Consider the following 57671-nt stretch of genomic DNA (forward strand, 5'->3'; position numbering starts at 1 on the left):
CTCCGATTCTTCGGAGAACACCCGCCGTTTCGTTGTCAGACCTCAGCGGCACGTCGGGTTCGGGTGCGGCTCCGTGGACGCCCACGGCCCGCAGAGAATGAGCTTGAGGAAGCCGAGTGGAATGTCGATCGCGGCGGAACCGGTTCCGGCGGACCCCGATTCGGCTACCACAGTCGGTTGCGCGGGGGCGGCGAGCGCTGTTGGCGCGCCCGCGGCGATACCGGCGACAGCCGCGGTGGCAACAAGGACTCGGATCATTCGACGGTGCATAACAAGCCTTTCAATGGAAAACTGAGCGAAGCTGATAACCACATCGGGTGCCTCGATACGAGCGTTATCTATAGCTTCCATGGGCTTGACACCTCGAATTATTCAGTGCTACAAGACATTCGAGTTGCACACCGCACTGTCAGTTCGCTTCGATAGCGGCGGCGAGAAGTGGCCAGGAGTTGTGCAGATCTTGTTCCCAATACCGCCAGGTATGGGTGCCGGCGGGGCGGAATTCGGTGTGGGCGGGGATGTTCAGCTCCGCCAGGCGCGCAGCCAGGCGCTGGGTGCACTGGTTGGCAGCGGCTTCGATGGCGCCGCCGAGCAGGATCTGGTCGGTCATGCCGATGATCTTTCCTGGCGTCGCTCCGGGCGGGAGAGTTTCGGCGGCGCCGGGGAGCCCGTTGGCGCTGGACAGGTAGATCGCCTTGCCGCGCAGGCGTTCCGCGTTGAGGTAGGCGTCGTTCGCACGCCAGGCGGGGTCGCCGGGCGGGCCCCACATGTTGGCGGGGTCGGCACCACCGCGGGCGAGGACGAAATCGATATAGGCGCGGCTGACCGGATCGTCGACCGAGGCGCAGCCGCTGTAGGAGCCGACGGCGCGGTAACGATCAGGGGCGGCGATGGCCAGGTTGAGCACCGCCGTGGCCGACATCGACAGGCCCGCGATGGCATTCACGCCGGTGGTGCCCAGGGTGGCGTCGATGATCGGCGGGAGTTCCTCGGTGAGGAAGGTCTGCCATTTGTTGCGGCCGAGCTTCGGATCGTCGCGCAGCCAATCGGTGTAGTACGAGAACGCGCCCGCCGCCGGCGTGACGACGTTGACGTTCTTGTCGGCGAAGAACTGCACGATGTCGGTCTGGTTGTACCAGTTCGCGATATCCTCACCGCCGCCCGCGCCGTTGAGCAGATACAGCGTCGGACGTGGCGCGCTGGTGTCGTGCGGCGTGATGACCTGCAGCGGGATCACCCGGTCCATGGACGCGGAGTACACGTGCAGCGTCTGCTGCCGCTGGCCGGGCCGCTCGATCCGATCCAGCCGCGATCCGTCCGCACCGGCGGTTCCGATGGCGACGACCGACAGCGCGACAACGGCGAGCGCGGTCAGCACCGTCCGCTTACAGGGGAACACGAGTCCTCACAGAGTTCGAAAAGAGTGCGCCACACAGAGAATGGTTCGCCGGGACGGCAGCGCGAGACCGTCCCGGCGACCAGGTGCCAGACGATCAGCTACCGATCAGATCGCCCAGCACGTCGGAGATGATGTCGCTCAGCGAGCCGGTGGAGCTCAGCTGGCCATCATCGGAACCCAGCCCGTTGTCACCGAGGCTGCCGATCACCGTCTCGCCGGCGTTGGCGCCGCGCGCGGTGAAACAGGCAGTGAGGCCGGGCATCTCATTGCCGACGCCCACGGTGCCCGCGACCCCGACGCCACCACTGGTGACCATCTGACCCGTCTTGACGCTGCTCGGCACCGGGTAGGTGATGGTCAGAGTGACCGGGTTGCCCGAGTTGACGAACCAGCCGGTGCTCGTGACCTTCCAGCCGCCCGCGTTGGGCTCGGCGGTGACGTCCTCGGTGACCTGGCCGCCGATCGCGTGATAGGCGGTGATGGTGGCCTTGGTCGGCGCGCCGAAGCCGACCGGCGGGAAGTCGGTGATGGTGTTGACGTACGGGTTACCGATCCCGGTGGTTCCCACGATCACCTTGTAGGTGACCGAGGTGCCGACGCCGATCTGCTCGGCGCTCGCGATCTTGTCGTAGACGTGGGTGACGCCGACGGTGCTCGCGTCTTTCTTCTGCGCGTGACTGCTCACCGCGCAGCTGGCGTCGGCGGCGGCGACGCCGGATCCAAGGCCGACACCGACACCGGCGACGACCAGGGCGGTGGTGGCGACGCCCGCGGCGATACGCGAAGTCCGGAACATGCTTTTCCTCCAAAGCCCCGGGCGAGACGACCGGGGCGAATTCCTCATCAGGTGGGCTTTCCCCCCTCTGACCACAAGGTATAGGTCCGACTGGACGCTTGTCCTGGAAAAGAAGAACGTGTTCTTATTTTGTGGAACATCATTGTTTTACTCTCCGGCACGGGTAGCATCCGAGGATTTTCGATCCACTCGATTCGACCCGGAAACGCGACAACCGGCCTCCGTCTGGCGACGAAAGGCCGGTTACGGGCGTCTAGGGGGCTACTTCTGCGGCAGCTCGTTGTGGCCGCCGAACGCCTTTCGCATGGCCGAGAGCATCTTGTCGGCGTAGAGGGCCTGGCCGCGGGAGGAGAAGCGCTGGTAGAGGGCGGCGGAGAGGACCGGGACGGGGACCGCGGTGTCGATGGCGGCGTCGATGGTCCAGCGACCTTCGCCGGAGTCGGACACGCGGCCGCTGTAGGAGTCCAGGTCGGGGTCGCTGACCAGGGCCGACGCGGTGAGATCGAGGAGCCAGGAGGCCACCACCGAGCCGCGACGCCACACCTCGGTGATAGCCGGGATGTCCAGGTCGTACATGTAGTACTCGGGGTGTTCCATCGGCGTCTCCTCCGCGGAGTGCTCACCGTGCAGGTACTCCGAGCCCGCGTTGGCGTGCTTCAGGATGTTGAGACCCTCGGCGTAGGCGCCCATCGCGCCGTATTCGATGCCGTTGTGCACCATCTTCACGAAGTGACCCGCGCCGTGCGGACCGCACAGTAGATAGCCCTTCTCGGCCTGCGACGGCTCACCGGTGCGACCAGGGGTGCGCGGGGCCGACTCGTAGCCGGGGGCGATGGTCGCCAGCAGCGGCTCCAGGTAGTCGACCTGGGCCGCGTTTCCGCCGATCATCAGGCAATAGCCGCGCTGTAGGCCGAACACGCCGCCCGAGGTGCCGATGTCCAGGTAGTGAATACCCTTGGGCTCCAATGCCTTCGCGCGCTTGATGTCCTCGTGGTAGCGGCTGTTGCCGCCGTCGATGATGATGTCGCCCGGCTCGAGCAGCTCGGCGACGTCCTCGATCACCTTGCCGGTGGCACCGGCGGGAATCATCACCCACACCACGCGGGGCACCTCGAGCATGCCGATGAACTCGGCCAGGTCGGTCGTGCCGCGGAACTTGCCGCCGAGCTCGGACTCCATCTCGGCGATCGGCCCTGGGTGACGCTCGTAGCCGACGGCGGTATGCCCGTCGCGCACGATCCGGCGCACGATGTTGGCACCCATCCGGCCGAGGCCGATCATTCCCAGCTGCATCAGTTCTCCTCGTTCGTCCGGTCCGTGGTGTCGAGTCTCACCCCGATTGTCTCGCGCCGCCGGGTCGTCGGTCCTGGCGGCGTCGGCCCGCGCGCCGAAATTCTTCCGAATGGGCTGTAACGCCCCGCTCCGCGCCCCGATAAACAGATCGGCTCCGTGTAGTTGCCAGACCCCCGACCCGGCAACTACGCGGAGCCTTTCTGCTGCCCCCACCCGGTTACCGAGCTGCCGAGCGCGCCGAAGCGCGTTACCCTCGGGCCGGACCCCGCAAACATTCGGGGCCAACCTAACGGAAGGACCTCCGTGCCCAGCGAGTCGACCGCCGGACAACCGGCCGACCGAAGGGGCGAGGTCGGATTACGCAAGCTGCTCGAATCAAATCGCACTTTCGATCCGGACACCACCGCCCTTACGCAGCCCTTGAACACCGTGACCCGCGATCGCTGGTCACCCACCCCCGGCCCGGCGGGCCCACCCCCGCCTGCCCCGCCGGGCAACCAGCAGCTGGTCAAGCGGATCGGGATCGCGGTCGGCGCCGTGCTGGCCGTCGGGACCGCCGCCTACCTGGCCGACCTCGCGTTGAGCACGGGTGAGGTGGCGCGCGGCGTCGTCGTCGCCGGTATCGACATCGGCGGGATGGACCAGGCCGAAGCCGACGCGCTGCTGCACACCGAACTCGGGCCCAAGGCCGAGCGACCCCTTCCCGTGCGGATCGGCGATGTGCAGGCCAGCATGGTGCCCGCCACAGCCGGTCTGTCGGTGGACTACGACCGCACCTGGGACGCCGTCGGCAGCCAGCCGCTGAACCCGGTGAGCCGACTGATCTCACTCTTCGGCACCCGCGAGGTTCCGGTGTCGAGCACCGTCGACACCGCGGCCCTCGACGCACAGCTCGAGAGCTTCCGCGTCCACGACAATCCGACTGTCGAAGGTACGGTGCGGTTCGAGAACGGCAGGCCGGTCGCGGTCGCGCCGGTGCCGGGCCGGGTGCTCGACACCGAGGCCGCGCGCACCACGATCACCGACCGCTGGGCGGCGACCAGCCAACTGGATCTGCCCGTGGTGGCCGCGCCGGTCGCCGTGCGCGCCGACGCCGTGCAGGCGGCGGTGCGCGACATCGCCACACCGGCCGTCGCGTCACCGATCACTGTGTCCGGCAAGGATGTTCAGGCCACGCTGACCGGCGGCCAGATCGCCGACGTGCTCGGTTTCGTGCCGGACGGCAACGGCGGACTGGCACCCCAGTTCAACAACGACGCCGTCATCGCCTTGCTCGCACCACAATTGGCGAAGTCCGAGGTGGAACCCAAGGACGCCACCTTCACCGTCGGCGCGGGCAAACCGACCGTGGTGCCCGCCGTGGTCGGCGAGAAGGTGGACTGGCCCAAGACGCTGGAGAAGCTGCCCGCCCTGCTCACACAGCCGGGCCCGCGCACCAGCCCGGTGGTGTATCAGCGCATCGAGCCCAAGCTCACCACCGAGGCGGCGAACGCGCTCGGGGTCAACGAGACGATCGGCCAGTTCACCACCGGCGGCTTCAGCGGCCCCTCCGGGGTGAATATCCGCACGGTCGCCGCCAAGGTCGACGGTGCGGTGGTCAAGCCGGGAGATACGTTCTCGCTCAACGAGTTCACCGGCCCGCGCACCGCGGCGGAGGGCTATGTGGAGTCCGGCATCATCGACAAGGGCAGGCCGAGCACCGCAGTCGGCGGCGGCATCAGCCAGTTCGCCACCACGCTCTACAACGCGGCCTACTTCGCCGGGATGGAAGACGGCGGACACACCGAGCACAGCTACTACATCTCGCGCTACCCGGCCGCGCGCGAGGCGACGGTGTTCGACGGCGCGATCGACCTGGCGTTCCGCAATACCGGCACGACCGGTGTCTACATCCAGGCGGTCGCCACCGGCTCCGAGATCACCGTGCGGCTGTGGGGCACCAAAACCGTGAACGTGGAATCGATTACGGGTGAGAAGTCGAAGCCGACCGAACCCAACGAGGTCGTGCTGCCCAAGGGCAAGGACTGCATCGCCTCCGAGGGCGCGCCCGGCTTCACCATCTCCGACACCAGGGTGATCACCGACGCCAAGTCCGGCGCGCAGGTGTCGCGGCACACGCGGACCGTGAAGTACGACCCCATCCCGATCGTCAAGTGCGAGTAGGGGTTCGATAGCAGAAGGCTCGCGCGGTAGGCGGATTCGCCACCGCGCGAGCCTTTTTCGTCAGCAGCCGCAATCGCAGCTGCAGTCACCGCAGCAGCAGTCCTCGCCGCAGCAGTTGCCGCAGCACTCACCGCAGTCGCAGCAACTGCCGCAGTCGCATTTCTTCGCCCAGGCGTCCTTCTGTTCGCCGGTGCACGGGCTGGTGTGGTCGACGCAGCAGGCCATGCCGGTGCAGTAGACGCCGAGCACGAGTCCACTCGCCTTGAACGGCCCCGGTCTGCCCGGGCGCCGTCCGGGCGGGGACGGGAACTCGTACGGCGAATGCTGTTGCGCCGTAACTGAAGTACGGCAGGCATGGCCGACCGCGATGCCGAGACCTCGGCCGAGGCTGCGCAACAGGCTCGCCAGCGGATCGAGCAGCGCCCAGCGCACCGTCGGCAGCTGGTCGAGTTCGGCCTCGGACGCGGCCTGCCGGATGCGGGATTCACTCTCGCGCAACAGATCGTAGGCGCGGGGCATATCCGTGCCGGTGGCCTCCAGCGGATTGAAACGGCCACGGGCGCGGTCGCGCTCGCGGTCTTCGATGGCGTCGGCCAGATGCGCGATGCGGCCGACGTGCCGACCGATCTCCTGAAGGGCCGCAACGTTTTCCGGACGCCCGGCCAGGGTGGCGGTGTGCCCGAAAAGGGTCGCGGCACAGAGTTGAGTCGGCCCGGTGAGTTCCTCGAGCGTGATCACCTCGACCGCCGCGCGGGACTCCATCGAGGACTGGGTGGCGATCGCGGTCAGCATGGGCCCCACATCGAGCCCGATCAGATCAGCCTGCTGCTGAGCTCGCGCGGCCCAGGCGTTCGACACCCGCCGCATCGGTCGGCGGGTGAGGACGGAGGTGTCCCCGTCCTCGACGTGATCGCCGATCTTGGCCGCGCCCAGCAGCAGTGACGCCGTGGCGGCCAACCGCACACCCGGCGCGTTCGCGGCGACCACCGACGCGCGCTTCATCCCGCGCAGCGGACACGGACCGGCGCTCGTGCGCGCACTCGCGCCCGACTGCGCCTCGGTGAGCACACTGAGCACGATCGCGTCGGTGTTGGTCGCGGCGCGGGCCAACTGACCGTGCCCGTCTCGCAGACCCAGACACAGCCCGCACATGTGTGCCTGCCACTGCCCCGGATCGATGCCATATTTCGCCGCGCCGTGCGCACACGGCTTCAACACACCGAACACTGCCACCCCGTCTGTCGTGAAACGTCAACCGTGCACGATCGCAGCCGACGGGGCCGGGCGCAACCGCTAGTCGATCTTCTTCCGGCCGGCCAGACCGCGCCAGGCCAGATCGTCGAGCAGGTCGACCGCCTCGGCCACTTCGATCCGCCCGCTCGCGACCCGGTCGGCGATGGCCTCACCCGCACCGATCACCGCCGCCGCGACGACCTCGAAATTGGTGCCGGGGTCGGCGTTCTTGGCGCTGGATTCCAGCAGTTTCGCGGTGAGCTCGATGACGCGCTCACGGGCATTGTCGATTTCGGCGGCAAAAGTTTGCTGACCGATAGCCTGACGGTAGAGAACCTGCCAGGACTGCCGATTGCGGTCGACGAAATCGAGGAAACCCTCCAGCGCGGTGCGGACCTGTTCGTGCGGGGTCAACTGCGGGTTACCCGCGGGCGCGACAGCCTCGATGAAACGCAGACCCTCGCGCTGGATGCAGGCGCGGAACAGCTCGTCCTTGGAGCCGTAGTACAGGTAGAGCATGGGTTTGGAGATCTTCGCCTCGGCGGCGATCGCATCCATCGACGTGTCGTGGAAGCCCTTGCGTGCGAATACCTCGACGGCGGCATCGAGCATCTGTTGCTCGCGAACTGCCCGGGGAAGTCGCTTGGTCCCGCCTGCCATCCACTCTCCTACCGCAGGGTGAACCACCTATCTTACTCCAAGGTAAGTTCACCCGCGCTCATTTGCCGCACAGTCGCCGGGTGCGATCAGCAGCCCAGCGCTACGCCCTTGTAGCGCGCCATCCGCAGTACGGAAGTGTCGACCCGGTCGGCGGGCAGTTTGCCACTCGCGACCGACTGTTCCAAACGGTCGAGTACCTGCGGCACCGCATCGCTACTGATCCACAGCGCATTGTCGGCGCCCGCGACGAGCGTGGCCTCGACCGCGTCGGCGATGGACATCCGGGCGGTGATGGCGGCCATGCCGCTGAGATCGTCGGTGAAGATCGGGCCGTCGTAGGGGGCGGCGCCGTAGCCCTTGCCCTCGCGCAGCAGCGTCATCGCGGCCGGGCTGATGCTGGCGGGCACGTCGGGCTCGGTCAGGCCGGGCACGTCGAGGTGGCCGACCATCACCGCCGCGCCGGAGTTCACCAGCTCACGGAACGGCACCAGGTCGGTGTTCTGCATCTGGTCCAGCGGCGGGGTGGTGACGGCGCCGGTGTGCGAGTCACCGGAACCGGAGCCGTGGCCGGGGAAGTGCTTGATCACCGAACCGAGGCCCACCTCGTTGGCCGCGCGGATGTAGGCGCCCGCGAATTCGGTGACGACCTTCGGGTCGTCGCTGTAGGAGCGGTCGCCGATCACACTGTCGTCGGGCTGGCTGCTCACATCGACATCGGGAGCGAAATCGACGGTGATGCCCAGATCCTTCAGCGCCTTCGACCTGGTCAGCGTGAACTGGTAGTACTGCTCAGGGGTCTGGGTCTGCGCGATCTCACGGGCCGACGGCGCGGCGCCGATCACGTTCTTCGCGCGCGAGACCCGCCCGCCCTCTTCGTCGATGGTCACCATCAACGGGACCTTGGCCTGCGCTTTCACCGCGTCGAGCGCCGACTTGTCCAGCAGGCTCGGATCGGTCCAGCTGCCGACGAAGATGCCGCCCACCTGCTCCGAACTCACCACGTTCGACGCGTCCGCCGAACCGGTGATGCCGACGGTCAGCAGCTGGGCCAGCTTCTCCCGCTGGGAGAGCTTGGCGAGATAGTCTGCGCCGCAATTGCTTTGGGTCGGAGTCGCCGACCCTGGCGAACTCGGCTCTCCGGCGGCAGAGGGGGCGGCCACTCCGCTGCTACCCGCCGCGGGCGTCGTCTCGTTCGACGAACCTCCCGAACAGGCGGTGGCAACGGCGGCGAGGACTGCGAACACGACCACAGGCGATTTCCGCATGCGCTCCACGGTAGCCCGCTCCCGGCGCGAACCCCACCACGGTGGTTCGGATTGATACACACATCCGCGGGTAACCTGAGGGAAAAGCTGCTCCGACCAGCGCAGGAGGTCGTCATGGCATGCGATCGGATGCTCATCGCCTACGACGGTTCCGAACACGCCAAACGAGCCATCGAGTACGCGGGACGATTCCTGACCGCCGAACGCGCGATTCTGCTCACCGCATGGGAACCGATGGTGCGCCAGGCCGCGCGCATCTCCGGGCTCGCCGGGGTGATGCAGCCGGACTGGGTGCCCGACGAGGAGGTGGAGGACATCGCCTACTCCGACGCCCGCAAGATCAACGCCGAGGGCGTGCACCTGGCCGAACTGGCCGGAATCGACGCCGAACCGCGCACCGCCGAGTGCACCACCACGATCTGGAACACCATTGTGGACTGCGCCGATGAGCTCGACGTCGACATCATCGTGGCCGGTACGCGCGGTGCCACGGGGTTGCGCGCGCTGTTGCACAGCAGCGTCGCCGAGGCCGTTCTCAAGCACGGGCACCGGCCGGTCTTCCTGGTGCCACCGGAGCAGTAGCGGTTCGCCACCCCGGAACTTCGTGGCGCCGTCGCGCGGTGAGAGTTCCGTCGCTCTCCCGGATCGGCGCCACATCGGCGGCGTTATGGTCGAAGCACCATGAACGAATTCCTGCTCGCTCGACCCGACGCGGTGTTGCGGACGTCAGGGGTGCGCCAGGCGTACTCCGACCCTCGGCAGGCAGTGGCGGCGCTGCGTGCGTGGCAGAAACGGCCCGACCACGTCACCGATTCGGCCGAGAAACAGCACGACTCGTCCGGCGCGGCACCGACATTGATCGTCGGAGCGCTCCCCTTCGATCCGCGCGAACCCGCGGCGCTCTGGCAACCGGAGACGGTGCTACACACGGCGGGACCGTGGCGACCCGCGGCGCTCCCGGAATTGCCCGGTGTCCGCGTGGTGGCCGAAATACCCAGTGCGGCAGAACATGTCGCGCGTGTGACGAAGCTGGTCGAGCAACTGGGTGACCCGGCGAACGAGCTGCGCAAGGTAGTGGCCGCACGGTCGATCGTGCTGGAGGCCGACGCGCCGCTGGATCCCGAGGTACTGGCGGCACATCTGCTCACCAGGCATCCGAATGCCGCGGTGTACGCGGTCGACCTGTCCGCGGCGGGACGATCCGGCGAGACGCTGATCGGGGCGACACCCGAGGTGCTGGTCGCGCGGCACGGCGACCGCGTCAGCCTGAATCCGCTGGCGGGAACCCTGCCTCGCCGCACCGATCCGGCCGATGACGCGGCCCAGGCGCGCGAACTGCTGTCCAGCACGAAGAATCACGACGAGCACGCCTTCGTGATCGACTGGATCCGGCAGCAACTGACCCCCGTCTGCACGGAACTGCGCATCCCCGACGCGCCCGAGCTCCTGAGCACCGAACAGGTCTGGCACCTGGCCACTCCCATTCACGGCGTGCTGCGTGACCCGTCTACCACCGCCCTCGACCTGGCCCTGCTGCTGCACCCGACCCCCGCCGTCAACGGCACCCCGTTCACCGCGTCCCTGGACGCGATCGCGACCGACGAACCGCGACGCGGCTTCTACGGCGGCGCGGTGGGCTGGTGCGGCGACGACGGCGACGGCGAATGGGTCGTGGCGATTCGCGGCGGCGAGCTCTCCGCCGATCGGCGGACGCTGCGGGCGAGTGCGGGCGGCGGAATCGTCGCGGCGTCGGATCCGCGCGCCGAGCTGGCCGAGACGACCGTCAAACTTCGCACCCTGCTGAGCGCCCTGCGTTGCGAGCTGCCCAACGACTGACCGAGCCCGGTAGACCTGCTAGGTTGGCCGGAGACAGGCCCCGTCGTCGAGCGTATTGGAGTGCGCGATGAAGTTTGCTGTTCCGGCTGTTGCCAGCGCGGTCGGCGGCGCCCTGCTGAGCGCGATCGCCGTCTTCGCCATCACGGCGGCGGTGCAGCAGAACACGGCGCCCTCGATCGACCGCAGCGGTGACAAAGACTCGTCGCTGCTCAACGCCCCTGAATACGGCAGCCGCTGACGCCGACGCCCGCGCGTCGCGCCCCGCATCGGGGCAACCGGACAAGGCGCCACTGGGCTGGCGCTGGCTCGTCGGCTCGGTAGTAGCCGCCTTCGTACTGACCTTCGCGCAGGCGCCCGGCCTCACCGTCGCCGACACCAAATACGACCTCGCGCAGAACCCCCTCGGTTTCCTCGCGCGAGCGTCGCACCTGTGGAGCAGCCAGGCCCCGATGGGCCAGGTCCAGAACCAGGCCTACGGCTACTTCTTCCCGCACGGCGCGTTCTTCTCCGCGGGGCACCTGCTGCACCTGCCCGCGTGGGTCACCCAGCGCGTCTGGTGGGCGCTGCTGCTGCTCGCCGGGTTCTGGGGAATCGTCAAGCTGTGCGAAACGCTCGGCATCGGCTCGCGCGGGTCACGGGTGATCGCGGGCATCGCGTTCGCGTTGTCGCCGCGGGTACTGACCACGCTCGGCTCGATCTCCTCGGAAACCCTGCCGATGATGCTGGCTCCGTGGGTGCTGCTCGCGCCGGCGGCACTGGGCACCGCGATCAAACGGCGGCGCGGCGGTCCGCTCTCACCGGCGGGAAGCGCGCTGGCGCTGGCGCTGATGGGTTCGGTGAACGCTGTCGCGACCGTGGCGGCGTTCCTGCCCGCGGCACTGTGGTGGGCAACCTATCGGCCGAATCGGCAGTGGTGGCGGTTCACCCGAGCGTGGATTCCACTGCTGGTCCTCGCCACGTTCTGGTGGGTCGTACCGCTGCTGCTGCTGGGCAAGGTGAGTCCGCCGTTCCTCGACTTCATCGAGTCGTCCGGGGTGACGACGCAGTGGGCCGCGTTGAGCGAGGTGCTGCGCGGGACCGATAGCTGGACGCCGTTCGTCTCGCCCGAACGAATCGCCGGCGCGGTGCTGGTGACCCAGCCCGCCGCGGTGCTCGCGACCGGCTTGCTCGCCGCGGCGGGGATGGCCGGACTCGCGCGGTCGACGATGCCCTGTCGGGGCAGGTTCGCCTTGATCCTGTGCGTGGGACTCGCGGGGATCTGCGCGGGATATGTCGGCACACTCGGTGGGCCGTTCGCCGAATCGGTGCGGATCTTCCTCGACTCCGGCGGTGCGCCACTGCGGAATGTGCACAAGCTCGAACCGCTGATCCGGCTGCCGCTGGTGGTGGGGCTGGCGCATCTGCTCGGCCGGGTCGCCCTGCCCGCCTCCGTGCCGATGCCGGTGTGGCGCAGCTCTTTCGCCCATCCCGAACGCGACCGGCTCGTCGCGGTCGCCGCGCTGGTCCTGGCCGCGCTCACCCTCGCGACCTCACTGGCGTGGACCGGGCGGCTCGCCCCGCGCGGCGCCTACGACCGGGTGCCCGCCTACTGGACCGACACCGCCGACTGGCTGGCCGACAACGCCGTCGACACCCGCGCACTGGTGGTACCCGGTGCGCCGTTCGGCAGCCAGATCTGGGGACTCACCCGCGACGAGCCGCTGCAAGCCCTGGCCAGTACCCCCTGGGCCGTGCGCGATTCGGTTCCCCTGAACCCGCCGGGCACGATTCGCGCGATGGACTCGGTGCAGCGGCTCATCGCCGACGGCAGGCCGTCGACCGGCCTCGCCGCCACCCTCGCCGACCAGGGCATCGGAATCCTGGTGTTGCGCAACGACCTCGACCCCGAGACCTCGCGTTCGACGCGTCCGATGCTGGCGCACCGCGCGATCGAGGGCTCGCCGGGCCTCACCAGGGTGACCTCGTTCGGCGCGAACATCGGGCCGCGCGCGGCGGATGCGGGACTGGTGGTCGACAACGATCTCCAGCCCGCCTACCCGGCCGTCGAGATCTACCGGGTCGACGTACCGCCGCCCGGCACGCCCGTCGACGTGCGCAGCGGCACCGGCGCGCCGCCAGGGTTCCCCGGCGCGTACACCGTCCCGCTGGAGTCGACCCCTGTTGTCCAGGGTGGCCCCGAAGTGCTGGAGCGGGTGCGCCGCGACGCGGGGAACCCCACGGCGCCGGTGCTTCTCGACGCCGACGCGCGACGCGCCGGGTTACCTCCGCGGCCCGTGCTGCTGACCGACACCCCGATGGATCGCGAGTCCGACTTCGGCCGGGTCGACAACCACAACTCCGCGGTCCGCGCCGCCGACGACGCCCGGCGCACCCACAACCTGGTCCCCGACTACCCGGTCGAAGGCGCCGAACTCGTGCAGGGCGAATGGTCGGGCGCGAAGGTCACCGCGTCCAGCTCCGCCGCCGATGCCACCCAGATCGGCGGAGCGGCGCCCGGCAGCTCCACCGCGGCCGCCGTGGACGGCGATCCGAGCACCGCGTGGATCAGCAACGGCTCCGAATCCGCTCTCGGGCAATGGATTCGACTCGACCTCGACAAGCCGATCGCCAACGGCTCGCTGCGTTTCACCACCACGGCGGCGGCGCTGGGTGATCCGGTGAAGTGGGTCGAGGTCCGCACCTCGCGCGGAACAGTGTCGGCGCGGATCACCGAACCCGGTGAGCCCGTGTCCGTGGCGCTGCCCGCGGGAAAATCCGACTGGGTGATGATCAGCGCCGCTCGCACCGAAACAGGCACTCGTGGCGGGCAATTCGGGATCAGCGAACTCACGCTCGACGACTACTCCAACCGGGAAGCGCCGGAGCGCGTGGATATCCGGCACCGGGTCGTGCTGCCCGAGGTGGCCGCGGGAACCGTCGTCAGCGGGTGGGATCTCGGACAGGAATTCCCCGGCCGCGGTAACTGTTTCGACGGCCCCGACCGCGTGCACTGCAGCAAGGGGCTCGGGTTGCCCGCCGAGGAGCCGGGCGTCTTCGGGCGCACGCTGTCGGTGCCGGAACCACTCACCGTCGGCACCGACCTCACTGTGCGCACCCGGCCGGGGCCCGCGCTGGAGGCGCTGCTCACCGACCCGACCAGGCCGGTGGCACGGGGTCAGGCCGATGTCGCCGACCTGCGCGGCGCCGCCTTCGCCGCTACCGACGGCGATCCGAAGACGACCTGGACCGCACCGGAGTCCACCGTGCGTGAACCGGCGGGCGGCAAACCCACGCTGGTACTGGAACTTCCGGAACCGACACTGGTGACCGGACTCGACATCACCACCGCGCTCGGCGGCTTGCCCGCGACGGCGACCTCCGTCGCGGTGAACCTGGGCAACGGCCCGCAGATCCGCGAACTGCCCGAACGCGACCACGGCGAACCGGCCCGAATCTCGCTGTACCCCACCGAGACCGATCGCATCGAGATCAGCATCCAGAGCTGGAACGAGGTGCTCGACCGCACCGCACTCGGCTTCGTTCTCACCCAGCCCGCGGGCCTGGCCGAGGTCGACGTGCTCGGTCCCGAGTATCCCGCCCACGCTCCCGGCGACCGGCTCATCACCATCGGCTGCGAGGCGGGCCCGGTGATCGCCATCGGCGGACGCGCCGTGCACACCACGATCACCGCCACCGCCGACGAACTCCGTTCGGGTGCACCGGTTTCCGCGCGTGCCTGCCCCGAGGACGCAGCCGACATCGAGTTGCTCCCCGGCCGTCCCGACCTCACCGTGGTCCCCACCGAACTCTTCACCGTCGACCGCCTCCGCCTCCCCCGCACCGACCCTTACCCCGGCGCGTCCAGCGCGCCGACGGACAAGACTTCGGGCAACCCCGGCGAAACCGGCGAACCCTCCAACCCGGGCGAAACCACCTCAGCCGCACCTACTCCCGCCGACCCGACCGAGCAGAAGCCGGGCACTCAACTGCTGGTCCTTCCGCTGAGCACCAACGTCGGCTGGCAGGCGCACACCGCCGACGGACAGGAGCTGTCGCCTGTTGTCGTCGACGGCTGGCAGCAGGCCTGGCTCGTTCCGCCCGGAACGAACGGGGAGATCACCGTCTCGTTCCCGGCGGACCGCTGGTATCGGCTGGCGATCTTCGGCGGGCTGTTGCTGCTGATCCCCCTGGTACTGCTCGCCGTTCCGCGCCGACGTGCCGTGCCCGACGCCGGGCCGGCGCCGAGCACCTGGGGTGTCGGCTGGGTCGCGGCGATCGGGCTGACCGGTGTGATCGCGGTGATCTCCGGGCCGTTCGGTGCGGCGTTCACACTGATCACCTTGGGCTGCAACTATTTCCGGCCCGCGCTGACGGAGCGGACCCTGCCCTGGCTCGCGGGCCTCGGGACGCTGGCCTCGGCCGCGGCACTGTCGACCGGGACCTGGCGCTCCGGCACCGAATACATGGGCGGCTCGCTGCTGGCCCAGGCACCGGCCGTCATCGCCGTCGTCGCCGTCGGGGTGGCGGCGCTCCCCCGCCGTCGCTGAGCGCGACTCAGCGCACCGCCGGACGCCGCGCCGATTCCAGCCGGTGTTCGTCGACTCGCGCGGACCCGGTCCGCCGATCCCACCGGGCCGCCCAGCGGCGGGCCGGTTCCTCGATCAGGGCGAAGCTCGCGGCGGCCAACGGGAGCGTGAGCGCGGTGGTCAGGGTGATCACGTAGAGGAAGTCACCGTTGAAGGGCACGATGCCGAAGACCGGGAAGACCACGGTGAGCACCACCAGGTGCCACAGGAAGATGCCGTAGGACCAGCGGCCGAGCATCGCGGCGGTGCGCGATTCCAGCCAGCGGTGCGGGGCGCCGGACAGCCGCAGCACCAGGGGTGCGAGCAGACAGAACCCGAAGATCATGCCCAGTGCCATCTTCATCGCGTACTGCCACGGTTGCGCGCGTTCCAGGCCGGCCGGGCCGCCGAACTCGGTCGCCGAGAGCAGGAACGCGGCGAGCGCCACCGCCCACATCAGCGGCTGACTCGACAGCACTCGCGCCCACCGGACCTCGGGTCGCACGAGGTGGATCAGTTCCGCCAGGAGCATCCCCGCCGCGAACCACGGCAGGTAGGCGGGCAGCCAGTTGTCGGCGTGGATCGCCTCCGGCGTCGGGATCGGCCACAGATTCCAGGTCAGACTCACCGCGACCAGCCCGCACAGCACCGGCACCCGCCACCGCGCCGCGGAGCCGCGCAGTCGCACGACCAGCCAGGCCAGCACCGGCAGCACCAGGTAGAAAGCCATCTCCACCGACAGGCTCCACATCTGGGTGAGCCCATCGGTCAATGTCAACGGCACGAACACCTGCAGCAGGAACAGATTCGACACCCACACCCGCAGGTTCGCCGAATGCGCCGCGCCGGGCAGCAACAGCAGCACGAACACGACGACGACCCAGTACGCGGGCATCACCCTGGCCACCCGGTGCAACAGGTAGCGCGAGGTCCGCGGTGCGCGGCCGTGCCCGTGCGCGGCCGCCGCGTGCGGGCGCCACAGCAGGAAACCCGACAGCGCGAAGAACACCGCGACCGCCATATCGAAGCGTTCCAGGATCGGGCCGAGGACCGGCACCCCGGTCGTTCCGGTCTGGAACGCGACGTGCGTGACCAGCACACCGAGCGCCGCCATCCCGCGCATCCCTTCGAGGGCGGGAATGAAGGCGCGCGGGCGCGAAACGGGGGCGGTGGCGGTCGTCATCGGGGTCCAGTCTGCCGTGTCGGCGATTTCCACGGCACAGCACCGCACCTTCGCGGCCTGGGCTGTTAGTGTCGGGGCTCACGAGTGCCTGTGGTGCAATACCAGACCACCGGGCCATCCGTGTTCGAACGACGAGGAGAGTTTGCATGGCACTGAGTGCCGGTACCAGAAGAACGGTCGCCTGCGTGCTCGTGGGTCTGGGCGCGGCATTACTCGTCGCCGCGCTGATGATCCCCACCTACACGGTGAGCAAAGTCGCCAAGACTCCACTCGATCTCGAGATCACGACGATCGCGGAGAACCAGAAGGGCGAGGAGAGCCTCGTCCTCGACTCCAAGTCGCTGACCTCCGGTGACGGTGCCGCCGTGGTGAACAAGGATGTGCCGCTGATCTCCCAGCGTTTCGTCACCGTCGAGGAGCCCTCCGACGCCGACGAGATGACGCTGCAGGCAGGCCAGACACTGCGGCGCACCGACGTGCAGGGCGATACCGGCCTGCTCACCGCCGCCATCGACCGCGTCACCATCTCGCGCACCACCGGCATGCCGGTGGACACCGACCCCAACGGGTCGATCGCGGTGACCGTGAACAAGGACGGCAGCGTCATGGAGCCGGTGCAGCACACCGGCATCGGCTACCGCTTCCCGATCGGCACCGAGAAGAAGACCTACCCGTACTTCGACATCAACGTGCGAAAGTCCTTCGACGCGAACTTCATCGAAGAGACCGAGATCAACAACATGAAGGTGTACCGCTTCCAGATGGAGGCGCCGGTCACCAGCACCTGGGACGTCGTGCAGTCGCCGACCAACCGGCTCACCCTGCCCGCCGCCAAGTGGGGCGTGGAGGGTGGCGACACCCCGGTCACCATGACGCGCTACTACACCAACGTGCGTGACCTGTGGGTCGAGCCGCAGACCGGCACCGTGATCAAGGGTGGGGAATCGATCCACCTGTTCTACGCGCGGTCCGGGGACAAGCCCGAGGTCACCGCGCTGAAGTCGCACCTGGTGTTCGACGAGGCGACCGTCGAGTCGCAGATCGCCATCGCCAAGGAGAACACCGACAAGCTCTCGCTGTTCGGGCGCGTGGTGCCGATCGTGTTCGGCGTGCTGGGTGTACTGGCGCTGCTGGCGGGGTTGTTCCTCGGACTGCGCGGCGGCGGCACCGCGGCTCATGCGAGTCCGCGGGGATCGCGTCCGACGCCCGCGCCCACCGCCGCGCCGGATGACACCCCGACTACTCGGTGGGACGGCGACGACGCGCCGACCACGCAGTTCCCCCGTGGGGACTACGACGCGCCTACCGAGCAGATCGACATCGACAAGCGTCCCTAGGCGGACACGCTCTACAACAGCCCCGGTCTTCGGCCGGGGCTGTTGTGTTTTTCCGGGACACCTCCGCCGAACCGGCCGGTTCGGTCAGTGCAGGACCGAGTCGGCCGGAGCGGGGTGGCTGCGGGCCGCGCGAAGAACGACGGCGGCGACGATCGTGGTGGTGACCGCCGCAACGGAGACAGCCGTGCCGATCAGGGATTCGATCGTGCGGGCGAAGGCGAGCATCAGGGTCACCTCGATGGCCAGGCCGATCCAGGTGACGGCCGCCAAGGCGGTGCGTTCGACCGCGATGGCCGAGAGCAGAGCGCCCTGGAGGACCGCCAGGATCGCACCGTGCAGGGCGAACAGCCACAGCATGCCCTGGATGGGGGCATAGTCGGCGCCGGCGAACAGGGGGGCCAAGGGAGCGGCCAGCGCGGCGCCCAGCACCGCGACGACGCCGATCACCGAGAGCACCGAGAGGGCGTCGCGGATCGCACGGGCGGAATGGGTGGGCTGGGCCATCCGGGGATACAGCACGACGCCGACCGCCTGCGGCAGCCAGAACGCGATCTTGGTGGCAATGGTGCCCAGCGAGTAGCGGCTGGCGTCGACCTCGTCGAGGACGATGCGGACCACGATCAGGTCGACCGAGGACAGCGCCATCAGCGCCGCCTGCACCTGCACGGCACGCAACACGGGAAGGACGCCGACGGTCTTCGTCATCGGTTCCCGGCTGTTTCCGGCATCGCCGCTGTCATCGGTCGGCGGATCCGCCGACTCGGTCGTCGAGCGCGCGATGCGACCGGCCACGATCGCCGCGCCGACGATGCCCGCGGCCCCCGCCCACAGGGCACCGGCAGCACCACCGCCCAGCGCGAGTGCGAGCAGCGCGGGCGCCACCCGGGCCGTACCCGCCATCGCGAGCACGGTGGCCAGTGCGCGGAAGTGATTGCCGCCCTGCAGAATTCCCTGCTCACCCGAGAGGATCACCAACGCGGGTGCCGCGCCGAGGGCGGCGGCAGCGGCCCACACGCCCACGTCGAGCACCACGGCCACCACCGGAATCAGCACCACCGCGACCGCGGCGACCAACGCGGCACACCGCCACATCATCGCCCGCACCGCACGTGGCGACGCCCCGCGCACTACCTCTCTCGCCACCACGTTCTGCATGGCAAGGGCCGGGACCGCGCACAGCAACTGCACCGCGAGCAGACTCGCGAACTCGCTGTAGCCCTCGACTCCCAACCAGCTCGCCGCCAGCAATTGCAGCAGGTACCCGGCGACGTTGGCGGTCATGGCGCCAGCCGTCACCCAGGTCAGATCGGCAACGACAGGCGGGCGGCGGACTGAGGACACGCCTCATGGTCGCACTTCACTGTGTTCGCCATCACGCCTACCCCGAAAATGTGAGTCCGAGCGGACTCACCTTCGAGCGATTCGGCCCCGAACAGCGCCTATTCGACCCCGGCCACGGCGCAGCCCGACGGGACGTAAGGTGCGTGGACGTGACGAGTAGCGGGCGAGCAAGGGCCTTGGTGGCCGGATACTGCGCTCTGCTCACGATGATCATCGTCGGACCGCTCGCCGGATCGGGCTACCTGCTGCTGCGCGACGCGGTGAGCACCCCACGTTCCTTCCTCACCGATTCGGCACTCGGCGTGGGCGCGGCCGCACCTCGCGCCGTTCCGCAGGACGCCGTGCTCGCCGTGCTCTCGCCGGTGATCGACGGCGGAATTCTCGTGAAGGCGATTCTGATCGTCGCGCTGTGGTCGGCCGGATACGGCGCCGCGGTACTCGCGCGACGGCTCGTCTCCGCTTCTACCGGAGCACAATTGGTCGCCGCGACCCTCGCGCTGTGGAATCCCTATGTGGCGGAACGACTTCTTCAAGGCCACTGGAGCCTGCTCGCCGGTTACGCCGCCCTCCCGTGGACCGCGCTCGCCGCCGCGCGCATCCGAACAGCCACCAGCAGAACGGAATCCGGCGACGATGCGGGGCCGGGCAGCCGGTTCGGATTCGTCGCGTCGCTCGGTGGATGGGCGGCGCTGACCGCGAGTTTCGCCGCTGCCGGGTTGACGCCGACCGGCTCGTTGCTGGCCGCGGTGATCGGGCTCGCGCTGGTCGGGCGGCGGGCCTTCCTCCCCGCCGTCGCGCTGTGGATCGTGACCTGCGCGCCGTGGCTGACCGCGACCGCGCTCGGATCGGGGGCCGAGCCGTCGGACCCGGCCGGCGTCTCGGCGTTCGCGGCACGGGCCGAACCGTGGCTCGGCACGCTCGGCAGCCTCGCCGGGCTGGGCGGGATCTGGAACGGCGAAGCGGTCCCCGCGAGCCGCACGACCCCGCTCGCCCTGCTCGGCACACTCTTGCTGCTCGGCATCGTCGCGTGCGGGGTGCGGGCGGTATGGGCGCTCGGACGTGACGGGCGAGCGCTGCTGGTGATCGCGGCGGTGGCGATCGTGCTGCCCGCCCTCGGCGCGACCAGCTGGGGGCTGGCCGCCGGAGAATGGCTGGTGGTGCACGTTCCCGGGGCCGGACTGCTGCGGGATACGCAGAAGTACGTGGCGTTGGCGATGCCCGCCTACGCGCTGTGCGCGGCGGCCGCGTGCCGAACCGTCACCGTGGCGGCCCGCCGAGTACTGGCGCACGACCCGGAAGCCTCTGCCGCCAACGGGCAGCCGGAGATTCGTGATGGCCGGACCGGATTTCGCCCCGCCGCAATCCTTTTCATTCTTCTGCTCACCCTCCCGCTGGCCGACCTCGCCTGGGGAGTCGGCGGCGCCGTGCGCCCCGCCCACTACCCCGCGGGCTGGCAACAGGTGGTCGACCACATCGATGCTCCCGGCGACATAGCGGTACTTCCCGCCGGGATGTTCCGCCGATTCCCGTACAGCGGAACAGCTCCCGTCCTCGACCCGGCTCCCCGCATCCTCCCCAACGATGTCCTGCAGACCGGCGAACTCCGAGTTCGCGGCTACGCGGTGACCGGAGAGGGCAACCGCGCCCGGACCGTCGAGCAAGCGCTCCTCGAAGGTGCCCCGGCCACCGAACTAGCGGCCCTCGGCGTCGGCTGGATCCTGATCGAACGCACCACCCCCGGCCCGCTCGGCGCCTCCGAGAAAACTCTCACCACGGCCGAATTGACGTATCAGGACAAAGACCTGGCGCTCTACCGCGTGCCTTCCCCCACCCTTCTCGACATCGCCACCCCGGCCCAGCGCCGAACCTCCGCCGCGGCCCACTTGCTCTGGGCGGCCCTGCTACTCACCGGACTTATTGCCGCGGCCGTGCGCCCGGACCGGACGGGCGCCCGGCGAGCAGATCGAGAGGCAGCGGGTAACCGAGTCGACTAGACCCGGGCCGGGGAGACCAATCCGCTGACGGTGCGGCCGCGCGCGGCGGCGGCGAGGACCTCGAAGACACCGGCGCCGGTCTGTTCCCAGGAGAACTCGTTGGCACGGGCCCTGGCCTTCTCGCCCATCACCAGGCGGGTATCCGGGTCGGCCAGGAGGTCGCCGGCGGCCGCGGCCAGGGCGGGGGCGTCGTCGACCAGCAGACCGGTGACGCCGTCGACGATGGAGTCGGTGAGACCTCGGGAACTGCGGTAGCCGATGGTGGGGACGCCGTGCTGGGCGGCTTCGATGACGGCCAGGCCCCAGCCTTCCTTGCGCGAGGGCATCACGTGGACCCAGGCCGTCGAGAGGATCTCGTGTTTGCGGCGTTCGTCGACGTGGCCGTGGAAGGTGACGGCGTCGGCGATGCCGAGTGCGTCGGCGCAGGCACGCAGGTTGGGGGCCCACCAGCCGTCGCCGATGACGTCGAGGTGCACGTCGGGGAAGCGTTCGCGCAGGTGGGCGACCGCGGTGAGGGCGTCTTCGATCTGCTTGTGCGGGACGAGGCGCGACAGGACCGCGATGCGCGGGTGGGTGGCGCGGGTGGCGTCGTCGCCGGGGACGACCGCGGCGGGGACCGGTTCGGCACCGTTGCGGACCACGGCGATGCGCTCACGGTCCACACCGAGCGCGGACAGTTCCTCGGCCGACGGCAGCGACACGGTGAGGTACTGGTTGTCGCGGTGCACGCGCGGGGACAGCGTGGATTCGATCCACCAGCCGATCCGCCCGACCAGGCGACCGGCGACCGGCCACTGCTCACGGTGTCCGTGGTGCACCAGCACCACCGAGGGCACACCCGTCGCGGTGGCGAAGAAGGGAATGCCGTTCTGGGTGTCGATCACGACGTCGGGGCGCAGGCCGCGCAGCGGGCCGATACCGAGCCGACCGGCCACGATGGCGGCGAGCGCGCGGGGGTAGACGGTGAAGCGGCCGCCCGCGCGACTGATGTCGATGCCGTCGATCCGCTCACGCTTGGGGGCGCCCGGGTACCCCGCCGTACGCAGGGTGACCTTGATGCCACGCGCGGCCAGCTGGGCGCCTACCTGCTCCAGATACCGTTCGCTACCGCCACCCTGTGGGTGCCCGGTGTCACGCCAGCAGAGTAGGAGGACTTCACGCACGGTCGGGGCTCGCATTCGGTTCGGTGGCAGACAAACGTCGGCCCCCACACTAGCGGGTGTGCTCCACGCAACACGGTTGTATCGACCGCGCCCGCCCAGATCAGCCCGTCGCACCCGAGCCGACCCCGTGAAGACGAACCCAACCCACCCACCCAACGCCCCCACCACCAGCCGCGACCGAAGGGCCTGCCCATAAACTCCTGCCCGTGCCGATCGCCACCCAGCCGACAACCGAGCAGCCCGTCCATCGACGCGACCGATCGAGGTTCGCGCGCCGGGCCTCTCTGCGCCGCTCGCTGCGCCTGCTCACCAGCTTCCGCTTCGAGCAGTCCGACCCGGCCCGTTTCTACGGCGGCATCGCCACCGACAGCGCGGAGCTGATCGGCGACTTCTACGCCGACATCACCGGCCGCGACCTCACCGGCACCGTCGTCCTCGACGTGGGCGGCGGCCCCGGCTACTTCGCCGACGAGTTCACCGCGGTGGGCGCCCGCTACGTCTCGGTGGAGCCCGACCCGTCGGAGATGCACGCGGCCGGGCTGCGGGTGTCGGGTTCGGTACGCGGGTCGGGGATGGCGCTGCCGTTCCTCGACAACTCCGTCGACGTCTGCTTCTCCTCCAACGTCGCCGAACACGTGCCGCAGCCGTGGCTGATGGCGGACGAGATGGTGCGGGTGACCAAGCCCGGCGGCCTCATCGTGTACTCGTACACGGTGTGGCACGGACCGTTCGGTGGGCACGAGACCGGCCTCTGGCACTACCTCGGTGGCGAGTACGCGGCCCGCCGGTACCGGCGCAAGAACGGACACGAACCTAAGAACAGGTTCGGCCGATCACTGTTCGCGGTGACCGCGGCGGATGGGTTGCACTGGGCAGCAACGACTTCAGCCGACGTGCGGACTATTTTTCCGCGTTATCACCCACACTGGGCCTGGTGGCTCGTCCGAGTTCCGGTCATTCGCGAGTTACTGGTCAGCAACTTGGTGGTGGTGGCTACCAAAGCATGATCACGCCAGCCAGCTCAAGCGCCGCGACCTCCGCATCGGCTCGGGCAACACCCTGACCCACGGCGATTCCTGAATCGCCAGGCCCACGGTCTCCAACGTGGTCAGGCCGACCTGATCGGCCAGCGCGCCGACCATCGCGACCGCCTCAGCGGCCTGGATAGCGGCAGTCGCCTGCTCGATCGTGAGTGTGCGGCCGGGCAGGAATGAGACAACCCATCCGCCACTGCCCACACTTTTCGCTTGATGGTCGGTCTGGTCGCTGGTCATCAACGATCGGCCGATCACTTGCACAGCCATGAGTCGGTCTCCCCAATTCGCTGTTAATGTTCGATGAATCGAGCGAGCTGATCAGTAGCTAAAGCATCCCCTTTTCACCAGCGGAACGCAATAGTGCGTTTCCCCGAAAAGCGAACCGACAGGTTGGAATTCACCATCTTCACAGTCGTTGCGCCGCAGCGAATTAGAACAGGTTGCAGACAATTCGCCCGCAAAACTGTAACGTGTTCTCATGCACTACGACAGTCTGTTCATCGGCGGGAAGTGGACCACCCCGGCCGGTAGTGACCGCATTTCGGTGGTCTCCCCTGCAACGGAGGAGACCGTGGGCAGCGTGCCGGCGGTAACGAACGCCGATGTCGACGCCGCGGTCGCCGCGGCGCGCGACGCGTTCGACAGCGGGCCGTGGCCATCAACGCCTCCACTGGAACGAGCGGAGGTACTCAGCAAGGTCGCGCGGCTGATCGAGCAGCGTTCGCCCGAATTGCTCGCCGCGCTCACCGCGGAGATGGGCGCGCCGACGTTAGCGGCCTTGACACTCAACCAGATTCCCGCCGTCGCGGCACTCGACGCCCTCGTCGAGCTCGCGAAGACGTTCGCCTGGAACGAGACTCGAGTCGGCCTGTTCGGAACCTCGCGTGTCTCACGGGAACCCCGCGGTGTCGTCGCCGCGATCACCGCCTGGAATGTCCCGTTGTTCCTCGCCGCGAACAAGCTCGGACCCGCGTTGCTGGCCGGCTGCACCGTGGTGCTCAAGCCGTCGCCACTGACTCCGCTGACCGCGAACATCCTCGCCGACCTCTTCACCGAGGCGGGCCTGCCCGACGGCGTGCTCTCGGTGCTGCCCGCCGACGCCGAAGCCAGTGAATACCTCGCGGGCCACCGCGGCGTCGACAAGGTGACCTTCACCGGCAGCACCCCGGTGGGCAGGAAGCTGGCCGCGCTCGCCGGTGCGCAGCTCAAGACCGTGTCGCTGGAGCTCGGCGGCAAGTCGGCCGCCATCGTGCTGCCCGACGTCGACCTCGCCGCGAGCATTCCCGTGCTCGCGTTCTCCGGGCTGATGAACAGCGGGCAGGGCTGCGTGGCGCAGACCCGAATCCTCGCGCCGCGCAGTCGCTATGACGAGATCGTCGAGGCGTTGGTCGCGCACGTCAAGACCATGCAGACCGGTGATCCGACCGATCCCGCCACCCAGCTCGGCCCGCTGATCAGCGAAAAGCAGCGTGACCGCGTGGAGGGCTACATCGCCAAGGGCAAGGCCGAGGGCGCGCGGCTGGTACTCGGCGGCGGCAGGCCCGCGGGCGTGGACCGCGGCTGGTTCGTCGAGCCGACGATCTTCGCCGACGTCGACAACGCGAGCACCATCGCCCAGGAGGAGATCTTCGGCCCGGTGCTCTCGGTGATCCCGTACGAGACCGAGGACGAGGCCATCGCCATCGCCAACGACTCCGACTACGGTCTGGCCGGATCGGTCTGGACCACCGATATCGAGCACGGCGTCGAGGTCGCGGCCCGGATCCGCACCGGTACCTTCGCGATCAACTGGTACGCCTTCGACCCGACCGCACCGTTCGGTGGCTACAAGAACTCGGGCATCGGCCGTGAGAACGGCCCCGAGGGCCTCGACGCGTTCTGTGAGCAGAAGTCGGTCCTCATGCCCATGGGATGGACCGACTCCACGGCTTAGTTCTCCGGCATATGGACCCGCAGGACCGGCTGCGCGGCCACCTCACCCCGGGCGGGTAGGTCGACGACCTCGACCCGCCAGCCCGGGGGCAGGGCCCGTTCCAGTCGGCCCGCCACGCGCTGCATGGGCGTGCTCGAATAGGTGTCGGACTCGAATCCGGTCACCAGATCTGTCATGCGTCAAACCACCTCTCAGCGTCGATCTCGTCGTTGACCGCATGGCGGTGCAGGAGTCTCGCAGGGGTATCAGCTCGAGAGGAAATATAGGCGAAGGTAACGCTGCCGCCACACGCGACTCTCTGACACCGACAGATGTACCCAGAACGAGACTGTGGAAATCGTCCGACGACCTGAGACGAACAGAACCGCCCGTACCGAAACGGTACGGGCGGTTCAGTGTTTGCGGGGCGACTAGCCCAGGCGCTCCTTGAGTGCCTCGAACTCGTCACGCACGCCCGAAGGCAGCTTGTCGCCGACGAACTCGAACCATTCCTCGATCGACGGGATCTCCTTGCGCCACTCGTCGGCGTTCACCGCGAGTGCCTCGTCGACATCGGCGGCGACCACGTCGAGGCCGTCCAGGTCGAGATCGGCGGCCGAAGGCACATTGCCGACCGCGGTGGCCGTGGCGCCCGAGCGGCCCTCGATGCGGCCGACGATCCACTCCAGCACGCGGGAGTTCTCACCGAATCCGGGCCACAGGAAGCGGCCGTCGTCGCCACGACGGAACCAGTTCACGTAGAAGATCTTCGGCAGCTTGTTCGCGTCGGCGTTCTTGCCGAGGTCGATCCAGTGGTTGAGGTAGTCGCCCACGTGGTAGCCGAGGAACGGCAGCATCGCCATCGGGTCGCGACGGACGGTGCCGACCTTGCCCTCGGCGGCGGCGGTCTGCTCCGAGCCCATGGTGGCGCCCATGAACACGCCGTGCTCCCAGCCGAACGACTCGGTCACCAGCGGAACGGTGGTCTTACGGCGACCGCCGAACAGGATGGCCGAGATCGGCACGCCCTGCGGGTCGTCCCACTCCGGCGCGAGGGTCGGGCACTGCGACATCGGGGTGCAGTAGCGCGAGTTCGGGTGCGCGGCGTGGCCCTCCGACTCGGGGGTCCAGTCGTTGCCCTTCCAGTCGATCAGGTGCTGCGGGTCGCCTTCGAGACCCTCCCACCACACATCGTTGTCGTCGGTCTGGGCGACGTTGGTGTACACGGTGTTGCCCGCGTCGATGGTGGCCATCGCGTTGGGGTTGGAGCTGTGGTTGGTGCCCGGCGCGACGCCGAAGAAACCGAACTCCGGGTTCACGGCGTAGAGCTGACCGTCCTTGCCGAAACGCATCCAGGCGATGTCGTCGCCCAGGGTCTCCGCGCGCCAGCCGGGGATGGTCGGCTGGATCATCGCGAGGTTGGTCTTGCCACAGGCGCTCGGGAACGCGGCGGCGACGTAGTAGTTCTTGTTCTCGGGCGAGATCAGCTTGAGGATCAGCATGTGCTCGGCCAGCCAGCCCTCGTCGTGGGCCATCGCCGAGGCGATGCGCAGCGAGTAGCACTTCTTGCCGAGCAGCGCGTTGCCGCCGTAGCCCGAACCGAAGGACCAGATCTCACGGTCCTCGGGGAAGTGGGTGATGTACTTGGTGTCGCTGCACGGCCACGGCACGTCGGCCTGGCCCTCGGCCAGCGGCGCACCCACGGAGTGCAGCGCCTTCACGAACGGCTTGTCGGCGCCCAGCTTGTCGAGCGCGGCCTGGCCCATCCGGGTCATCACGCGCATCGAGACGACCACATACTCGGAGTCGGTGATCTCCACGCCCAGCTTGGGGTCCTCGGCGCCGAGCGGGCCCATGCAGAACGGCACCACGTACATGGTGCGGCCCTTCATCGAGCCGCGGTACAGCTCGGTCATGGTGGCGCGCATCTCGGCGGGGTCGACCCAGTTGTTGGTCGGACCGGCGTCGGCCTCGGTGGCGGAACAGATGTAGGTGCGCGATTCGACGCGGGCCACATCGGAGGGATCGGACAGCGCGAGGAAGGAGTTGGGCTTCTTCTTCTCGTCGAGCTGCTGGAAGGTGCCTGCCTCGACCAGCTGAGTGGTCAGGCGATCCCATTCCGCGTCGGAGCCGTCGGCCCAGACCACGCGATCGGGCTGAGTGAGCTCTGCGACTTCCTGTACCCAGGCGAGCAGTTCACTGTGCTCGGTCGGCGCCGTGCCGTCGGATCCACGAAGACCAGGAATGGTCGCTGAGGTCATGAAAACTCTCCTGAGATGGGCGGTTGTTCGATCCATCGATCGCCACCATGGGCGGGTAAGGCGTCCGCAGTGACCAACCGTCGCACAACCCCGATAGACGGCTAGGAAGGCCGTACACGGACGGTGGCCGCGCATCGACTGGCAAGAGCGGACGCCCAGGTTCCTGCCTCAAGGTTAACGCGATATGACGACCGATATGGCATCGGGCTCCCTAACAGGTACCCACCGGTGTATCGGTCAATCCCGCGCTCACAGTCGATCGAGCGTGGCGATGTCACGCTCACAGGCCGTCAGCTGTGCGGGACGCTCGGCGACGAGCCTGCGCGCGAGCGCGTCGAGTTCGGTGACACGCCGATCCACGGCCACCGCTCGCGCGGTCGATTCCCGAACCACGTGCTCGGCCAATTCGGCCTCGATGTCCACGAGCACTCCCGCGACACGCTGTTCGAGCTGGGCTTTGACGTTCACCAACGCCTCGGAGACCCACTGGGCCATGTGGTTGCGCTCGGCGAGTTGGCCGCGGGCGCGCACGACCCAGTAGGCCGCGCCCGCGCCGAGCAGCAGCGTCACCGGGACGCTCGCCACGTCGAGTGTCGGGACCAGCGACAGCGGTGCCACGACCAATCGGCCGAGGCCGACGCCGGCCGACGCGCCGAGCGCGATCATGAGGTGATCTTCGACACCTCGGTGTCTCTTGCCGGGATCCGGACCGACTCGCGGCGCCGGATCGCGGCGCCGGGTGGTCGGCGCGGCGGTACCGATCCGGCGCGCCGCTTCGCTGACCCGTTCGTCGATGACGGCGTCGACCGAGACCGACAGCTCACCGGCCGCCTGCTGCAAACGCTGTGGGTAGGCGCGCAGTTCGGCGCGGTCGCAGCGGTCGAGTTCGGCGCGCGAGCGGGTGTGCAGTGCGCGCACCATCGCGCCGAGCTCGGTGGTCAGGTCGACGCGGGCGAGCTGCACCTGGCTGCGCACGGCGGCGAGGCCGGTCTGGCGACCGCCGTCGCGCTCGGCGACCAGTCCGATGCGCTCCTCCCTGATCCGTGCGGTGTCCGTGCCGGAGCGCAGTGCGGTGATCTGTTCGTCGATTCTCGCTCTGGTGTCGGTGAGCACCCGGGTGCGGACCGCGGTGCGGCGCTGGGCACCGTCGGCCGGTCCCTTCGCGGTGGCCGCGGCCAGGGTGGCGTGCAGTCCGGCCACGCCGGAGCGATCGAGCAGGGCCGAATCGTCGGTGGCGCGGGCGGCGGCGGCCAGCCGGGCCGAGACGGCGACGATGTCGAGGTCGGTGATGCCGCGCGCGGCGAGCAGTTCCAGGTTGCGGTCGCGGGTCGCGCGCCAGTCCTGATAGGCGTGAAAGCCGTTCATGGCGAGCAGGATTCGCTGATCGGCGGCGCGCAGACGGTCGATCAGGGCGAACATGCCGGCGCCGAGGACACTGCCCGCGTCGAAGAGGATGAGCGCTGCGGCCGGGTCGTTGCCCACGGTCGGATCGGCCAGGTCGATATGGGGTTCGAAGCGGGCGAGTTCGGTGCGCAGCAGAGTGGTGTTGGCGTCGTCGGGGGCGTAGAAGTCGACGCTGCTGCCCTCCCCCGCGGCGGCCATCGCCCGGAGCAGGGCGCCACCCTGCGGATTCCACCGGTCGATCACCGCGTCCACCGCCGCGGGTAGGGCACCGGGGTCGTCGGCGGACGCGGCACTCGTATCGCCGCTCGTGTCGACGGCCGAGCGCTGGCCGGGCGGGACCTCAGAGGCCTGCACTGGACATCCGCTCCCAGGCTCTGACATAGCCGTTGTGCACGCGCAGCGCGGCCCGCCGGGCAGCGGGTGGCATGTCGCTGGACACGACGGCACGCCAGCGGGTGGCGCGGGCGAGCGCCTCGTCGGCGTCGCCGGGCGCGGGTGACGGGTAGCCGGCGGCCAGGTGGGAGACCTGCGGACAGGCCAATCCGGCGCACAGACCGGCCCAGAGCGCTTCGTCTCCGGTGAGATAGTGCTCGATCAGTTCTCGCGCGCGGCCGCCGTCGCCGGGGACCGCGCGGGCGGCCAGCCGGGTCAGCTCGTCGAGCAGTTCGCCGCCGCGCACCGCTTCCACCTGCTCGTACCGGCGGTGGACCAGCTTGTGCAGCGGATCGACCCCGCTCGCGGAGTGCAGGATCTGGATGATCGCCGACGCGGGCAGATCGGGATCGGCGCGCAGGGCCGACAGCGCGCAGTCCACACCGTAGAGATCCCAGTTGGCGATCAGCCGTCTGCGCGCTTCCTGGTCGGAGCCGACGCCGATGAACAGATCGGCGGCGAGCACCGACGGCACATCGGGGCCGACCGCGAGCCTGCGCAGATCGCTCAGATCCTCGGCGCTCACCGCTCCCGACCTGGTCCTGGCGGCTACCGAGGCGACGATCGGCACGATCGGCAGGCCGAGTTCCTGCGCGTGCCGCTGTGCCGCGGCCACGGCTTCGCCCCAGCGCGCGCCCACCGCGTCGGCCTTGTTGAGCACCACCACGCCGCGACCCTGCGGCACGGTCGCGAGCAGGCGGTAGTCGGCGGCCTGCGGCGCACCGGCCAGCACATAGATGACCAGATCGCCGTCGAGGACCGGGTCGGGCAGCTCGGGCTGATCGACCGGCGCGGTCTCCTGCGCCGACAACAGGGCCAGCGCGGCCATCACGGTGGTCCGCCCGCTCAGCGCACGCCCGGTGATCTGGATGTGCAGCGGACGACGACGGCGCGCAGCCGCCGCGGCGAGCTGTTCGGCGATCCCCGGATCACCCCCGCGACCTGCACCTAGAACCGAGATCAGCGCGTCGAGCTGGTCCGCGGGTCGTGTCTGTGCGAATTCAGTGGCTGTCGGCATTGCGCACACCCCCTTTTCGGAGGGCATTGTGTCAGATCCGCGCCGAGCCGGGGCGGGGCGAACCTTCTGCCGACCTGGGCGGATCAGCGGTCCCCCGAACTCGCCTGCGACGCAGCTCCGCGCATGCTGGACAATGGACGACGTGAACGACGCCGCCAACCACGCCGAGCCGACCAGCCACAAGCTGTCGGAGATGCCGAACGACGCGGGCAGGCGCTCGCTCACCGGCTCCCGGCTGTACCCGCGCGTCACGAGCTTCCGCTCGCGGCGAGGCGCGCTGACGCCGAATCAGCAGACCTCATGGGACCGCACCTGGCCGGTGATCGGGCGCGATGTGTCCAACGATCCGGTCGAAGCCGCCGCCTGGTTCGGGCGCGAGGCGCCGCTGGTGATCGAGATCGGTACCGGCACCGGTACGGCGACGGCCGCCATGGCGAAGGCCGAACCGCACCTGAATCTCATCGGCATCGAGGTGTATCAGCCCGGACTGGCCCAGCTGGTCCAGCAGATCGAGCGCGAGGAGATCGAGAACATCCGGTTGCTGCGCGGCGACGCCGTGGACGTCCTGGAGAACATGGTTGCCCCGGAGTCGCTGATCGGTGTTCGGGTGTTCTTTCCCGACCCGTGGCCGAAGGCCCGCCACCACAAGCGCAGGCTGCTCCAGGCGCCGACCTTCGCCCTGATCGCCAGCAGACTCAAGCCCGGCGGCGTGCTGCACGTGGCCACCGACCACGCGGATTACGCCGAACATATTCTCGAAGTAGGCTCCAAGGAACCGCTGTTCACCGGCTTGAACGACACCACCGGCGGCGACAGCGCCGCCAACCGCACTACCGCGCCGATCGGTTTCGAACGGCCCGTCACCAAGTTCGAAGGCAAAGGCCTGCGTGCCGGTAGCGCCATCAACGAGTTCATATGGGGGAAGATCGACAGATGAGCGTGAGTGAGATCGCCCCCGAGATGCCGGTGCCCGCCCAGGCAGGCTCCGGTTCCGAGGCGTTGAGCGGTTCCGATGTTCGACGTGTCCTGCTGGTCTGGGACGCGCCGAACCTCGACATGGGGCTCGGCGCCATCCTCGGTGGGCGTCCCACCGCCGCTTACCGCCCCCGCTTCGACGCCCTCGGCCGCTGGCTGCTGGCCCGCACCGCCGAGATCTCGGTCGCCTCCAAGGGGCGCATCGAGGCCGAGGCCACCGTCTTCACCAATATCGCGCCCGGTACCGCCGACGTGGTTCGCCCGTGGGTGGAAGCGCTGCGCAATGTCGGTTTCGCGGTGTTCGCCAAGCCCAAGATCGATGAAGACTCCGATGTCGACGCCGACATGCTCGCGCACATCGCGACCCGGCAACGCGACGGTGGTTTAGCCGGCATCATGGTCGCCTCGGCCGACGGCCAAGCCTTCCGTGAACCCTTGGAAGCCATCGCGGCCAAGGGAATCCCAGCTCAGGTGCTCGGATTCCGTGAGCACGCAAGTTGGGCGGTCACTTCGGATACCCTCGGGTTCGTCGACCTCGAGGACATCCCCGGCGTGTTCCGCGAACCGCTACCGCGGGTGAGTCTCGAGTCGCTGCCCGACGAGGGCGCTTGGCTGCAGCCGTTCCGGCCGCTGTCTGCGCTACTCACTTCTCGCCCTGGTCAAGGAGTCGCTTAAGTGTTCACCCGCTGGGGCGATCTGGTCTACCGGTTCCGCTTCGTCGTCATCGTTGTCGTCGGTGCGGCGATGTTGGCGTTGGGCGCCTACGGCATGGGGCTCGGCCCCCGCCTGACTCAGAGCGGCTGGTTCGATCCGGGCTCGGAGTCGGTGAAGGGCGCGGAGATCGCCGACGGGTCATACGGGCGCGACCACAACGCCGACGTGATCGTCATGTACAACGCCCCCGAGGGCAAAACGATCGATGACCCGGAGTTCCAGCAGAAGATCGTCGCCAGCCTGACCGGGGTTGTCGCCGAACATCCCGATCAGATCGGCAAGATCAACGGCACCTATTGGAAGGTGGGCGACGCGCCCGCTGTGCCGTCGGCGTTCGGGTCGAAGGACAAGAAACACGCGTTCGCCTCGATCGCCATCGCGGGTGACAACGACACGGTCATGATGGCCAATTACCGTGCCGTGCAAGACGTCTTCTACATCCCGGGCGTCGACGTCGAGGTCTCGGGCTTGCAGCCCATCGCGGTCACGCTGACCGACACCCTCGACCACGACTCCAAGCGGATGGAAGTGCTGGCCTTCCCCGCGGTGGCGATCCTGCTGTTCTTCATCTTCGGTGGCATCGTGGCCGCCGCGCTGCCGCTGATCATCGGTGGTCTGACGATCATCGGTGCCACCGGCATCGTGACGGTGCTGACCAATTTCACCGAGGTCAACATCTTCGTCACCGGCGTCGTCTCGATGATCGGGCTCGGTCTCGCCATCGACTACGGCCTGTTCATAGTCAGCCGTTTCCGCGAGGAACTGGCCGAGGGGTACAGCACGCCCGCCGCTGTGCGGCGCTCGGTGATGACCGCCGGACGAACAGTTGTCTTCTCCGCGACGATGATCATCGCCAGCCTCGGCGGCATCCTGATCTTCCCGCAGGGCTTCCTGCGGTCGGTCGCGTACGGCACCATCGCTGCCGTTTCGCTGGCGGCACTGACCGCGATCACGATCCTGCCCGCGATGCTGGGCATCCTCGGCCCCCGCGTCGACGCGCTCGGTCTCAAGCGGTTCCGCAAGACCAAGACCGCCGAGCAGATCGAGAACGGCTTCTGGGGCAACACGACCCGCTGGGTCATGAAGCACCCGCTCAAGATCGCTATTCCGATCACCGTCGGTCTGTTGTTGCTGATCATCCCGGTCAAGGACCTGGCGTTCGGCGGCATCAACGAGAAGTACCTCCCGCCGGACAATACGACCCGGTCCGCACTCGAGCACTTCTACGAAGTCTTCCCGCAGAAGAAGACCGACCCGATCCAGCTCGTCTTCGTCTCGGACAACACCAACGCGATCGGCAAGGTCTGGAAGGAAGCCAACCAGGCTCCCGGGCTGGTCGGTCCGTTCGAGGTGCCGGTCAAGTCGCCGACCAACCCCGAGGTGTTCCGCACCTCGGCGACCCTGGTCGATCCCACCGGTGGCGCCGAACCGACGATCGACTATCTCCGCTCGATCGAAATACCCGACGGCGTCACGATGTACGTCACCGGTCAGCCCGCGCTCATGGCCGACAGCATCGACACGCTGCTGGAATTGATGCCGTGGATGATCTTGCTCGTGCTGGTCACCACCACCGTGCTGATGTTCCTGACGTTCGGTTCGCTGGTGCTGCCGATCAAGGCCGCGTTGATGAGCGCGCTCGGTCTCGGCGCGACCCTCGGCATCCTCACGTGGATCTTCGTCGACGGCCACGGCGCCGGGGTGCTGAACTTCACGCCACAGCCGATCAGCGCACCTGTCTTGATGCTGATCATCGCGATCATCTACGGCTTGTCGACCGACTATGAGGTCTTCCTGCTCTCCCGCATGGTGGAGGCACGCGCCCAAGGCGCGTCGACCACCGAAGCCGTGCGGATCGGCACCGCCCAAACCGGCAGGATCATCACCGCTGCCGCACTGATTCTGCTGGTGGTGACCGGCGCGTTCGCGTTCTCCGACATGGTGATGATGCAGTACATCGCCTACGGCATGATCGCGGCGCTGTTCATCGACGCCACCATTCTGCGCATGCTGCTCGTCCCGGCGATCATGAAGCTGCTCGGCGACGATTGCTGGTGGGCGCCGAAGTGGATGAAGCGCATCCAGGAGAAGATCGGCCTCGGCGAACCCATCCTCGACGACGAGCGCCCGGAACACGGTGGCGTGGTCGACCTGGTGAAGACCACCCCGATCACCGACCCGCCGACCATGCAGATGACGGTGGTCCCCGATTCCAAGCTGGCCCGCACCCCGCGCAGGCCGCGCACGGTCGCCGAGATCGAGGCCGAGGCCCCGACCCAGCGCATCGACAAGATCACCGACACCGAAGCCGCCGAACCTGCCCGTTCGCGCCAGCCGATGTCGCCCGATCCGACGCGTCCTCGCGCCTCGGTGTTGTCCTCGGGCGAGCCGACCCGGGAGTTGCCCGTGGTCAAGCCGGGTACGCCGGCGAAAGTCGCTCCGGAGGACACGGCGAAGCAGGAGGACTCCGGTCCCGACCTGCCGAAGTACGTTTCCGGCGAGCCGACCCAGGTGCTGCCGATCGTGAAGCCGGATGCTCCGAATCCCGTTCAGGGACCTGATGATTCGACCACGGATACCGCCGAGGACGAAGACCGTGGCTATTCGGGGCCGAGCTTCGGCACACCCCCCATCCCCCTCGCCGATCTCGGCGATCCCCGAACCGGCCCCGGTGGTGCCGCTCGCTCGACCAACGGGCGCGGACGCACGAACGGCACCGCCGAAACCCCCACCGGCCCGTCGATCTCGCGACCCGGACCGGTCGACACCGGGTCCGGCCTCGATCTGCCCGGCATCGTCACCGGGGTTCCGCCGCGTGGCTCCGAACGCGTACAGCCGCCTTCGGGCTACAACACCTCCGGCGTGATCGGCGAGACTCCGCCGGTGCCCCGGGTGTCGACCCCCGACGAGACCGGCGACAGCGCCGGATTCGGCACCCCCCCTGCCGATTCGCCGCCGCGACCCAGCATTGTGCCCCCGGCCAGGCCGAACACGGCGACACCGCCGCCGCGTGGGATCGTCCCGCCGCAGGCGCCGAGGATCGTGAACACGCCCCCGAACGCGACACCCCCCGCGCCTGCGAGCGAGACTCCGTCGAGCGGAACTTTCAACGGGTTCAGCCCGGTGACCGCGTCGAACCTCAGGCCGGTCACGCCCGACTCCACCGCGCCCGATCCGGTCGATGCGGCCCCTCCGGCGGAGCCGAGCCGTCCGTCAGAGCAGAGTCGTCCGTTCGAACAGAGCCGTCCATTCGCGCCGAGCCGTCCGACCGAGCAGAGCCGTCCGCTCGAACAGAGCCGTCCGACGGAGCAGACCGATCCCCCTGTGCGCGAGACGGATTCGCGCCCGTATGAGGTCGATACCGCGAGCCCTGACTTCACAGCGGCGCCCGGCTCGCATCGCGCCGAGTCTCACCAGGGCAGTCCGGCTCGCGCGGAAACGGAACCCGAGTCGCCGATCCCGCCGCAGGGCATCTTCGGCACCGCGGTACCTGTGGAACCGCAGCCGAGCTCCCCGTGGAACAACGGCATGACCGGCCCCGGCACACCACGCGGTTTCACCTCGTCCGACCAGGACAGCGGACCTCGCTTCTCGCCGGTCACCCCGTCCTCGGCCGACGAGGCGAACGGTGAACGTCCCGTCGTCGATTCCTCCGGCGACCGGCCGACTTCGGCTCGACCGGCAAACGTGGTGCGTCCGCAGATCGCGCCGCCCGGATTCACCGAGGTCCGACCCGAGACCGCGCCTTCACCCCGGCAGCCGGATTCGGCAACCGGCGAAACATCGGCCGCCAGTGGGGAACCGGCCGGCGAGGCACCGCCGACCGACCAGATCGGCACCCCCGGTCAGTGGCAGGCGCCTTCCGGTTTCACCGCTGTTCCGACGCCGCCCGCATCGCCTGCGGAGCCTTCCGACGATGCGTCCCTGGATACTCCTGCCGCCGAAACCGATGCCACCGCAGCGGAATCCCCCGCCGATACGCGCAACGAGATCGAGAACTGGATGGCTCAGCTGCGCTCGTCGCGCCGCGGTACGGCCGCGGACGAGGGTCGCCACCACGGCAACGAGGGCCGGACGGTGAGCGTGAACGAACTGCTGCGCCGACGCGAGGACGACTGACGTTCGCAGTGCTGACACACGACCGGCGGGGCTTTCGAGCCCCGCCGGTTCGTTGTTTCTAGGAGACCTGGCGCGGTGGTGCGGCCTCGGCGAAGGCACGTGCGTAGCGGGTTCCGGTGAGCAGCAACAGGATTCCGACGGCCAGGAACGCGGTGACGCGGACCAGGCCGGACAGTGTCGCCAGATCGAACAGGAACAGTTTCGCCAGTGCGGCCGCGGCGACCAGCAGGCCGGACACCAGGCAGACCTTCGCCACGGCGGGCGAACTGGCGAGGCGACGCAAACCGTAGAACAGCGAGCCGGTGGCCACCACCATCCACACGATGGTCGCGAGGCTGTGCCCGACGATGAAACCATCGGCACCGCCGAGAGATACGCCGAGGGACACCGCGGCGACCAGCACGTAGTACAGCCCCGCGATACTCACTGCGATCCACACACCGGTGACGAGCGCCGGATCGTCGCACCGCGGCAACCGTGGCACGGTCCACGCCACCATCGCCGCCACACCCAACCCGACCACGGCCGCCACGGCCGTCGCGACATCGAGTTCCCGCTCCGCGAGCCCCTGCAGCGCAAGTGTTTCCGGCGTAGCTGTCGCCAGCATCACCAGCCCACCGAGCAACGCGAACGCGATACCGAGCCCGGCGGCCACCCGGGTGCGACTGACGGCGGCCACCGCGAGAAACCCCAGACCGGCCGCGAACAGCGTGGTCGGTAGCAGTCGAGGGTGACCGCTCGTCGCCGCCACGCAGGTCTGCGACAGAGCTACGGCACCGGTCAGACCCGCCACCAGTGCCGTGTGCCGCGCGATCCGCAACACTGCGACAGGCCGAACATCCTCGGCATCAGGAACATTCGCGGGGCGGGAAGGCATCGCGGCGGGGCCCACTCCCGTCAGGCGCGGAATCACTGCGGTGGCCGCGAGGCCGAGCAGGACAGCGGCCAGAGCCGCGGTGATCGAGGCGCTCACCATTCGGTCGAACAGTACGGCGACGGCGAGCACCGGAAGGGCGGTCAGCGCGATCGTGATGCTCGCGGTGATGTCATCGTGCCTGCGCCGCACCGCGAGCAGCGCGCCGACCAGACCGACCACCGCACAGGCGATCGCGGCAACCAGCAGACCCTGCCGCTGCTGCGCCTCCGAGCCCGAGATCACCCCTTCGATCCCGCTGAACGCCACCATCCCCAGCACGGCGAGCACCACCGGCACAGTGCGCGCCACGTGGAGCACCGGCCAATCCCTGCGCATCTGCACCGGCACCCCGGCCGCCTGCAACACCACCAGGAACCCGAGCAACATCAACTCGGTGGTCAACGCGGGTGACAGCACCGCGGCCCCCACCACCACCCCCACGGCCAGCGGCTGTGACTGCCACCGCACCGCGATTCCCACCCCGATCAACGCCACCACCAGCGCCACCGCGAGCCCCACCCCGCCAGGGACCCATCGGTAATACCCCGTCACCGCAACGACATCCAGATACATCCCGGCGATACCGGTGGCCACCAACGCGATTGCGCCGACCCGGCCGCCGGGCCGACCGAAAACCCGCCACCCGAGGCCGACGAGTACCACCGAAAGACCTGCCCCAGCAACGACTCTCGCTATCGGGCCGAAGAACCCCGCCTGTGCGGCCAACACCAGCAGCATCAGCACGCCGACCAAGGTCACGCCGACCCCGGCCACCGCCAGCACCCGGGAAATCACCCCTTCCCGCTGCCACCACGGCACCCGAGCCTCGCGCCCCGGCCCACGCATCTGCATCTGCATCGGCATCGGCATCGGCATCGGCATCGGCATCGGCGCGAAGGGTCGACCAGCCGGATAAGTTCCCTGCCCCCACCCGTGCCCAACCTGACGCCCCTGCCCCGCGCCCACGGGCACAGCCGCTCCCTGCGCCGGCGCGTAGGTCGCTGTGTGGCCAACACCTGCCCACCCCGCCTGACCGAGGTCAGCGCCCCGAGGCGGACCGCCGTGACCAGGCCCGAAGCCCGCAACAGTCGGCGGGCTCGCGACGGGCGCAGGCCCCACAGCAGGCGACCCCGCAACAGCCGCAGGCCCCGCAACAGCCGCACTCGACGTCGAGGGCACCACCTCGCCCTCGCGCAGCGCTTCTTCGGCCCGCAACTGCGCGGAAAGCACGTCCAGATCGCCCCCCAGCTGACCCATCCTGGCGCCCAGCGCGGTGAACTCCCCCGAGAGCCGCGCTACGAGCGCGGGATCAATAGCGGTACTCATATCCCCATCGTCGGCGCCCGACACCCGCCGAACATGAGTAGAAACCCCCGTCAACCCCCGGTTCCTACCCGAATCAGCCCGGGTAGCCCTCGACGTCTCCCCGACTACCCGGGATCATGACCCCAGAAACCGTCGCCACTGCACCATCAACGGATACTTCGCCGTCACCGACCCGAACCGGATACGTCCGTGTACGACAAGGTGCAGAGGTCCGATCGGCGGCCCCGTACGCACCTTGTTGTTGGCCGAGGACCCCACCAGATCGAGACCGTTGAGGTCGACGGTGGCCGCCGCTGGGACGAGCAATGTGAGGCTCGTGCAGTAGTCGTCGACCTGAATCTCCACGATCTGCGTCTGCATCACCGCCTCGGTGAAGTCCAAGGTCACCCCGGACATCAGGTTGTTGAGGTGCAGCACCGGCGGCACCTGCCACGGCCCGCGTCGATGCACCCCCGACAACCGGCTGCGGATCGCGCTCGGATTCGATCCACCGGCCGGAACCGGGATGTGTCGTGGGCGCGGCATCGCGGCGGGCTGCGGTGTGCCCGCCACCCGCATACCGGGGAGGTCGACCAGCACGGCGTTGAGTTCACCGCGGGTCTTGGCGGCCAGCGCGGTGTCCATCCGCTCGGTGAACTCCCCGAGCGACAACATGCCGAGCCCGACGGCACGCTGCAGCAGCTGACCGACATGCTCACGTTCGGCATCGGAAACACGCAGCTCACGGTCACCGACGGGACCAGCCGTCGCGGCACCGGGTACGAAGAGGGATTCAGGACCGCCCATGTCATCGAGGGTAGCCAGGCACCCCTACCGAGCACATCAGGGCAAACCCCTAATCACTGTGGCTACTCGAGCCCCTGCTCGATCGCGTAGCGGGTGAGCTCGACCCGATTCGCGAGCTGCAACTTGCGCAACGTCGCCTGCACGTGGTTCTCCACGGTCCGGTGCGAGAGATTCAATCGAGTAGCGATCTGCTTGGCCGACAACCCCTTGGCCACCATCCGCAGAACTTCGGTCTCCCGCTCGGTCAACGACGGCCGATGCGGCTGATCGGCGGCCGCCGGTGCGGTCGCCATCCGCCGATACTCGCCGAGCACCAACCCGGCCAGCCCGGGCGTGAACACCGGCTGACCAGCGGCAGTGGCCGTCACAGCGTCGATCAGCTCGGCGACGGACGCGCTCTTCACCAGGTATCCGCTGGCCCCGGCCTTGATCGCGTCGAGCACATCGTCGCGCTCGGCCGAGGCCGACAGCACCAGCACCCGGCTGTGCGGCGACACCCGCAGCACTTCGGCGGTGGCCGCGGCCCCGTTCCCGTCGGTGAGCTGCATATCCATCAACACCACGTCCGGCTGTACGGCCGCGGCCCGGCGGGAGGCCGTGCCGACGCCGTCGGCGGTGGCCAGTACCTCGAAACCGGCTTCGGCGAGATCGCGCGAAACACCCTCACGCCACATCGGATGGTCGTCGACCACCATCACCGTGATCACCGGCATCGCCCAGCTCCTCTTCTCAGCGCGCCGGATGGCGCGGAATCCGGAATTCCCACTCGGTACCGAGGTCCGCGCCCTCGGTCAACAACTCGGCACTGCCGCCCAGTGCCTCGATCCGGCCGACGATCGACCGCGAAACCCCCATCCGCCCTTCGGCTTCGGCCGCTTCCAGCCGTCCCGTCGCGATCCCCACACCGTCGTCGCGCACGCTCACCACCAAGCCGTCACCGGTGTCTTCGAGCAGCACATAGGCTTTCGCGTCGGCGCCGGCGTGCAGCGAGACATTCGACAGCGCGGTGTTCACCGCCGCCGCGATCTCCTGGGCGACCATCCGTCCTACCAGCACCGGATCGCCCGGCGTGGCCACCGAGATCTTCGGCGTGGCGTGCGCGGTCAGCAGTGGCCGCAGATCCACGTCGCCCGACCCCGGATCTGGCAGCTCCGCCTGCTCGGACAGCAGCACCCGCAACGCCACCTCCTGTTCTCCGGCTCGCTGCGCGAGTTCCTGTGCGGGCCCGCCTATCTCGCTTCCACGGCGTTTGATGAACGCCAGCACCTGCAACACCCCGTCGTGCACCTCGCGAGCCAGCCGCTCCCGCTCCTGCGCCGCCGCCGTGATCCGCAACGCCCGTTCGAGCTGCCCCTGTGCCCGTCGAGCGGTATTGGCGGCCAACCCGAGCGCCAACCCGACCGAAACGAGTACCGGTGCGGTCGCGTCGCCCCAGACGTCCTGTCCCCACTGATCCCGCACGGTCACCACAACGGCCGACATGGCAAGTCCGGCGACAACACCCGCGACAGGTCCGCGCAGAATGGCCATCGAGATCACCGAGTTCGCGATCCACAACGTCGTCGGCAGGGTCTGATGTCCGTGGTACCAATCGTAGTCCGCGACAAGCCGAGTCGAGGCGATCAGCGCGATCGTCACCACCTGGTCGCCGAACACCACCCAGCCGCGGATCTTCCCGGTCGCCTCGGGGAAGTACCACTGCGACAGCAGCAGCGCCGAACTGCCCGACCAGATCGCCATCACCGCGATCAGCATCCAGCTCAGTCGCGGATGCTCGTAATACGACACCGACGCGATCTGCTGACCGATCGCGTACAGCAGCGTGACCAGCCGAAACGCCTGCGCCGCCCGCCACAGCGGCGCGGTGGCGGCGTCGGCCGAGCTCAGCTCAGCGGTGTGAGTCCGCATCGCCGGACTCGGCTCCTTCCATGCGCAGCCGCTTCGCCACGTCGAAGCGGCCCGGCGGCTCCGGTTTGTCGGGTTCGGCGCTGAACCGTTTTCGCTCCTCGGTGGCGACCAGCTCGCCGAAGGCCTCCTCCGGACTGTCGGCGAGCAGATAGCGAATCGCCGTGTTGCCCACCGCGATCAGCGGCACGGCGAGCAGTGCCCCCGCGATTCCGCCGACGACCAAGCCCGCGGTGATGGCCAGCACCACGGCCAGCGGATGGATACTCACGGCCCGCCCGAGCAGCAGCGGTTGCAGCACATGGCCTTCCAGCTGCATCACCGCGATGATGATGCCGAGCACGATCAGCGCGGTCACCGGGCCCTTGGTGACCAGGGCGATGAACACGGCAACGAACCCGGCGAAGAACGCGCCGATGATCGGGATGAACGCGCTGATGAACACCAGCGAGGCCAGCGGCAAGGCCAACGGCACATGCAGAATCGCCAGCCCGGCTCCTATACCGATCGCGTCGACGGCGGCCACCGCGACGGTGGCACGCACGAACCCGACCAGCGTTCCGAAGCCCAGTTCACCGGCGGTGCGGACCTTTTCTCGGTGCGCGGTGGGGATGATCCGGGTGACGAAGTTCCAGATCTGATCTCCGCCGTAGAGGAAGAAGATGAGAATGAACAGGATCAGGAAGGCACCGGTGAGAATGTGGCCGATGGCGGTGGCGGTGGTCAGCGCGCCGCTGGTGAGGCTCTCGCGGTTGTCCTGAATGGTGCGCACGATGGTGTCGCCCGCGTTGCGGATCTGCTGATCGCTCAGATGCGGCGGACCGTTGATCAACCAGTCCTGCACCTTGTGCACGCTGTTGGTGACCTCGTTGGACAGCCCCGGCACACCGTCGACGAACTGTTCGACGACGAAGGTCAGCACCCCCGCGAGCAGACCGATCGACCCCAGCAGCGCGACGAACACGCCGAGCGAACGCGGAATCCCCACCCGCTGCATCCAATCGACCATCGGCGCGAGCAGCGCGGCGGCGAGCAGCGCGATGGCCAGCGGGATCACCACCGTGGCGAACTTCTGCACGAGCATTCCGACCGCGAGCAGGGCGCCGAAGATGATCAGCAGCCGCCAACTCCACGCGGCGGCTTTGCGGACCAGGGGATGAACTGCCTCGGCGTCCGAGCGCCACGGCGTTGACGCGGTCCCGGAATCTACCTTCTGGTCGGTCACTCGAGAGAGCCTATCGGTCCGAACGCTAGATTGGTGGTCGTGTCGGCGCCCCTGGAAGCGGTCAAACAGACCATGCGAACGCGCTGGCCGCTGTATCTGACGTCTGTGCTGCTGGCGAACGCCTTCGGCGCGGTGCTGGTGTGGGCCTTCATCCAATACGGCCTGCCGGTTCCGGAGGGCGATCCGGGTGGGGTGCGCCAGACCGGTCTGCTCGCGCCGCTGCTCGTTTTCGGGGTGGCCGCGGTGCTGAGCATCTTCGCCGCGGCCCTCATGCTGCGGCCGGTGATGCGCTGGCAGATGCGCGGCGGGCCACCGAGCAGACGCGAGCAGATGGCGGCCCTGCACGTGCCGCTGCGGCAGTCGATCGTGCACCTGGTGCTGTGGATCATCGGCGGCGGGATCCTGGCCGCGCTGATCATCACCGAATCGCCCGAACTGGCGGGTGCGGTGATCGTCACCGAATGTATGGCCGCCACCATCGTGTTCGGCTTCACCTACATGCTGGGCGAACGCATCCTGCGCCCGGTCGCCGCGGAGGCGCTGACCGAGGGCACCTTCGACCACACGCTCACCCCCGGCGTCGGCACCCGGATGGCGATGACCTGGGGCATGGGCACCTTCGCGCCGACCATCGCGATCGTGCTGCTGTGCGTCACCCAGATCTCCTCGGACGTGAAGTTCTCGGCGAAGTCGCTCGCGATCTCGATCCTGCTGCTGTGTGGCGTGGTGATCCTGCAGGCGCTGGCGCTGTCGATGCTGACCGGTTCCTCGATCTCCGACCCGGTGCGGCAGTTGTCCCAGGCCATCAACAGGGTGCAGGCCGGCTCGCGTGACGTGCAGGTGGAGGTCTACGACGGGAGCGAGATCGGGCTGTTGCAGGTCGGCTTCAACCGGATGATGGACGAGGCGGCCAAGCGCCGCAAGCTACAGGAACTGTTCGGCCAGCACGTCGGCGAGGACGTGGCGCAGCGGGCACTGGACTACGGCACCGAACTCGGTGGTGAGACCCGATTCGTCGCGGTGCTGTTCGTGGACATGGTCGGTTCCACCGCCGCCGCGGCCGAACGCCCGCCGACCGAGGTGGTGAGCCTGCTCAACGAGTTCTTCCGGGTGGTGGTCGACGTGATCGACAGCCACCACGGTTTCGTCAACAAGTTCGTCGGCGACGCGGCGCTCGCCATCTTCGGCGCCCCGCTGGATCGCCCCGACGCGCCGAGCGCCGCCCTCGCCGCGGCCCGCGACTTGCGCGAGGCCCTGCGCGAGGTGACCAGCCTCGACATCGGCATCGGCGTCTCGGCGGGCCTGGCGGTGGCCGGAAACATCGGCGCCGCAAATCGTTTCGAATACACCGTGATCGGCGACCCCGTCAACGAGGCGTCGCGGCTCACCGAATTGGCCAAAGATCATCCCGGCCGCGTTCTCGCTTCGGGCAGCGCGCTCTACTTCGCCGACGAAAGCGAGCAAGAACATTGGATAACCGGAGACGAGGTCCAATTGCGCGGCAGACGCAGAAAAACCCGCCTGGCCTGGCCGAAGTCGGCGATCGCCGCGCCGCGCGGGGACGAGGAAGAACAGATGCGTTCGTTAGGCGGACCTGCGCCTTCGCTCCGGCCGTGCGCAGTCTGCGGACGGCCGGAAGCCGACTGTGTTCACTAGGCTGAGACCGTGACGGCCGACGGCGACCTAGCAGGCGCACCGGCCGAGCGCCGCCGCCGCCGCTTTCGGTGGGTCAAGTGGGTGCTCGGCGCGGTGATCCTCGCGCTGCTCGTCGGCGAAGGCGTGTACCTGTGGCCCCGCCTGCACGAATCCTGGCGCACGCTCACCGAGATCCACTGGGGCTGGCTGTTCCTGTGCATCGTGTTGCAGGCGATGTCGATGAGCGGTTTCGGGCGGGTGCAGAAACAACTGCTGCACGCCGGTGGGGTGGACGTCAGTCAGGGGAAATCGGTATCGGTGGTCTACGGCGCGACCGCGATGTCGCTGACGCTGCCCGCCGGACAGGTCTTCTCCACCGCGTTCACCTACCGCCAGACCCGGCGCTGGGGCGCGAGCCCGATCGTGGCCTCCTGGCAGCTGGTCTTCTCCGGCGTGGTCGCCGCCGCCGGGCTGGCGCTGCTCGGGATCGCCGGCGCCGCGCTGGTCGGACAGGGAATCGGCTTCAAATTCGTCGTCTCGCTGGTGGTCCTCGCCCTGGTGGTGTTCGCAGGCAACTATCTCGCCCGCCACCCCGGCACGCTCGAGGCCGTGCTGCGGCGGGTACTCGCGCTGGTGAATCGGCTGCGGAAGAAACCCGCCGATCACGGCATCGCCAAGCTGGCCGAGATCCGGGCGCAACTCGAGTCGGTCGATCTGGGGAAGAAGGACGCGGCGCTCGTCGGGGTGTGGGCGCTGGTGCACCGGTTCGCCGACGTGGCGTGTCTCGGCACCGCCTGTTACGCGATCGGCGCCGATCCCAAGTTGTCCGGGCTGCTCATCGCCTTCGCGGCGGGCAAGGCGGTGGGGTCGATTCCGTTCGCGCCGGGCGGCATCGTCTACGTGGACGCGACGCTGATCTACAGTCTCACCGCGGCCGCGGGCCTGCCCGCCGCGCAGGCCGTCGCGGCCGCGTTCGTATACCGGCTGGTCAGCTTCATCCTGGTCGCCGTGGTCGGCTGGATCGTCTTCGCGTTCCTGTTCCGCACACCACAGGCCGACGACGAAGAATACGAGCAAGAGTTCAAGCAGCAGCGACGAATCTGATCAACGCAGCGCGCGAATGGCCGCCCGCCAACCCAGCAGGAACAGCGCGAGGACGCAGGCCGCGACGATCATGAAACTGAACGCGACGCCCTGACCGCTGATGGCGCGCAACACCATCCCGCCGACCAGGGTGCTCGCCCAGATCAGAATTCCGGTGGGCCACAACGCCGTTGCGTCGAACCGCGTGTTCCGTGCGAGGTAGACCGCTGAGACCCAGCCGAGGATCAGTCCTAACCCGAAGGGCCACACCGTTTTCAGCAGACCGGCGATGACGGCTTCGTCGTGACTGCGCCTCCCGATCGCGCAGAAGACGATCACCAATAGAGCATCGATACCGAACGGCGCGTATCTCTTCACCGACGTAGCGTAACCGGTCAAGATCGACTTCGAGACCGGGTTCATAGCCACTGAGCAGTGATAACTCTCGCTTTACGGCTCCGGCGTCGCCAGCGATTTCAGCAGCACGGCCGCGAGTCGTGAAGTGGCGTCACCACTGTCGACATCGGCGATGTGCACCGCGAAGACCAGGTCGCCCATCGTCGCCAGCAGCCAACCGTCGGCGCCGCCCGTCGCGGCGAAGGCGGTGATATCGCGGAATCCGCGCAGCGCGGCGGTTTCGGGCTTGCCGATGCCTTCGTTCATCATTCCGCGCAGCCGGTCGACCGCGGGCTGGGGCAGCGCGGGAACCGGCGTATCGGTGGTGCCCGGCTTGCCCGCCTCGATCATCGGCGGCGCCACCGACCCACGCGAAATGGCCGCCGCGGCGATCGCCATCCCGAAGGGGCTCACCTGCACCGCGTCGGCACCCGCACCCTGACGCACCTGCTCGGTGCTGCGGCCGGGCGTGCTGATCCGCCCGGTCACCTCGTCGAGCCCGGCCACCTTGAAGTCGACGCCGACGCCGAGCGCGGTGGCCGCCTCGGCCGCCTCCTGCACGGTGACGTCCTGCGGCGGCTTGTTCTTGATCGCCGCGGCCACGGTGCGGAACAGCTCCATCGTGCCGCCCGCCGGGAACAGTCCGGTGAAGGCGATCGGTCCCTTCTCCGTCGCATAAGAGTTCTGCGCGACCGCGACGACCGCACCGGTCGACGGCTGAATGGCCACGACCGTGGCCGCGGTCCCCGCGCTCACCACGGCGTCTTCGGCGGCGCGCTGTAGTCGCTGATCCATCGTGGCGGCGATGTCCGGCCCGGCCGGTCCCTGGTATCCGGCCACCTGGTTGACGAACCTGCCGTCGGCCTCGAAGATCTGCACACCCCAGCCCGCGGTGGCCTCGAGGCTGTCCTGCCACACCTCGCGCAGCGCGTCGAGCATCGGCGAACGGGTGCGCCGGTCGGCCGAGATCAGTTTGGGCTGCTTCTCCATCACCACACCCGGCACCTTGGCCATCCGTGGTTCCAGGATCGCGAAATCCCCGTCACGCAGGTTCACCGCGACGATCGGCTTGCCCTGCGAGCCTGCCAGCTGCTGCATCAGCGACGGCCCGGTGATCAGGGGCGCGACCGGCTCGATGGCGTCGGCGAGCGCGTTGGTGGTGCCGACGAGGTCGCCGGTGCGGCTCGGGTCGATCTTGATGACGTTGAGCGTCTGCTCGGTCATCAGCGTTTCGCCGGGCAGGTCGACAACCTTGGGCGGCGGCTTCGCGGTGGTACGCACGAGCTTGACGGTGCGATTGTTCGTCAGCTGCGGCATGACCACCGCGGGCTCCCAGGAGATCCGCCAGCCGATGGCGAGCTTGCGGACTGTGCCCTGCAGTGTGTAGGTCCAGTCCTTCTTCTCGCCGAAGTTCCAGGCGACTTCCATGCTGAAGATCGCCGACTGCTTGTCGAGGTCGATAACCTGCGACGCCTCGTAGTCGACGGTGCCCGTTTGCAGGCCCTCGAACATTTGCTTCATGGTTGCCGAAGCGGCAGCGGGGTACGAGGTCAGGTCGGCGGCTTTGCCGTAGTCCTGATCGTCGAGGTACTCGGTGAACCGCTGGACCACCGTCTCCGACTCGCTCGTCTTCCCACCCACTCCGCACGAGCACAGCGCGATGGCGAGGGTCGCAACCCCCGCGATCGCCATTGCGCCCCGGACGCGAAAGCGGCGGGATCCCCACACATCCATATCGCCCACTCTTCACTCTTGCCACTCCGGTAACAAATCCACCGTACCGGAAGTTGACCCGTCTCCAATGCCCCGGTCAGTCGGGATACTCCCCGACCTCGACACCTCGATTGTGCCGGAAATCTCGCCCCGATGAGGGTCCGTTTTCCAACCTCGCCCAGTAAGCGGCAACAACTGCTACGTCAACCGTACCGACAGCCGCGCCAGGTGGTGCGGATCTCGCATTTGTCCGGCGATTCAACGCGAGGGTACCCAGGCCGCCTCCGCCCACACGCACGGCATCGCCTTTACCGAGTCGATACGCACTCGTTCACGCAGAGCGGAATTCACCGCGCTGATATCGGCGTAATCTTGTAATCAACGCAACGTGCGCAAGACAGATAGCAGGTGATTTCCATGCGGAACGATCGACGCGAGCGCGGATTCGGCCGACCCGGCGGATGGCAGCAAGCCGACCTTCCCGATCCCGCCGACGCCCCCGACTGGTTCGCCGGACGATTGCCCGCCGACTGGTTCACCGGGCCGGTGGACATCGAGATCGACCGCGACGAGATCGTCGTGGTCGGCGAACTGCCCGTCCCCGGCGACGCGAGCACCCCGGCGGCCACGAAAGAAGGCGCGCTGGCCCGCTTCCGCGAGTCGACCCGCCCGGCCCGCATGCAGATCGCCGACGAGGCCCAGCGGCGTTACGGCCGCAGCGTCGCGTGGGGCGTGCGAGTAGACGGCGAACGGATCCTGTTCACCCACCTGGCCGTCCCCGTGATGACCCGTCTCCGTCAGCCCGAACGCCAGGTCCTCGACACCCTGATCGACGCGGGCGTCGCCCGCTCACGCGCCGACGCCCTGGCTTGGACGGTCAAACTCGCAGGCAAACACGCCGAAACCTGGCTGGCCGAACTCCGCGAAGCCATGCGCAAGGTCGACGACCTGCGCTCGGAGGGCCCCACGGGCTTGTGACTTACAGTGGCCTGCATGGAAACCGTGCAGGCCACTGGTCCGATCCTCGTCATCAACGGACCGAACCTGAACATGCTCGGTACCCGTCAGCCCGAGATCTACGGCGCCGACACCCTCGACGATGTCGTCGCACTGTGCGAGCAGACCGCCGCCCGATTCGAACGCAAGGTCATCGCGTTCCAGTCCAATCACGAAGGCGCGCTGATCGACCGGATCCACCAGGCCCGCGGCGAGGTGTCGGCCATCGTCATCAACCCCGGCGGCCTCACCCATACGTCGGTGGCACTGCGCGACGCCCTGGTGATCCCGGAGGTGCCGATCGTCGAGGTGCACATCAGTAATGTGCACGCGCGCGAGGAGTTCCGGCACCATTCGTTCGTCTCCCCGATCGCGACCGCGGTCATCGCCGGCCTCGGCATCCAGGGCTATGCCGCCGCGATCGAATACCTGAGCAAGCCCTAGCTGAGCCGGAAGACGGGGAAACCCGGTGCGATAGCGATCAATTCGGCATCGGTCGCGTCTTTGGTGAGGCCCTCGAAGAACTTGCCGACCTCCCAGCCCCACTTCTCCAGGTACAGCCGGAGCAGCGGCACCTTGTCGGCGTCGGCGACCTCGGTGGCGGTGAACCGTTCGGTCTTGCGGCCGAGGCGCAGTTCGCCATCGCCCGCCACGCGCAGATTGCGCACCCATTGGACGTGCCCACGCGGCGCGACCAGGTAGCGCTCACCGTCGGCGGCCGTCATCACGTTGACCATGGTGGTGCGCCATTCCCCGCTCTTGCGGCCGCGCACCGCCAGCAGCCGCGACCCCATGATGCTGATCCCCAGCTTGGGCAGCAGGTTGGCGATCTTGTTGACGATCGGGTCGATGCCGGTCGGGGGGAGGTGGCGGGTCGCGTTGTCCATGTTGATCACTCCTGAACTGTGAGCACTGCTCTCTGTTGAGTACAAGCATGCGCGCTCCGCGAGCCGAAGTCAAGAGCAGTGCTCACAGTTTTCGGAATGTCCCATTTCGGCGAAGCATTGCCACGATGAAATGTAGTACGTATGCTACAAATTATCGAAGGTCGATGACTGGGAGGACTCATGGCTTCGAACAACAACGCTGTTCTCGATGTCGCGCAACTACGGATGCGGTACGACGAGACCGACGTCCTGCACGATGTGACATTTCAAGCCGAGCGCGGGGAAGTGCTCGTCATGCTCGGGCCCAACGGCGCGGGCAAAACCACCACGATCGAGATCCTCGAGGGGTTCCGCAGGAGGTCGGCCGGCCAGGTCGAGGTGCTGGGGGCCGATCCCGAACACGGTGACGAACTCTGGCGCGCCCGCATCGGCGTGGTGCTCCAATCCTGGCGTGACCACGCGAAATGGCGAGTGGCCGAACTGCTCGGCCATCTGGGTGGGTACTACAGCCCCTATTCCACGGCCCGGGTGACAAGACCGTGGGACACCGATGAACTCATCGAGTTGGTCGGGCTCACCGATCAGCGCGATGCGAAGATCGCCACCCTGTCCGGCGGGCAGCGACGCAGACTCGATGTGGCGATCGGCATCGTCGGCCGACCGGAACTGCTCTTCATGGACGAACCGACCGCGGGCTTCGATCCCGCTGCCCGGCGCGACTTCCACGATCTGGTCCATCGATTGGCCGATCTGGACGAGACCACCGTCCTGCTCACCACCCACGACCTGGACGAAGCCGCGAAACTGGCGGACCGGATCCTGATCCTGGCCGGTGGCCGGATCATCGCCGACGGCTCGCCGGAGGAGCTCAGCGCCGCCACCGCGGGCGAGGCCGAGGTGCGCTGGACCCGCGACGGCCAACGTTTCGTCCACACGACGACCGAGTCGACGAAGTACGTCCACGAACTGTTCAAGCAGCACGGCGACCTGATCGAGGACCTCGAGGTGCAGCGCGCGTCGCTGGAGGACACCTACATGGCGCTGGTCCGCCGTTTCGAGTCCGGCACGGCCGCCGAACCCGTTCGCTCACTGCAGGAGGTCACGCGATGAATCCCACGCTGGTAGCGGTCAGGGGCGGCCTGGCTGCGATGTGGATCGAACTGCGGCAGCTCTACACCAACGGGACGAGCCTGGTGGCCCAGTTCCTCACTCCCACACTTTTTTTGATAGCGATCTTCTTCCTGCGCGACCGGACCTACCAGGACACCGAGCTGTCACTCGGTGAACTCGCGGTGCCCGGCCTGCTCGGCAGCATCATCGCGTTCAACGGCCTGTACGGCATCGCCGAGGTCCTCGCCCTCGACCGGGAGGACGGAACCTTGCTGCGCGCCAAGACGATTCCCAACGGCATCCTCGGCTACTTCATCGGCAAGATCGGCACGACCGCGGCCGCGGTACTCGTCCAGCTGGTGGTGGTGCTGACCATCGGTGCCGTGATCGTCGGTGGATTCTCGATGCCCGGCGGCGGCCTGGTCACGCTGGCGTGGGTGATCGTGCTCGGTCTGCTGGCCACGCTGCCGATCGGCGCCATCCTGGGCGGTTTGATCGTCGGCGCCCGCGACATCTTCCTGCTGACACTGCCGCTGATGGGACTGATCGCCATTTCCGGCATCTGGTACCCGATCACCGCGCTCCCCGGCTGGGTGCAGGGCCTGGCCCAGCTGTTCCCGATGTATTGGCTCGGCCTGGGCATGCGCTCCGGGCTACTCCCCGCCGAGGCGGCGGCCATCGAGATCGACGGGTCGTGGCGGCACCTCGAGACCGCCGCGGTACTCGGCGTATGGTCGATCGTCGGGTTGTTGCTCGCGCCGATCGTGCTGCGGCGGGCAGCCCGCCATGAGTCGGGATCCAGCGTGGCCGTGCGCCGCGAGAAAGCGATGCAGCGTGCCTTCTGAGGTCATCTACAACCGCATCGCGATGTTGCGCGCCGAGCGCGGCATCTCGCGGCGGGACCTGGCCGAAGCGCTCGGTGTGCACTACCAGACCGTCGGCTACCTCGAACGCGGCGAATACAGCCCCAGCCTGCACCTGGCCCTGCGGCTCGCGGCCTACTTCGAGGTAGCGGTGGAAGTGGTGTTCTCCACCGAGCCGTTCCCCAGATTGGGATCGGGCGCCGAGACCGCGTGACCACCGAAAACCGTTCGGCACCACCGTGCCGAACGGTTTCAGCGTGTCATCCGCGAAATACCTGGAACGTCGATTCGGGCGTACCGGCAGCTCGCTCCCAATATGACGAAACCGATTCGGCCAGAACGGTGTCCACGCCGACCTCGGCACCGGTCGCCACCACATGTCGCGCGCCGGCCGCCATCATTCGCAGGTACGCCGGATCGGGCGGACCCCCGTCCTCGGCGATTCCCGCCCACGCGGCGTACAACTCGCCGACACTGCCCAGTGACCGCTGGGCGTAGGGCATGAACCGGGCTATCTCGGAACCGGACCGGTCGATGATCGCCAGCGCCTGCTCGTGCGGCTGAGCCATCACCCCACCGGCGAGAAATTCGCCGCCGCGAGCCCGGACGAACGCCGCCCCCTGCCGAGTCCGCTGCGGCGAATCCGAGGACAGGTTGACCACAACCTTGCCGGTCAGATCGGCGCCGCCGAGAATCTCGTCCATCGCGTCGTAGTGGGTCAGGCTGAGCACGATGAGCTCCGCCGCCGCCACCGCGTCGGCGACCGTCTCGGCGCGATGGGCACCCAGGCCGTCGGCCTTGCCGGGGGTGCGGTTCCAGACCGTCACCGTGAAACCCGCGGCGCGGTAGGTGCGCACGATCTGCTGCCCCATCGGGCCGAGGCCGATGACGGTGACCGCCTCGGCCGCTCGGCCGGAAGTCGACATCAGGACGCCTGGCCGCGGAACAACGCGTACGGCGAGATCTGCCTGCCTGTCGCCTCGGACGCGGTGACGGCCTTGCGCCAGAACGACTGGGCGAGCAGGGACAGGCTCGCGTCGACGCCTGCCTCTTCGCTGGCGTCGATGATGTGCTGGGCGCCCGCGTCCATCATCTTCAGGTGCGAGAGCTCCGCGAACCCGCCTGCCTTGTTCGCCTCGGCGAACTGTTCGATGAAGAACGGGTAGGCGCCGGCGGAGCGGACGGCGAACGGTACGAACTGGTCGATGCTGTGGCCGGAGTTCGCGATCATCGCCGACGCCTGGTCGAACGCCAGCAACCACGGATGGAAGGTGATCAGCAGGGCCTGGTAGAAGATCTGGGCCAAGCCATCGTCCGCGCCCAGGTATTCCTGCGGGCTGAGCGGGCGCAGCAGCTCGGCGTGCGCGTCGAAAACCGTCTTCGGGCCGCTGTAGAAGATGTAGGACGAGGGATGGACGATGTTGTCGCCCGCCGACATCACTCCGCCGGAGAGGAATTCGGCGCCCCGCTCGCGAACCCACCGCGCGCCCGCCCGCGCCTTGTCCGGTGAATCGGAGGACAGGTTGGCGATCACCTTGCCGGGCAGGTGGTCGATCGCCTGGCCGAGCACGTCGTACATGGCGTCGTAATGGGTGAGGCTGAGCACGGAGACCTCGTTGGCATCGAGCGCCTCGGCGACGGTGCCTGCGCGCTCGGCACCCAGCGCCACCATGGCATCGACCTTGGCGGTGCTGCGATTCCACACCGTCACCTCGACGCCCGCTTCGAGGAAGGCCCTGGTCATGGCCTGGCCCATCGGGCCGAGGCCGAGAACGGAAACGGAACGGGGAGCGGTCTGCTCGGACATGTTGTGGCCCTTCGATTCTCGATACTGGTTGGTTCGGCGCCGCTTTCCATGGTGGTCGGCGCGAGTATCGTCGGGAAGACCGAACGTTCGGGTGTGGTTGCTTACCCAGAGGTTCGAAATACGGTCAGAAGGGTGTGGCGACGTTGAGCAGTGACGCAGATCACGATGTGTGCGGTATGAGCCTGGCCATCGACGTCGTCGGCGGTAAATGGAAGCTGCACCTGATGTGGGTGCTCGGCGCCGGGCCGCAGCGATTCGGTCAGATCCGGCGGATGCTCGAGGGTGTGAGCGAGAAGGTGCTCGCCGAGAACCTGCGGCACCTGGAGAGCACCGGCGTGGTGCACCGCGAGATCTTCCCCGAGATCCCGCCGCGGGTGGAGTACTCGCTCACCCCGCTCGGCGAGGCCCTTCGCCTCGCGCTGGAACCGCTCGAGACCTGGGGCGATGAGAATCGCGAGGCGCTGGCCACCACTACCCGGCCGACTGCCCCGCAGCCTTCGTCCTCCCGAATCGCGCTGTAACCGTCAGCGCATCCGGCACAAGTGCTCCATGGCGATCCGCTCGCCGATGCGTTCGAGTAGGTCGGCCGCCGCGATGATCGAGCACGCGGGATCGGGCTCGAGGTCGCTGAGCGGATAACACGCGGCGAATCCCGCGGCTCGAATCTCCCCTGGCGACAACAGGGTTCGCCCTACCGCCGCGATCACCGGCACGCCCGCCTTCTTCGCCGCCGCCGCGACCCCGACCGGCGCCTTCCCGTGCATGCTCTGGTGATCCAGCGAGCCCTCACCGGTGACTACCAGCCTGGCCCCGTCGATGAGGGCCGGGAATTCCAGCAGCTCGAGCAGTACATCGATCCCGCTGCGCACCTGCGCGCCCAGCACCGCGAGCGCCCCGAACCCGGTGCCGCCCGCCGCGCCCGCCCCACCGATCTCCGCATAGCCCCTGCCCAGCACGGCCGCCCAGTTGGTAAGCCCCGCTTCGAGTTTCAGCATCTGCCGAGCACTGGCGCCCTTCTGTGGCGCGTACACCGCTACCGCACCAGCCGGCCCGAGCAACGGATTGTCCACATCGCAGGCCAGCGTGAACAGCGTCGTCGCGACCGCCGGATGCAACCCACCTCGATCCACCGAGGCAACCTGCTCGAGCAACGCGGCCACGTCCCCGCGGCCCGCCAGTTCCCGCCCCTCCTGATCGAGCAACCGCAACCCGAGCGCCCGCAACAACCCCGATCCACCGTCGGTCGAAGCGCTGCCGCCGACCCCGAGCACGATCTCCCTCGCCCCGCCGTCGAGCGCGTGCACGACGGCAACCCCCAACCCGAACGTATCGGCCCGCAGCGGATCCAGCCGCCCACCGGGCAACTTCACCAGCCCCACGGCAGCCGCCAACTCCACCACCGCGATATCCCCCCGCACCGCGTACACCGCCGTCGATTGCTCCCCCGTGGGCCCGGGCGCGGCGACCTCCACCCGCTTCCACCCCGACGCCACGAAGGCGTCGACCATCCCGTCACCACCGTCGGCCACCGGCACACACCGCACCTGCGCCTTCGGCGCACGCCGAGCGATTCCCCTGGCCAGAGCCCTGGCCACCTCCGGCGCGGTCAACGACCCCTTGAACTTGTCGGGAGCGAGCACGACAAGCGGTTCGCCGGCCATCTGTTCCGCCTCTCCGTGTATTCATAGTGTCGTTTCCGAGCTCGACCGTTCGCTCTCGGCCTTTCGTCAGGCGCGCAACGGCTCGCAGGTGGTCGGGGAGTGACCCATGTTCTCATTTGCTCAGTGGGTTGTCCTCCCGAACACGGTAGCGTCGACCTATGGCGACCGAGGTCCGCAACAACACCGCGCTCGAGCGGTTCGAACTCACCGCCGACGGTCAACCCGCCGGCTACATCGAATACCAGGACACCGGGGACGAACGCGCCCTCGTGCACACCGAGATCTACCCCCGATTCGAAGGCCGAGGACTGGCGAACACCCTGGTCAAAGCCGCGCTGGACACCAGCAGAGACCAAGGTTTCAGCGTCCTGCCGATGTGCCCGGTCGTCCTGCATTTCATCACCACCCGCCCCGACTACATCGCCTACGTCCCGCAACGAGCCAGAGAGTTGTTCGGTCTACCTCAGTAGCGCGCGACGGCCCCGTCGACAGCCAGTTGCAGCTCGTCTTTGACCAGCCTGGCGATGTCGGCGGGTCGCTGCGGCAACTCGAGAATCGGCGCCCGGAAGTAGGCGCTGCCCGACACCACCTCGGCCGCGGTCGGTTCGACACCGGCCGCATAGGACCCGTAGTTCATCCCCATGGCGACCAGCGCGGGCGCGGCGTCCAGTTTGGCCGCGCGGAACGCGATATGCCCGATTCCGCTGCCGACCGCCTGCACCTTGGTGTGATCTACCTCATTGCAGGTCCCCTCGGGGAAGATCGCGAGGTGATCACCGGCGGCCAGCCGCTGCGCGCACACATCCATCATCCGCTGACCTGCGGCATTGACGGCGCGAATGCCGTGGTCCTTGCCGCGGAACACCGGGATCCCGCCCATCATGTCCACCTTGCGCCGCTGCTCGGGATCGAGGAAGAGCTCGTCCTTCGCCAGCACCCGCACCCGCCCGATCTTCGAGCGCAGCGGTGAGCGCCACGCCGTCGCCGCGACCGTGTACGGGTCGCTGGTCGAGAGGTGGTTGATCGCGTAGATCACCGGCCGACCGCTGCGGATCAGCGCCTTCAACTGCTGTTTCGCGCCTTCGGCGAACGTCACGCGCGGCCGGAACCGCCGGGCCAGCACCGCGTACGAGGCAAGCGCCTTCCACCTGTTCTGCTGATGCCGCAGGTAGTAGTCGTACACAGCGTCGTTGTCGTCGAGTAGGACTTCGGGCGAGTGCATAGCGCGACCCTACCGGTCGATCGCGGGGTCCACGCACGAAGAAATTCCGGTTCCGATCCGCTGCGCGGGAAGCGCGCACCGCCGCTCCAATGCGATGATGGCTCGGTGGCAGGCGGAGACGACCCGGACGAGCGCCGGACTCGCGACGGGCACGGCGACGATCGGCGGCGCGGTCAGCCGGCGGTGAACGTCCGCGCGGGCAATCTGCTGGTGTCCGCGACAGACCTGGTGGAACCTACTTTCCGGCGCACCGTCGTGTATGTGATCGAGCACAACGACGCGGGCAGCCTCGGCGTGGTGCTGAACCGGCCGAGTGAGACCCCGGTCGTGGATGTGCTGCCCGCCTGGGCGGACCTGGCCGCCACCCCGACCGATCTCTACATCGGCGGCCCGGTCAAACGCGATGCGGCGCTGTGCCTGGGGGTGCTGCGCGCCGGCGTCGACATCTCCGACATCCGCGGCCTGCGCCGGGTCGACGGCCGGGTGGTGCTGGTCGATCTGGACGCCGACCCCGCCGAGATCGGACCGCTCCTGGACAAGATCCGGATCTTCGCCGGCTACGCGGGCTGGTCGATGGGCCAGCTCGACGGCGAACTCGACAACGACGATTGGATCGTGGTCTCGGCGCTGCCGTCGGATCCGATCGCCACCGACCGCCACGACCTGTGGTCCGCGGTCTTGCGCCGTCAGCCGTTGCCGCTGGCCCTGCTGGCGACACACCCGATTGAACTCGAACGCAACTGATCCCGTTACTCCTTCACACGAGCAGGAGTGACATATGAATTTCGACGAGCAGTGACCAGGGCCGCCGATGAACGATGGTCGCGACGAACTGATGCGCGCGCTCTATGCCGAGCACGCACCCGCGCTGTGGCGTTTCACCCTCGGCTTGGTACGCGATCCCGGCCGGGCCGAGGACATCGTGCAGGAAACTCTGCTGCGCGCCTGGCAACGCCCGGCCGTGCTGGAGCAGACCGATACCTCACCGCGCGCCTGGTTGTTCACCGTGGCTCGTAATCTCGCGGTCGACGAGCATCGCAGTGCCAGGCACCGCCGCGAGTTCGGCACCGACAACCCACCCGAGCAGGTGAGCCCCGACCAATCGGATCGGGCGCTCGACGGCTGGCTGGTCGCCGACGCGCTCAGCACGCTCAGCCCGGATCATCGCGAGGTGATCGTGCGGGCCTACTATCGCGGCCTCGGCATGGCCCAGATCGCCGACGAGCTGGGCATCCCGCCGGGAACCGTGAAATCGCGCTTGCACTACGGCATGCGCGCCATGCGACTCGCGCTACAGGAGATGGGGGTGACGAACCGATGACCGACCTCGCCGACGAGTACAGCACCTGGGACGCGGCCTATGTCCTCGGTTCGCTCGGCGCCGCCGAGCGGCGCGAATACGAGGCGCATCTGCTCGGTTGCGCGCCCTGCCAGCAGGCCGTCGCCGAGCTGTCCGGGCTGCCGGGCATGCTCGCCCTGGTCGACCGCGATACCGCGCTGTCGATGATCGCCTCGCCCGAGCCGGCTCCGTCACAGGTCCCCGATCTGCTCCCGTCGCTGGCCGCGGCGGCCGAACGGCGCACGCGGCGGCGGCGCTGGACGAGTATCGGCAGCGCGGTGGCGGCTGCCGCGGCAGCGGTGGCGATCGCGATTCCGGTGACCGTCACCGTGGCGCGCTCGGAGACGCCGACCGAGCAGATCGTCGCGGAGCAGCAGATGCAGGCGGTGGAGCAGACGCCGGTGAGCGCGCAGGTGAAGCTGGTGCGCGACGGTGACCGCACGCGCCTGGTGATGACCTGCAGCTACGCGCCGAGCGCCTACGGCTCCGGCTACACCCGCACCTACGGGCTGGTGGTGACCGCGGGTGAGCAGCGCTTCGAACTCGACCGGTGGCCCGCGGGCCCCGGCACCGAGCTGACGGTGGATCGCACCATCGACGCCCCGCCGGATTCGATCAGCACAGTGGAGATCACGTCCGTCGATTCCGGCCGGACGGTCTTGGTCGCCCAGGTCTGAACGCGAAACGGTCCGGTCTCCGCGGGGGAGACCGGACCGTGTGCG

At 68.4% G+C, this 57671-nt stretch carries 50 protein-coding genes and 1 pseudogene; 24 read left to right on the top strand and 27 right to left on the bottom strand.

The features are described from left to right. Positions 1–42: 42 nt before the first annotated feature. The 4 genes from ACWGCN_RS00005 to gnd form a co-directional block, all read right to left on the bottom strand. Positions 43–258 (bottom strand): hypothetical protein, encoded by a 216-nt coding sequence (locus tag ACWGCN_RS00005; RefSeq protein ID WP_452460436.1) that lies wholly within the window; start codon positions 256–258, stop codon positions 43–45. Positions 259–409: 151 nt separating this feature from the next. Next, positions 410–1378, bottom strand: a complete 969-nt coding sequence (locus ACWGCN_RS00010; RefSeq protein WP_452460437.1) for an alpha/beta hydrolase — start codon at positions 1376–1378, stop codon at positions 410–412. A gap of 115 nt (positions 1379–1493) precedes the next feature. Further along, entirely contained in the window at positions 1494–2195 is a 702-nt protein-coding gene (locus ACWGCN_RS00015; RefSeq protein ID WP_378989189.1) for a hypothetical protein, read from the bottom strand. A gap of 261 nt (positions 2196–2456) precedes the next feature. After that, positions 2457–3488: a phosphogluconate dehydrogenase (NAD(+)-dependent, decarboxylating) gene (gene gnd / locus ACWGCN_RS00020; RefSeq protein WP_378653866.1), complete on the bottom strand. Its 1032-nt coding sequence runs from the start codon at positions 3486–3488 to the stop codon at positions 2457–2459. 303 nt (positions 3489–3791) lie between these two features. Here gnd and ACWGCN_RS00025 point away from each other — a divergent pair, with 303 nt between their 5' ends. Next, entirely contained in the window at positions 3792–5651 is a 1860-nt protein-coding gene (locus ACWGCN_RS00025; RefSeq protein WP_452460435.1) for a VanW family protein, read from the top strand. 60 nt (positions 5652–5711) lie between these two features. Here the strand turns inward: ACWGCN_RS00025 and ACWGCN_RS00030 are convergent, their stop codons facing one another. The 3 genes from ACWGCN_RS00030 to ACWGCN_RS00040 all read right to left on the bottom strand — a co-directional run bounded on the left by ACWGCN_RS00030 (position 5712) and on the right by ACWGCN_RS00040 (position 8809). Then, complete coding sequence (locus ACWGCN_RS00030) at positions 5712–6884, bottom strand: DUF5685 family protein (RefSeq protein ID WP_452528937.1); 1173 nt, start codon at positions 6882–6884, stop codon at positions 5712–5714. A 60-nt stretch (positions 6885–6944) separates the two neighbouring features. Next, positions 6945–7544, bottom strand: a complete 600-nt coding sequence (locus ACWGCN_RS00035; RefSeq protein ID WP_378989192.1) for a TetR/AcrR family transcriptional regulator — start codon at positions 7542–7544, stop codon at positions 6945–6947. A gap of 86 nt (positions 7545–7630) precedes the next feature. After that, positions 7631–8809: a glycoside hydrolase family 3 N-terminal domain-containing protein gene (locus ACWGCN_RS00040; RefSeq protein WP_379311883.1), complete on the bottom strand. Its 1179-nt coding sequence runs from the start codon at positions 8807–8809 to the stop codon at positions 7631–7633. 114 nt (positions 8810–8923) lie between these two features. Here ACWGCN_RS00040 and ACWGCN_RS00045 point away from each other — a divergent pair, with 114 nt between their 5' ends. The 4 genes from ACWGCN_RS00045 to ACWGCN_RS00060 all read left to right on the top strand — a co-directional run bounded on the left by ACWGCN_RS00045 (position 8924) and on the right by ACWGCN_RS00060 (position 15171). Beyond that, on the top strand, positions 8924–9391 hold the full coding sequence (locus ACWGCN_RS00045; RefSeq protein WP_378989194.1) for a universal stress protein: 468 nt from the start codon (positions 8924–8926) through the stop codon (positions 9389–9391). A 99-nt stretch (positions 9392–9490) separates the two neighbouring features. Continuing rightward, on the top strand, positions 9491–10645 hold the full coding sequence (locus tag ACWGCN_RS00050) for an isochorismate synthase (RefSeq protein WP_452458022.1): 1155 nt from the start codon (positions 9491–9493) through the stop codon (positions 10643–10645). A 67-nt stretch (positions 10646–10712) separates the two neighbouring features. Then, the gene (locus ACWGCN_RS00055) at positions 10713–10883 is read left to right on the top strand and encodes a DUF2613 domain-containing protein (protein ID WP_022566695.1); all 171 of its coding nucleotides are present in this window, start codon (positions 10713–10715) and stop codon (positions 10881–10883) included. Beyond that, entirely contained in the window at positions 10834–15171 is a 4338-nt protein-coding gene (locus tag ACWGCN_RS00060) for an alpha-(1->3)-arabinofuranosyltransferase (RefSeq protein ID WP_452458021.1), read from the top strand. The genes ACWGCN_RS00055 and ACWGCN_RS00060 overlap by 50 nt, the downstream gene beginning before the upstream one ends. 7 nt (positions 15172–15178) lie before the next feature. On the opposite strand, the gene ACWGCN_RS00065 is transcribed toward ACWGCN_RS00060, so the two are convergent. Next, positions 15179–16372, bottom strand: coding sequence for an acyltransferase family protein (locus ACWGCN_RS00065; protein ID WP_452458020.1), 1194 nt, complete (start codon positions 16370–16372; stop codon positions 15179–15181). 146 nt (positions 16373–16518) lie between these two features. Between ACWGCN_RS00065 and ACWGCN_RS00070 the strand changes: the two genes are divergently transcribed. Further along, entirely contained in the window at positions 16519–17709 is a 1191-nt protein-coding gene (locus tag ACWGCN_RS00070; RefSeq protein ID WP_452458019.1) for a DUF3068 domain-containing protein, read from the top strand. Between the two features lie 84 nt (positions 17710–17793). Here ACWGCN_RS00070 and ACWGCN_RS00075 read toward each other — a convergent pair whose 3' ends face one another. Continuing rightward, the gene (locus ACWGCN_RS00075; RefSeq protein WP_452458018.1) at positions 17794–18990 is read right to left on the bottom strand and encodes a polysaccharide biosynthesis protein; all 1197 of its coding nucleotides are present in this window, start codon (positions 18988–18990) and stop codon (positions 17794–17796) included. Positions 18991–19199: 209 nt separating this feature from the next. Between ACWGCN_RS00075 and ACWGCN_RS00080 the strand changes: the two genes are divergently transcribed. Next, complete coding sequence (locus tag ACWGCN_RS00080) at positions 19200–21044, top strand: hypothetical protein (protein ID WP_452458017.1); 1845 nt, start codon at positions 19200–19202, stop codon at positions 21042–21044. Here the strand turns inward: ACWGCN_RS00080 and ACWGCN_RS00085 are convergent. Continuing rightward, positions 21041–22207, bottom strand: a complete 1167-nt coding sequence (locus ACWGCN_RS00085) for a glycosyltransferase family 4 protein (protein ID WP_452449582.1) — start codon at positions 22205–22207, stop codon at positions 21041–21043. The two genes, ACWGCN_RS00080 and ACWGCN_RS00085, sit on opposite strands and share 4 nt — an antisense overlap. Positions 22208–22413: 206 nt before the next feature. Here ACWGCN_RS00085 and ACWGCN_RS00090 point away from each other — a divergent pair, with 206 nt between their 5' ends. Further along, a complete protein-coding gene (locus ACWGCN_RS00090; protein WP_378989202.1) occupies positions 22414–23214 on the top strand; it encodes a class I SAM-dependent methyltransferase in 801 nt (266 codons plus the stop codon). Here ACWGCN_RS00090 and ACWGCN_RS00095 read toward each other — a convergent pair whose 3' ends face one another. Next, positions 23215–23511: a hypothetical protein gene (locus tag ACWGCN_RS00095; RefSeq protein ID WP_056823697.1), complete on the bottom strand. Its 297-nt coding sequence runs from the start codon at positions 23509–23511 to the stop codon at positions 23215–23217. It abuts the gene before it with no gap. 211 nt (positions 23512–23722) lie between these two features. On the opposite strand from ACWGCN_RS00095, the gene ACWGCN_RS00100 reads away from it, so the two are divergent. Continuing rightward, positions 23723–25177, top strand: a complete 1455-nt coding sequence (locus ACWGCN_RS00100; RefSeq protein ID WP_452458016.1) for an aldehyde dehydrogenase — start codon at positions 23723–23725, stop codon at positions 25175–25177. Here the strand turns inward: ACWGCN_RS00100 and ACWGCN_RS00105 are convergent. The 4 genes from ACWGCN_RS00105 to ACWGCN_RS00120 form a co-directional block, all read right to left on the bottom strand. After that, positions 25174–25353: a hypothetical protein gene (locus tag ACWGCN_RS00105; RefSeq protein WP_378989204.1), complete on the bottom strand. Its 180-nt coding sequence runs from the start codon at positions 25351–25353 to the stop codon at positions 25174–25176. The two genes, ACWGCN_RS00100 and ACWGCN_RS00105, sit on opposite strands and share 4 nt — an antisense overlap. 234 nt (positions 25354–25587) lie before the next feature. Next, positions 25588–27417 (bottom strand): phosphoenolpyruvate carboxykinase (GTP), encoded by a 1830-nt coding sequence (locus ACWGCN_RS00110; protein ID WP_378989205.1) that lies wholly within the window; start codon positions 27415–27417, stop codon positions 25588–25590. Between the two features lie 249 nt (positions 27418–27666). After that, on the bottom strand, positions 27667–29175 hold the full coding sequence (locus tag ACWGCN_RS00115; RefSeq protein ID WP_452458015.1) for a hypothetical protein: 1509 nt from the start codon (positions 29173–29175) through the stop codon (positions 27667–27669). Continuing rightward, entirely contained in the window at positions 29162–30271 is a 1110-nt protein-coding gene (locus ACWGCN_RS00120) for a hypothetical protein (protein ID WP_378989207.1), read from the bottom strand. Before ACWGCN_RS00120 ends, ACWGCN_RS00115 begins: the two co-directional genes overlap by 14 nt. A gap of 133 nt (positions 30272–30404) precedes the next feature. Here ACWGCN_RS00120 and trmB point away from each other — a divergent pair, with 133 nt between their 5' ends. The 3 genes and pseudogenes from trmB to ACWGCN_RS00135 form a co-directional block, all read left to right on the top strand. Continuing rightward, positions 30405–31208 (top strand): tRNA (guanosine(46)-N7)-methyltransferase TrmB, encoded by an 804-nt coding sequence (trmB, locus tag ACWGCN_RS00125; protein ID WP_452458014.1) that lies wholly within the window; start codon positions 30405–30407, stop codon positions 31206–31208. Next, positions 31205–31921 (top strand): NYN domain-containing protein, encoded by a 717-nt coding sequence (locus tag ACWGCN_RS00130; protein ID WP_082844190.1) that lies wholly within the window; start codon positions 31205–31207, stop codon positions 31919–31921. Before trmB ends, ACWGCN_RS00130 begins: the two co-directional genes overlap by 4 nt. Continuing rightward, positions 31922–34519: pseudogene (locus ACWGCN_RS00135) on the top strand (MMPL family transporter); the annotation flags it as partial. 1618 nt (positions 34520–36137) lie between these two features. On the opposite strand, the gene ACWGCN_RS00140 reads toward ACWGCN_RS00135, so the two are convergent. The 5 genes from ACWGCN_RS00140 to ACWGCN_RS00160 all read right to left on the bottom strand — a co-directional run bounded on the left by ACWGCN_RS00140 (position 36138) and on the right by ACWGCN_RS00160 (position 42237). Continuing rightward, on the bottom strand, positions 36138–38321 hold the full coding sequence (locus tag ACWGCN_RS00140; RefSeq protein WP_452458013.1) for a DUF2339 domain-containing protein: 2184 nt from the start codon (positions 38319–38321) through the stop codon (positions 36138–36140). 114 nt (positions 38322–38435) lie between these two features. Further along, positions 38436–39107, bottom strand: a complete 672-nt coding sequence (locus tag ACWGCN_RS00145; protein ID WP_378653837.1) for a DUF1707 SHOCT-like domain-containing protein — start codon at positions 39105–39107, stop codon at positions 38436–38438. A 62-nt stretch (positions 39108–39169) separates the two neighbouring features. After that, a complete protein-coding gene (locus tag ACWGCN_RS00150) occupies positions 39170–39820 on the bottom strand; it encodes a response regulator (protein ID WP_452458012.1) in 651 nt (216 codons plus the stop codon). A gap of 16 nt (positions 39821–39836) precedes the next feature. After that, a complete protein-coding gene (gene macS, locus ACWGCN_RS00155) occupies positions 39837–41015 on the bottom strand; it encodes a MacS family sensor histidine kinase (RefSeq protein WP_378989210.1) in 1179 nt (392 codons plus the stop codon). Continuing rightward, positions 40996–42237 (bottom strand): AI-2E family transporter, encoded by a 1242-nt coding sequence (locus ACWGCN_RS00160; protein WP_452458011.1) that lies wholly within the window; start codon positions 42235–42237, stop codon positions 40996–40998. Before ACWGCN_RS00160 ends, macS begins: the two co-directional genes overlap by 20 nt. 39 nt (positions 42238–42276) lie before the next feature. Here ACWGCN_RS00160 and ACWGCN_RS00165 point away from each other — a divergent pair, with 39 nt between their 5' ends. Then, positions 42277–43893: an adenylate/guanylate cyclase domain-containing protein gene (locus tag ACWGCN_RS00165; RefSeq protein WP_452458010.1), complete on the top strand. Its 1617-nt coding sequence runs from the start codon at positions 42277–42279 to the stop codon at positions 43891–43893. A 9-nt stretch (positions 43894–43902) separates the two neighbouring features. Further along, positions 43903–44976 (top strand): lysylphosphatidylglycerol synthase transmembrane domain-containing protein, encoded by a 1074-nt coding sequence (locus ACWGCN_RS00170; protein WP_378989212.1) that lies wholly within the window; start codon positions 43903–43905, stop codon positions 44974–44976. On the opposite strand, the gene ACWGCN_RS00175 is transcribed toward ACWGCN_RS00170, so the two are convergent. After that, the gene (locus tag ACWGCN_RS00175) at positions 44977–45333 is read right to left on the bottom strand and encodes a DUF3054 domain-containing protein (RefSeq protein WP_452458009.1); all 357 of its coding nucleotides are present in this window, start codon (positions 45331–45333) and stop codon (positions 44977–44979) included. Between the two features lie 72 nt (positions 45334–45405). Beyond that, entirely contained in the window at positions 45406–47085 is a 1680-nt protein-coding gene (locus tag ACWGCN_RS00180) for an NTF2-like N-terminal transpeptidase domain-containing protein (RefSeq protein ID WP_378989214.1), read from the bottom strand. A 396-nt stretch (positions 47086–47481) separates the two neighbouring features. Between ACWGCN_RS00180 and ACWGCN_RS00185 the strand changes: the two genes are divergently transcribed. Together ACWGCN_RS00185 and aroQ are read left to right on the top strand one after the other, a co-directional pair. Further along, entirely contained in the window at positions 47482–48042 is a 561-nt protein-coding gene (locus tag ACWGCN_RS00185; protein ID WP_378635010.1) for a hypothetical protein, read from the top strand. A gap of 15 nt (positions 48043–48057) precedes the next feature. Beyond that, complete coding sequence (gene aroQ, locus ACWGCN_RS00190) at positions 48058–48504, top strand: type II 3-dehydroquinate dehydratase (RefSeq protein WP_378989215.1); 447 nt, start codon at positions 48058–48060, stop codon at positions 48502–48504. On the opposite strand, the gene ACWGCN_RS00195 is transcribed toward aroQ, so the two are convergent. Then, the gene (locus ACWGCN_RS00195; protein WP_378635005.1) at positions 48501–48947 is read right to left on the bottom strand and encodes a nitroreductase/quinone reductase family protein; all 447 of its coding nucleotides are present in this window, start codon (positions 48945–48947) and stop codon (positions 48501–48503) included. The two genes, aroQ and ACWGCN_RS00195, sit on opposite strands and share 4 nt — an antisense overlap. A 180-nt stretch (positions 48948–49127) precedes the next feature. Between ACWGCN_RS00195 and ACWGCN_RS00200 the strand changes: the two genes are divergently transcribed. Genes ACWGCN_RS00200 through ACWGCN_RS00210 form a run of 3 tightly spaced genes read left to right on the top strand, consistent with a single transcriptional unit; the run spans position 49128 to position 51134 of the window. Beyond that, positions 49128–50057, top strand: a complete 930-nt coding sequence (locus tag ACWGCN_RS00200; RefSeq protein WP_379311834.1) for an ABC transporter ATP-binding protein — start codon at positions 49128–49130, stop codon at positions 50055–50057. Then, on the top strand, positions 50054–50902 hold the full coding sequence (locus ACWGCN_RS00205; protein WP_379311835.1) for an ABC transporter permease: 849 nt from the start codon (positions 50054–50056) through the stop codon (positions 50900–50902). Before ACWGCN_RS00200 ends, ACWGCN_RS00205 begins: the two co-directional genes overlap by 4 nt. Continuing rightward, positions 50892–51134: a helix-turn-helix transcriptional regulator gene (locus tag ACWGCN_RS00210; RefSeq protein ID WP_056823747.1), complete on the top strand. Its 243-nt coding sequence runs from the start codon at positions 50892–50894 to the stop codon at positions 51132–51134. Before ACWGCN_RS00205 ends, ACWGCN_RS00210 begins: the two co-directional genes overlap by 11 nt. Before the next feature lie 46 nt (positions 51135–51180). On the opposite strand, the gene ACWGCN_RS00215 is transcribed toward ACWGCN_RS00210, so the two are convergent. Next, positions 51181–51846, bottom strand: a complete 666-nt coding sequence (locus tag ACWGCN_RS00215; protein ID WP_387446122.1) for an NAD(P)-binding domain-containing protein — start codon at positions 51844–51846, stop codon at positions 51181–51183. Further along, on the bottom strand, positions 51846–52727 hold the full coding sequence (locus ACWGCN_RS00220) for an NAD(P)-dependent oxidoreductase (protein ID WP_452458008.1): 882 nt from the start codon (positions 52725–52727) through the stop codon (positions 51846–51848). Before ACWGCN_RS00220 ends, ACWGCN_RS00215 begins: the two co-directional genes overlap by 1 nt. Before the next feature lie 176 nt (positions 52728–52903). On the opposite strand from ACWGCN_RS00220, the gene ACWGCN_RS00225 reads away from it, so the two are divergent. Beyond that, positions 52904–53248 (top strand): winged helix-turn-helix transcriptional regulator, encoded by a 345-nt coding sequence (locus tag ACWGCN_RS00225; RefSeq protein ID WP_378989533.1) that lies wholly within the window; start codon positions 52904–52906, stop codon positions 53246–53248. 3 nt (positions 53249–53251) lie between these two features. Here ACWGCN_RS00225 and ACWGCN_RS00230 read toward each other — a convergent pair whose 3' ends face one another. Next, positions 53252–54388 (bottom strand): glycerate kinase, encoded by a 1137-nt coding sequence (locus tag ACWGCN_RS00230; RefSeq protein ID WP_452458007.1) that lies wholly within the window; start codon positions 54386–54388, stop codon positions 53252–53254. 158 nt (positions 54389–54546) lie between these two features. Here ACWGCN_RS00230 and ACWGCN_RS00235 point away from each other — a divergent pair, with 158 nt between their 5' ends. Then, entirely contained in the window at positions 54547–54858 is a 312-nt protein-coding gene (locus tag ACWGCN_RS00235; protein ID WP_378634994.1) for a GNAT family N-acetyltransferase, read from the top strand. Here the strand turns inward: ACWGCN_RS00235 and ACWGCN_RS00240 are convergent. Beyond that, positions 54852–55610, bottom strand: a complete 759-nt coding sequence (locus ACWGCN_RS00240; RefSeq protein WP_378634992.1) for a lysophospholipid acyltransferase family protein — start codon at positions 55608–55610, stop codon at positions 54852–54854. The two genes, ACWGCN_RS00235 and ACWGCN_RS00240, sit on opposite strands and share 7 nt — an antisense overlap. Before the next feature lie 105 nt (positions 55611–55715). Between ACWGCN_RS00240 and ACWGCN_RS00245 the strand changes: the two genes are divergently transcribed. From ACWGCN_RS00245 to ACWGCN_RS00255, 3 genes are all read left to right on the top strand, one after another. After that, positions 55716–56354: a YqgE/AlgH family protein gene (locus tag ACWGCN_RS00245; protein ID WP_378989221.1), complete on the top strand. Its 639-nt coding sequence runs from the start codon at positions 55716–55718 to the stop codon at positions 56352–56354. Between the two features lie 67 nt (positions 56355–56421). After that, the gene (locus tag ACWGCN_RS00250; RefSeq protein WP_452458006.1) at positions 56422–56931 is read left to right on the top strand and encodes a sigma-70 family RNA polymerase sigma factor; all 510 of its coding nucleotides are present in this window, start codon (positions 56422–56424) and stop codon (positions 56929–56931) included. Beyond that, positions 56928–57626 carry an anti-sigma factor family protein gene (locus tag ACWGCN_RS00255; RefSeq protein WP_452458005.1) on the top strand — a complete coding sequence of 233 codons (699 nt, stop codon included), beginning with the start codon at positions 56928–56930 and terminating at the stop codon, positions 57624–57626. The genes ACWGCN_RS00250 and ACWGCN_RS00255 overlap by 4 nt, the downstream gene beginning before the upstream one ends. The last annotated feature ends 45 nt before the right edge of the window (positions 57627–57671 follow it).

It is taken from the genome of Nocardia sp. NPDC055050 (assembly GCF_053608345.1).

Excerpts from the sequence above, each read along its gene's own strand:
- gnd (WP_378653866.1), bottom strand. The coding sequence starts at position 3,488 with ATGCAGCTGGGAATGATCGGCCTCGGCCGGATGGGTGCCAACATCGTG.
- ACWGCN_RS00215 (WP_387446122.1), bottom strand. The coding sequence starts at position 51,846 with ATGTCGACTTCCGGCCGAGCGGCCGAGGCGGTCACCGTCATCGGCCTC.
- ACWGCN_RS00120 (WP_378989207.1), bottom strand. The coding sequence starts at position 30,271 with ATGCCGACAGCCACTGAATTCGCACAGACACGACCCGCGGACCAGCTC.
- ACWGCN_RS00220 (WP_452458008.1), bottom strand. The coding sequence starts at position 52,727 with ATGTCCGAGCAGACCGCTCCCCGTTCCGTTTCCGTTCTCGGCCTCGGC.
- ACWGCN_RS00180 (WP_378989214.1), bottom strand. The coding sequence starts at position 47,085 with ATGGATGTGTGGGGATCCCGCCGCTTTCGCGTCCGGGGCGCAATGGCG.
- ACWGCN_RS00075 (WP_452458018.1), bottom strand. The coding sequence starts at position 18,990 with ATGACCGCCAACGTCGCCGGGTACCTGCTGCAATTGCTGGCGGCGAGC.
- ACWGCN_RS00050 (WP_452458022.1), top strand. The coding sequence starts at position 9,491 with ATGAACGAATTCCTGCTCGCTCGACCCGACGCGGTGTTGCGGACGTCA.
- ACWGCN_RS00040 (WP_379311883.1), bottom strand. The coding sequence starts at position 8,809 with ATGCGGAAATCGCCTGTGGTCGTGTTCGCAGTCCTCGCCGCCGTTGCC.
- ACWGCN_RS00045 (WP_378989194.1), top strand. The coding sequence starts at position 8,924 with ATGGCATGCGATCGGATGCTCATCGCCTACGACGGTTCCGAACACGCC.
- ACWGCN_RS00150 (WP_452458012.1), bottom strand. The coding sequence starts at position 39,820 with ATGCCGGTGATCACGGTGATGGTGGTCGACGACCATCCGATGTGGCGT.
- ACWGCN_RS00235 (WP_378634994.1), top strand. The coding sequence starts at position 54,547 with ATGGCGACCGAGGTCCGCAACAACACCGCGCTCGAGCGGTTCGAACTC.
- ACWGCN_RS00225 (WP_378989533.1), top strand. The coding sequence starts at position 52,904 with ATGAGCCTGGCCATCGACGTCGTCGGCGGTAAATGGAAGCTGCACCTG.
- ACWGCN_RS00110 (WP_378989205.1), bottom strand. The coding sequence starts at position 27,417 with ATGACCTCAGCGACCATTCCTGGTCTTCGTGGATCCGACGGCACGGCG.
- aroQ (WP_378989215.1), top strand. The coding sequence starts at position 48,058 with ATGGAAACCGTGCAGGCCACTGGTCCGATCCTCGTCATCAACGGACCG.
- macS (WP_378989210.1), bottom strand. The coding sequence starts at position 41,015 with ATGCGGACTCACACCGCTGAGCTGAGCTCGGCCGACGCCGCCACCGCG.
- ACWGCN_RS00230 (WP_452458007.1), bottom strand. The coding sequence starts at position 54,388 with ATGGCCGGCGAACCGCTTGTCGTGCTCGCTCCCGACAAGTTCAAGGGG.
- ACWGCN_RS00130 (WP_082844190.1), top strand. The coding sequence starts at position 31,205 with ATGAGCGTGAGTGAGATCGCCCCCGAGATGCCGGTGCCCGCCCAGGCA.
- ACWGCN_RS00035 (WP_378989192.1), bottom strand. The coding sequence starts at position 7,544 with ATGGCAGGCGGGACCAAGCGACTTCCCCGGGCAGTTCGCGAGCAACAG.
- ACWGCN_RS00100 (WP_452458016.1), top strand. The coding sequence starts at position 23,723 with ATGCACTACGACAGTCTGTTCATCGGCGGGAAGTGGACCACCCCGGCC.
- ACWGCN_RS00005 (WP_452460436.1), bottom strand. The coding sequence starts at position 258 with ATGATCCGAGTCCTTGTTGCCACCGCGGCTGTCGCCGGTATCGCCGCG.
- ACWGCN_RS00055 (WP_022566695.1), top strand. The coding sequence starts at position 10,713 with ATGAAGTTTGCTGTTCCGGCTGTTGCCAGCGCGGTCGGCGGCGCCCTG.
- ACWGCN_RS00200 (WP_379311834.1), top strand. The coding sequence starts at position 49,128 with ATGGCTTCGAACAACAACGCTGTTCTCGATGTCGCGCAACTACGGATG.
- ACWGCN_RS00195 (WP_378635005.1), bottom strand. The coding sequence starts at position 48,947 with ATGGACAACGCGACCCGCCACCTCCCCCCGACCGGCATCGACCCGATC.
- ACWGCN_RS00255 (WP_452458005.1), top strand. The coding sequence starts at position 56,928 with ATGACCGACCTCGCCGACGAGTACAGCACCTGGGACGCGGCCTATGTC.
- ACWGCN_RS00065 (WP_452458020.1), bottom strand. The coding sequence starts at position 16,372 with ATGACGACCGCCACCGCCCCCGTTTCGCGCCCGCGCGCCTTCATTCCC.
- ACWGCN_RS00185 (WP_378635010.1), top strand. The coding sequence starts at position 47,482 with ATGCGGAACGATCGACGCGAGCGCGGATTCGGCCGACCCGGCGGATGG.
- ACWGCN_RS00240 (WP_378634992.1), bottom strand. The coding sequence starts at position 55,610 with ATGCACTCGCCCGAAGTCCTACTCGACGACAACGACGCTGTGTACGAC.
- ACWGCN_RS00140 (WP_452458013.1), bottom strand. The coding sequence starts at position 38,321 with ATGAGTACCGCTATTGATCCCGCGCTCGTAGCGCGGCTCTCGGGGGAG.
- ACWGCN_RS00105 (WP_378989204.1), bottom strand. The coding sequence starts at position 25,353 with ATGACAGATCTGGTGACCGGATTCGAGTCCGACACCTATTCGAGCACG.
- ACWGCN_RS00250 (WP_452458006.1), top strand. The coding sequence starts at position 56,422 with ATGAACGATGGTCGCGACGAACTGATGCGCGCGCTCTATGCCGAGCAC.
- ACWGCN_RS00015 (WP_378989189.1), bottom strand. The coding sequence starts at position 2,195 with ATGTTCCGGACTTCGCGTATCGCCGCGGGCGTCGCCACCACCGCCCTG.
- trmB (WP_452458014.1), top strand. The coding sequence starts at position 30,405 with ATGGACGACGTGAACGACGCCGCCAACCACGCCGAGCCGACCAGCCAC.
- ACWGCN_RS00145 (WP_378653837.1), bottom strand. The coding sequence starts at position 39,107 with ATGGGCGGTCCTGAATCCCTCTTCGTACCCGGTGCCGCGACGGCTGGT.
- ACWGCN_RS00070 (WP_452458019.1), top strand. The coding sequence starts at position 16,519 with ATGGCACTGAGTGCCGGTACCAGAAGAACGGTCGCCTGCGTGCTCGTG.
- ACWGCN_RS00205 (WP_379311835.1), top strand. The coding sequence starts at position 50,054 with ATGAATCCCACGCTGGTAGCGGTCAGGGGCGGCCTGGCTGCGATGTGG.
- ACWGCN_RS00095 (WP_056823697.1), bottom strand. The coding sequence starts at position 23,511 with ATGGCTGTGCAAGTGATCGGCCGATCGTTGATGACCAGCGACCAGACC.